The sequence below is a fragment of the Meiothermus hypogaeus genome (assembly GCF_003574035.1).
In the GTDB taxonomy this organism is placed as follows: Bacteria; Deinococcota; Deinococci; order Deinococcales; family Thermaceae; genus Meiothermus; species Meiothermus hypogaeus.
On the sequence record NZ_QWKY01000027.1, the window covers coordinates 1 to 41,008 of the forward strand.

At 59.7% G+C, this 41,008-nt stretch carries 34 protein-coding genes; 16 read left to right on the top strand and 18 right to left on the bottom strand.

Features of this window, described 5'->3' with window-relative positions:
• The first annotated feature begins 400 nt into the window (after positions 1-400).
• On the top strand, positions 401-1,120 hold the full coding sequence (locus tag Mhypo_RS08660; RefSeq protein WP_119340902.1) for a DUF58 domain-containing protein: 720 nt from the start codon (positions 401-403) through the stop codon (positions 1,118-1,120).
• A gap of 756 nt (positions 1,121-1,876) precedes the next feature.
• On the opposite strand, the gene Mhypo_RS08665 is transcribed toward Mhypo_RS08660, so the two are convergent.
• From Mhypo_RS08665 to Mhypo_RS08675, 3 genes are all read right to left on the bottom strand, one after another.
• Positions 1,877-2,629, bottom strand: a complete 753-nt coding sequence (locus Mhypo_RS08665) for a hypothetical protein (protein WP_119340903.1) — start codon at positions 2,627-2,629, stop codon at positions 1,877-1,879.
• Between the two features lie 77 nt (positions 2,630-2,706).
• Complete coding sequence (locus Mhypo_RS08670; RefSeq protein WP_119340904.1) at positions 2,707-3,165, bottom strand: hypothetical protein; 459 nt, start codon at positions 3,163-3,165, stop codon at positions 2,707-2,709.
• 66 nt (positions 3,166-3,231) lie between these two features.
• Positions 3,232-5,355, bottom strand: a complete 2,124-nt coding sequence (locus tag Mhypo_RS08675; RefSeq protein WP_119340905.1) for an ATP-dependent helicase — start codon at positions 5,353-5,355, stop codon at positions 3,232-3,234.
• Between the two features lie 380 nt (positions 5,356-5,735).
• On the opposite strand from Mhypo_RS08675, the gene Mhypo_RS08685 reads away from it, so the two are divergent.
• The 7 genes from Mhypo_RS08685 (at position 5,736) to Mhypo_RS08715 (ending at position 11,073) form a co-directional block, all read left to right on the top strand.
• On the top strand, positions 5,736-7,151 hold the full coding sequence (locus tag Mhypo_RS08685) for a phosphohexomutase domain-containing protein (protein WP_186814651.1): 1,416 nt from the start codon (positions 5,736-5,738) through the stop codon (positions 7,149-7,151).
• Positions 7,152-7,256: 105 nt separating this feature from the next.
• A complete protein-coding gene (locus tag Mhypo_RS08690) occupies positions 7,257-7,832 on the top strand; it encodes a hypothetical protein (RefSeq protein ID WP_119340908.1) in 576 nt (191 codons plus the stop codon).
• A gap of 185 nt (positions 7,833-8,017) precedes the next feature.
• The gene (locus Mhypo_RS08695; protein WP_119340909.1) at positions 8,018-8,326 is read left to right on the top strand and encodes a hypothetical protein; all 309 of its coding nucleotides are present in this window, start codon (positions 8,018-8,020) and stop codon (positions 8,324-8,326) included.
• A 77-nt stretch (positions 8,327-8,403) separates the two neighbouring features.
• On the top strand, positions 8,404-8,685 hold the full coding sequence (locus Mhypo_RS08700; protein WP_119340910.1) for a hypothetical protein: 282 nt from the start codon (positions 8,404-8,406) through the stop codon (positions 8,683-8,685).
• Between the two features lies 1 nt (position 8,686).
• Positions 8,687-9,472: a nitroreductase family protein gene (locus tag Mhypo_RS08705; RefSeq protein ID WP_119340911.1), complete on the top strand. Its 786-nt coding sequence runs from the start codon at positions 8,687-8,689 to the stop codon at positions 9,470-9,472.
• A gap of 9 nt (positions 9,473-9,481) precedes the next feature.
• Positions 9,482-10,543 carry a type III polyketide synthase gene (locus tag Mhypo_RS08710; protein WP_240637171.1) on the top strand — a complete coding sequence of 354 codons (1,062 nt, stop codon included), beginning with the start codon at positions 9,482-9,484 and terminating at the stop codon, positions 10,541-10,543.
• Positions 10,537-11,073 carry an isoprenylcysteine carboxyl methyltransferase family protein gene (locus tag Mhypo_RS08715; protein WP_119340912.1) on the top strand — a complete coding sequence of 179 codons (537 nt, stop codon included), beginning with the start codon at positions 10,537-10,539 and terminating at the stop codon, positions 11,071-11,073. The genes Mhypo_RS08710 and Mhypo_RS08715 overlap by 7 nt, the downstream gene beginning before the upstream one ends.
• Here the strand turns inward: Mhypo_RS08715 and cimA are convergent.
• The 7 genes from cimA to Mhypo_RS08750 form a co-directional block, all read right to left on the bottom strand.
• Complete coding sequence (cimA, locus tag Mhypo_RS08720; protein WP_119340913.1) at positions 11,070-12,656, bottom strand: citramalate synthase; 1,587 nt, start codon at positions 12,654-12,656, stop codon at positions 11,070-11,072. The two genes, Mhypo_RS08715 and cimA, sit on opposite strands and share 4 nt — an antisense overlap.
• Positions 12,657-12,658: 2 nt before the next feature.
• Positions 12,659-14,218 carry a 2-isopropylmalate synthase gene (locus tag Mhypo_RS08725; protein ID WP_119340914.1) on the bottom strand — a complete coding sequence of 520 codons (1,560 nt, stop codon included), beginning with the start codon at positions 14,216-14,218 and terminating at the stop codon, positions 12,659-12,661.
• Between the two features lie 79 nt (positions 14,219-14,297).
• Positions 14,298-15,317 (bottom strand): ketol-acid reductoisomerase, encoded by a 1,020-nt coding sequence (gene ilvC, locus Mhypo_RS08730; RefSeq protein WP_119340915.1) that lies wholly within the window; start codon positions 15,315-15,317, stop codon positions 14,298-14,300.
• A gap of 77 nt (positions 15,318-15,394) precedes the next feature.
• Positions 15,395-15,904: an acetolactate synthase small subunit gene (ilvN, locus tag Mhypo_RS08735; RefSeq protein ID WP_119340916.1), complete on the bottom strand. Its 510-nt coding sequence runs from the start codon at positions 15,902-15,904 to the stop codon at positions 15,395-15,397.
• Between the two features lie 99 nt (positions 15,905-16,003).
• Positions 16,004-17,689, bottom strand: coding sequence for a biosynthetic-type acetolactate synthase large subunit (gene ilvB, locus Mhypo_RS08740; RefSeq protein ID WP_119340917.1), 1,686 nt, complete (start codon positions 17,687-17,689; stop codon positions 16,004-16,006).
• A 506-nt stretch (positions 17,690-18,195) separates the two neighbouring features.
• Entirely contained in the window at positions 18,196-19,197 is a 1,002-nt protein-coding gene (locus Mhypo_RS08745) for a YpdA family putative bacillithiol disulfide reductase (protein ID WP_119340918.1), read from the bottom strand.
• Positions 19,198-19,309: 112 nt separating this feature from the next.
• Positions 19,310-20,473: a DUF5666 domain-containing protein gene (locus Mhypo_RS08750; RefSeq protein ID WP_119340919.1), complete on the bottom strand. Its 1,164-nt coding sequence runs from the start codon at positions 20,471-20,473 to the stop codon at positions 19,310-19,312.
• A 169-nt stretch (positions 20,474-20,642) separates the two neighbouring features.
• Between Mhypo_RS08750 and fumC the strand changes: the two genes are divergently transcribed.
• Both fumC and Mhypo_RS08760 read left to right on the top strand, forming a co-directional pair.
• Complete coding sequence (gene fumC / locus Mhypo_RS08755; protein WP_119340920.1) at positions 20,643-22,034, top strand: class II fumarate hydratase; 1,392 nt, start codon at positions 20,643-20,645, stop codon at positions 22,032-22,034.
• A 147-nt stretch (positions 22,035-22,181) separates the two neighbouring features.
• A complete protein-coding gene (locus Mhypo_RS08760) occupies positions 22,182-22,787 on the top strand; it encodes a superoxide dismutase (protein ID WP_119340921.1) in 606 nt (201 codons plus the stop codon).
• 131 nt (positions 22,788-22,918) lie between these two features.
• Here Mhypo_RS08760 and Mhypo_RS08765 read toward each other — a convergent pair whose 3' ends face one another.
• From Mhypo_RS08765 to trpC, 4 genes are all read right to left on the bottom strand, one after another.
• A complete protein-coding gene (locus Mhypo_RS08765) occupies positions 22,919-24,430 on the bottom strand; it encodes a serine-rich family protein (protein WP_119340922.1) in 1,512 nt (503 codons plus the stop codon).
• 264 nt (positions 24,431-24,694) lie between these two features.
• Positions 24,695-25,270, bottom strand: a complete 576-nt coding sequence (locus Mhypo_RS17910; RefSeq protein ID WP_147075408.1) for a hypothetical protein — start codon at positions 25,268-25,270, stop codon at positions 24,695-24,697.
• 257 nt (positions 25,271-25,527) lie between these two features.
• Positions 25,528-28,800 carry an ATP-binding protein gene (locus Mhypo_RS08775; RefSeq protein ID WP_119340924.1) on the bottom strand — a complete coding sequence of 1,091 codons (3,273 nt, stop codon included), beginning with the start codon at positions 28,798-28,800 and terminating at the stop codon, positions 25,528-25,530.
• 142 nt (positions 28,801-28,942) lie between these two features.
• Positions 28,943-29,725: an indole-3-glycerol phosphate synthase TrpC gene (trpC, locus tag Mhypo_RS08780; RefSeq protein ID WP_119340933.1), complete on the bottom strand. Its 783-nt coding sequence runs from the start codon at positions 29,723-29,725 to the stop codon at positions 28,943-28,945.
• A gap of 346 nt (positions 29,726-30,071) precedes the next feature.
• Between trpC and Mhypo_RS08785 the strand changes: the two genes are divergently transcribed.
• Complete coding sequence (locus Mhypo_RS08785) at positions 30,072-30,986, top strand: patatin-like phospholipase family protein (protein WP_119340925.1); 915 nt, start codon at positions 30,072-30,074, stop codon at positions 30,984-30,986.
• Here the strand turns inward: Mhypo_RS08785 and Mhypo_RS17915 are convergent.
• The 3 genes from Mhypo_RS17915 to Mhypo_RS08795 all read right to left on the bottom strand — a co-directional run bounded on the left by Mhypo_RS17915 (position 30,900) and on the right by Mhypo_RS08795 (position 34,704).
• Positions 30,900-31,322, bottom strand: a complete 423-nt coding sequence (locus tag Mhypo_RS17915; protein ID WP_147075410.1) for a hypothetical protein — start codon at positions 31,320-31,322, stop codon at positions 30,900-30,902. The two genes, Mhypo_RS08785 and Mhypo_RS17915, sit on opposite strands and share 87 nt — an antisense overlap.
• Positions 31,323-31,526: 204 nt before the next feature.
• Positions 31,527-33,572: a TRAP transporter permease gene (locus Mhypo_RS08790; RefSeq protein ID WP_119340926.1), complete on the bottom strand. Its 2,046-nt coding sequence runs from the start codon at positions 33,570-33,572 to the stop codon at positions 31,527-31,529.
• Positions 33,573-33,756: 184 nt separating this feature from the next.
• Positions 33,757-34,704: a TAXI family TRAP transporter solute-binding subunit gene (locus Mhypo_RS08795; RefSeq protein ID WP_119340927.1), complete on the bottom strand. Its 948-nt coding sequence runs from the start codon at positions 34,702-34,704 to the stop codon at positions 33,757-33,759.
• Positions 34,705-34,803: 99 nt separating this feature from the next.
• Here Mhypo_RS08795 and Mhypo_RS08800 point away from each other — a divergent pair, with 99 nt between their 5' ends.
• The 4 genes from Mhypo_RS08800 to glpX all read left to right on the top strand — a co-directional run bounded on the left by Mhypo_RS08800 (position 34,804) and on the right by glpX (position 38,609).
• The gene (locus tag Mhypo_RS08800; protein ID WP_119340928.1) at positions 34,804-36,042 is read left to right on the top strand and encodes a class I SAM-dependent RNA methyltransferase; all 1,239 of its coding nucleotides are present in this window, start codon (positions 34,804-34,806) and stop codon (positions 36,040-36,042) included.
• A 54-nt stretch (positions 36,043-36,096) separates the two neighbouring features.
• Positions 36,097-36,873 (top strand): imidazole glycerol phosphate synthase subunit HisF, encoded by a 777-nt coding sequence (gene hisF, locus Mhypo_RS08805; RefSeq protein ID WP_119340929.1) that lies wholly within the window; start codon positions 36,097-36,099, stop codon positions 36,871-36,873.
• 55 nt (positions 36,874-36,928) lie between these two features.
• The gene (gene hisIE, locus Mhypo_RS08810) at positions 36,929-37,546 is read left to right on the top strand and encodes a bifunctional phosphoribosyl-AMP cyclohydrolase/phosphoribosyl-ATP diphosphatase HisIE (RefSeq protein ID WP_119340930.1); all 618 of its coding nucleotides are present in this window, start codon (positions 36,929-36,931) and stop codon (positions 37,544-37,546) included.
• A gap of 94 nt (positions 37,547-37,640) precedes the next feature.
• On the top strand, positions 37,641-38,609 hold the full coding sequence (gene glpX, locus Mhypo_RS08815; protein WP_119340934.1) for a class II fructose-bisphosphatase: 969 nt from the start codon (positions 37,641-37,643) through the stop codon (positions 38,607-38,609).
• 39 nt (positions 38,610-38,648) lie between these two features.
• Here the strand turns inward: glpX and Mhypo_RS08820 are convergent, their stop codons facing one another.
• On the bottom strand, positions 38,649-39,860 hold the full coding sequence (locus tag Mhypo_RS08820) for an RNA-guided endonuclease InsQ/TnpB family protein (protein ID WP_119340931.1): 1,212 nt from the start codon (positions 39,858-39,860) through the stop codon (positions 38,649-38,651).
• A 549-nt stretch (positions 39,861-40,409) separates the two neighbouring features.
• Between Mhypo_RS08820 and Mhypo_RS08825 the strand changes: the two genes are divergently transcribed.
• On the top strand, positions 40,410-41,008 hold a 599-nt coding region (locus tag Mhypo_RS08825), incomplete at its 3' end, for an IS1634 family transposase (RefSeq protein WP_119340932.1).

Below are 41,008 nucleotides of genomic sequence, written 5' to 3' on the forward strand. Positions count from 1 at the left end.
GCCGCCACATTCGACTTTCACACTTCCGCAGTTCTGGCAAGCTACACTATCTTTGGGCTTCTCTGGGTTATTCACAAATCCAGTTTAGAAGCCCCTTCCTTTGCTCAACCGAATTTTTTATATGACTCTGTGCAGTGCTAGTGCACCGGTAACTTGTTTTCAGGAATTACAGAACGTTTTGAAGCACGTTGATTGCCCAAAATTGCGATGTGCGGCTCATTGAGAAGGACTATAGTACATACCGAGTTCCTAGTTACCAGACCACTAGCACACCCAGGATTTCGTGCCAGATTCGATTAGTTCGTCACAGAACGGCCACAAACAAACAACCTTTTTGAAGCCGGCATTACCGCCCAAATGCCATAAATGACATACAGTGTGGTACGAGTCTGCGCTTACCATGACCCGCTACCGCATCCGCACCCGACCGACCCAACCCTTTGCCGGTGAGCGCACCCAGGCCATACCAGGGCGTGGGCTGGAATTCTACGAGCTACGCGGCTACGCCCAGGGCGACGAGCCCCGCTTTATTGATTGGCGGGCCTATGCCCGCACGGGTCGGCTCTATACCCGCATCTTCCAGGCGGAAGCTCCGGCCCGCTTCACCTTTTTCCTGGATGGCTCGCCCAGTATGAAGTTGTTGGGAAAGCAGGTTTATGCCGAGCGGGTATTGCGTGTGCTGACCGACTGTGCGAAGTCAGAAGGGGCTTTTATGTGGGGCGGTGGTCGTTACCGGGGGCAGCTTGAGCCGGTTGTGCAAGGGCCCTCGCTGCTGATGAACCTTCCCCGGCCCAGCGGCGTCACCGTGCTCCTGACCGATGGTCTGGACGAGCTGGACTGGTCACGTCTTTTGCAAAAACTGCGGCACGTGGTGCTGGTACAGGTCATGGCCCCCGAGGAACTCTCACCCGGCTTCACCGAAGCCCTGCTGCAGGATATCGAAGTCGGGAGCCGGATGGAGGTGGGCGAGGTAGAAGTAAAAGGTTATCAAGCAGCACTGGAACAGCATCTTCTGCGCCTGCGAACCACCGCCCGCAGGTTGGGCAGCTATGCCCTGTTGCGGGTGGGTGACCCCATTGTACCTGCCCTGCTACGGCAGGGGGTTTTGGAAGAGCGTTGAGCGACTGACTGCTTTTGGCAGGTCAAAGCTGTACCACATGGAGGGGTGCGGCGCATTACCTTCGACTACCAACCAGGTATTTGTCAAAACCCTTCGATTATCGCGCCCTTCACAGACGTTGCCGCCCGCAAAAACGAGAATACGTCTGCGCCCAGACGCATGTTGCGCACCCAAGTGCTTGGGTTTCGATTTTCCGGGCAGCAACTGTTCTGTCTGGGATAGAGGATTCTAGATTCTGAAGTTACGCATGTATGAATAAAGCTCACAGGGATAGATAAATCTCTTGCATGCTCGGATAAAGATGTGCGCCAACTTTTTTGACTGTAGCTTCCTCAACGCTATTGGGGTAAGGACTGAGCTGATGTCAAGGATGGAGAGGGCGGCTTTGTGCATGGCTGTGCGGCTCAATGGCATTCGCCAGCTGCCGGAGTCATCTCCTGGTAGCTCATAGGTTGAAAGACGCGAGCTGGATGGATTTATACCAGATTCGGTTAGTTCGTCACCCTTTGGTGACCAACTAACCCGACCGTAGTTATCCGCGTAGCGGAGGGCGATACCGCCCCTTGGAAGGGAGACGCTTTCTTCGCCGACCGTTCGGGAGGGGTGTGCTCTAGGATTCCAAAAGACAGCCTCTGGTGTTTTTGGTTTTGTAAACTGTCTTTTTGAATCCGGTATTATTCACTTCTGCGTAACTTGAGATTATGACAAAGCCTGACTATCAACTACAAGGGGAACGATAACAAAACCATGCGCTGCTTAGACCACAAAGGTTTCGGGGGGCAGGGCGTACCCCAGAGCTTCAAACAGGGCAGCCAGGTGAAACTTCTGGAACTCTTCTGGAGGAACATACTCCCCGATCAGGCGCAAGGCCTCCGAGGGCAGCGGTTTGAGGGCAATCACGCTGTGGTAGGGCTGGAGCAGAGCCAGCGGCAGATTTCCACCGGCATACAGAATCAAGTCGGCCTGGCGGGCCACCACCGTGGCCTGCGCCTCCGCAGCCGCCACTACCCCTCGCTGGGGAAGCGGCAGAAGCTCCAAAAAGCTCTCGCCCTCGGGAAAGCTCCGGCTCAATACCGAGACCTTGGTCAGGCCGCGCAGGCCCTGGGCCAGTTCGGGGCGGATAGGGCCCAGCCAAAGGGCCTTATCGCCAAAGGCATAGCGGCGGATCAGGTGGGCTAGGGCGATGGGCTCCTGATAAAACCCCCTGGTTCCGGTCACTTCAGGCAGAACCAGATCGACCCGGCGGGCCTGCAGGGCCTCGGGCTCCTGGTGCTGCACGGCATCCAGGGCCAGGGCCTGTAGACCGGGGTCTTCCAGTACCGCGCCCCGAAAGCTAAGCGGCTGGAGGGCCATGAGGGCAGCCTCGAGGGCCGCTCCAGGCTGACTGGCATAGACAAACAGCGGCAAATTATGATGCAGCGAAGCCGTCAGAAGCGCTTGATACCAACGGCTCTGGCCTTGGTGCAAAACAACCAGGGGGCGGGTCGCGGCGTAGTCGCGGGAATGCATCCCCCCTAATCTACTATGCTCAAAGGCAATAAGGCGTCTCTCGCTATCGGCTATGGGCTATCAGCTATCGGCCTGCTTCAAAACCCCTCCACAATAAAACCTACTGTGAAGCGTTGAAAGCTCTCCGAGCCGATGACCTGGCTGACCTCGAGGTAGGGCCGGTAACCCCGGTCGGGCAACTGGATTCCCGCCGAGAAAATGGCATAAAACCGCTCACCAAAGCGCAACCGCAGTTCGTTTTGCGCGGTGTAGCCGGTGATACCCACCGCCAGACCCCCGGCCAGATAAGGCCGCACCAGCAAGAAAAAGGGCAAGGGATATACCACCTCGCCGCTCAGGTAGAGGCCTCCTGGAGAACCCATCACCAGCTGTGAGCGGAAGTCTATGGGAAAGCCATCCAGGTAAAGCCCCAGATGCCCCATGAAATTGCCATTGGGACCGTTGCGCACCGAAAAGCCAATATCGGCCCCGCTAGCAAAGGCCATACCGAACAACAAAACAAATACCGCACCCAAACGTGCCACTTGCTTTTTCATATCCTCACCCTACTCGGCAAAGTGCGGTTTAAGCGAAGGAAAACTAAAGCGCTGCTTAGACAGGCTTCATCCATCGAGCCTTTCCAGTCCGGCAAACTTCACCGCTAACTTTTTCAGGCCCAATCCGGGGAACATCACCGTGACCTCGCCGCCCATGGCGGCCACCACCGTGCCACTACCAAACTTGGGGTGCCTAACCTTCTCCCCTCCTTTGAACTCGGAAAGCTGGGTTTTGGGCCTGGGCTCAGGACGGCTGTAGGACAGCACCGGCACGGCACTATCGCCAAAAGCCCCCACCTCCTTAAGCAAATCCGGTGGAATATCTTCTATGAAGCGGCTTGGGCGGCTGAACTCGCGCTTGCCATAGGTTTCGCGCTCTTCGGCGTAGGAAAGATACAGCCTGTCCTGCGCCCGGGTAATGCCCACATAAAAGAGGCGGCGCTCTTCTTCCAGATCTTCCAGGCGGTTCAGGCTGTTGCGGTGGGGGAGCAGGTTTTCCTCCAGGCCGACTAAAAACACCGTGGGGAACTCGAGGCCCTTGGCGTTGTGCAGGGTCATGAGGGTCACGGCCTCTTCTGGAACATCCCCCTGGGGTTCTTCGGCCTTGGCCGTGAGGGCCACCGAGTCAAGGAAATCCGCGAGGCTACCGCCTTCCTCTTCCTCCCAGTCGCGCGCCGCGCGCAACAGCTCCTCCACGTTTTGTAGGCGGTCTTCGCCGTCCTGCTCCTGCTTCAAGGCATCTCGATAGCCCGTTTCGTCCAGTACGCGCTCAAAAAAAGCGGTGGGCCCGGTCTCGAAAGCTGCCTCCATCAGTTCATCCAGAAGCTGCACAAAAGCCCGCACCTGCTGGGGACGGCTGATCACCTGTTCGGCCGCGCGAAATGCCTCAATAACCGGGGTACCGGTCTTCTGCGCATGCTCGACCAGCCTGGCCACTGTGGTCGCCCCAATGCCCCGGGGCGGGGTGTTCACAATGCGGCGCAGGTTAATCGAATCGGCGGGGTTGATGGCCACACGCCCATAGGCCAGCAGGTCCTTAATTTCCCGGCGCTCGTAAAACCCCACCGCCCCCACCAGCCGCACCGGCACATTGGCCCGCCGAAGGTGCTCTTCCAGCAGCCGCGACTGGGCGTTGGTTCGGTAGAGCACCGCAACCTGCGGGTAATGCCCCAGCTTGAGGATTTCCCGCGCCACGAAAGCGGCCTCCTCCCGGGCGTTGGGGGCACGGTAGAGACGCACCGGCTCGCCCCCCTCTTTTGTGGGGCGCAGGATTTTTTCCAGCCGCAGGGCATTTTTTTCAATCACGGCGTTGGCTACCCGCAGGATGGCGCTGCTGGAGCGGTAGTTTTCCTCCAGGCGAATGACCCGGGCCCCGGGGTAGTCTTTGGTGAAGTCGAGGATGTTGTTGATATCGGCGTTTCTAAAGCCATAGATGCTCTGGTCGGGGTCGCCCACCACCATCAGATTGGGTTTTTCACCGGCCAGCAAGCGGGTTAGCTCGTACTGCACGGGGTTGGTGTCCTGGTACTCGTCCACGTGAATAAAGCGGGCCCGCTGGCGCACCTTGTGCAAGACCTCGGGGTGCTGCTCGAAGAGTTCGATGGTCAGAAGCAACAGGTCGTTGAAGTCGAGCGCACCCTGCATCCGCAGCCCGCTCTGATACTTGCGGTAGACCTCAGCCGCGACGTCCTTGGGCACCCCCCCGATAAAGTCGGGGGCCTCGCGCATAAACTCCACCAGGCCATCGCCGCGGTTTTTGATGCGATCTATCATGGCCCGAAAGGGGCCGGGTTTGGCCTCGAGCTCAAGTTCTTTCAGAATCTCCTTCAAGAGTATGTTCTGGTCGTCATCATCGTAGATGACAAACCCCGGCTTGAGGCCCACAAACTCACCATAGGCGCGTAAGATTCGCACTGCCGCCGAGTGGAAGGTGGAAACCCAGAGGTCTTTGGCCGCGGGCCCCACCATCTTTTCCAGCCGCTCCTTCATCTCGCCAGCGGCTTTGTTGGTAAAGGTCACGGCCAGTATTTCGGCCGGATACACCCGCCGCTCGCGCAGCAAATAGGCAATCCGGTGCACCACCGTGCGGGTCTTGCCCGAACCAGCCCCGGCCACCACCAGCGCCGGGCCTTCGAAGTGCTTGACGGCCTCCTGTTGGGAGGGGTTAAGGGAAGTAAGGAGGTCGGACATAAAGCTTCAGAAGTCTATCACCACCGCCGTGATGGGGGGTGAGCAGGATAGCAATGCCCGCTCAAATCCGCAAGCCCAGCACAGGGCAGTCTTATTGCAACTCGATTTCCAGGGCAATCGCAAGGTCAGAAAACCACAAGGCACACTCCCCTCTCCCCTGGTGGGGGAGGGTTAGGGTGGGGGGTAGTGAGCAAAGCAAATGCCTTTGACCTTGGATTATTGCCCTATGCAAGTCAAGCTGCGAGGCCAGGACACCCTCACCCCCGCCCTCTCCCATCGAAGGAGAGGGAGCTCAAGGCAACTTTGTGGTTGCCCTACTCGAGTTCGCTATCCCCCTGTGCCCTCTTCCCCACCCCCTGTATAGTGTTGCAGGTATGGATATGGCAGATGAAATCGCCAGTAATCAGTCCAGCTCAGGCATCAAGTTTGGCACCGACGGCTGGCGGGCCATTATTGCCGACCAGTTCACCTTCGACAATGTGGCCCGGGTGGCCCAGGCCTACGCCGAATATCTGCTGGAGCAGCAGGGTAAGAAAGCGGTGGTTGGCTACGACACCCGCTTCATGGCAGGCAAGTTTGCCCGTCGGGCCGCCGAGGTGCTGGCCGCCAATGGGCTGGAAGTACACCTTTCCAGATCCTATGTCCCCACCCCGGTACTGTCTTTTGCTGTAAAGCACCTGCAAGCCGATGGGGGGGTGATGATCACTGCAAGCCACAACCCCCCGGAGTACCTGGGCTTCAAAATCAAGGGACCCTACGGGGGCTCGGCCACCCCTGATATCGTTGCGGCGGTGGAGGCCAGGCTGGGTCAACCGCCCAGGACCGGTAGCGGAACCATTCACCCCCTGGATGTGCGCAAAGCCTACTACGACTTCCTGGTCAGCAAGCTGGACATGGAGGCCCTGCGGGCCTACGAGGGGGTCATGTACCACGACAGCCTTGGGGGGGCCGGCGCGGGCTGGCTGGCTGGGTTTATCAAACATACGGGGTTAAAGCTGGATTTGCGCGAGATACACGCCGTACCTGACCCCATGTTTTACGGCGTTTGCCCCGAGCCCATTCCCCAGAACCAGTTCACCATCATGACCGTGCTCAAGGCCGAGCAAGACCCCACTTTTGCCGTCATCAACGATGGCGACGCAGACCGAATTGGGGCTGTGCTGGCCGGAGGAAGCAACTTCAACAGCCATCAGATTTTTGCTGTGCTGCTCAAACACCTGCACAGCAAAGGACTAAAGGGGCGGGTGGTCAAGACCTTTTCGACCTCGCAGATTGTAGACAAGCTCGCGCACAGGCTGGGCCTGGAGTTGGTGGTCACGCCCATTGGGTTCAAGTACATCACCGATGAAATGCTAAAAGGCGGGGTCTTGATAGGGGGTGAGGAGTCGGGCGGTATCGGCGTGGCGGGCCACATCCCCGAGCGCGATGGACTGCTCAACGCTTTGCTACTTCTGGAGTCGGTGGTTCGAACCGGCAAAAGCCTGGGACAGCAGTTTGCCGAAATTGAAGCCGAGGTAGGCTTCAGGCACGCCTACGACCGGATAGATTTGCAACTGCCTTCGATGGAGCATATCCAGGCCGCGATGGCCCGGGTGCAAACGCCCGAGACCATCGCCGGGCAGCAGGTGCGTGGTACAGAGCATCTGGACGGAACCAAGTGGCTTTTTGGCGAAGCTGGTTGGCTGCTCTTTAGAGCTTCCGGCACCGAGCCGGTGCTACGCATCTACTGTGAGGCCCCGGACGACAAGACTGTAAAAGCGGTTCTGGCCGAAGCCAGGAGGCTGGTGGGGGCTTAGACGAGCTGGTTCAGCCGCGGGTGTTTTGTGGTTGACGACCCGTATTCGACCTGGATTTTCTCAGATGATTGTGCGTTAATCTGAAACCGGTAAAAGGGTGAAGCGATGATTCGGCTGCTGCTACTGCTTGGTCTTTTGGCGTCCTGGGGGGTTGGTCAAAGTATCCGTGTAGTCGAGCAGCGCATCGGCGCTCAGGGCGGGGCGCTGCAACTACCCGGCATTCATGTGGTAATTCCCCCTGGCGCTCTGGTTTCCTCGGTTCGTTTCCGCCTCGAGCGCCTCCAGGCCGTACCCACTTCCCCACCCCAGAATGAGGTGTTTTTTATCCAGACCCTGCCCGAGCGCGAAGTGGTGGGGATTTACCGGCTTTCCTCGAGCGCGACCAACTTCCTCAAACCCCTGGAGATTGAACTGCGGGTGAACCCACCCTACCGGCCCGGTAACCGCGTCATTCGGAGCGCAATCTACACCTGGGATGGACAGGGTTATGTGAGCACCCAGGTGCCCAGCACGCGCGAAACCCATACCCTGAGCCGCCTGGAGCTGGGTTTGGGGGCCGGGGCGGGGGGCTATCCGGCGGGTCTGGTGCTGGTGGTGCTGCGGGCCCCTGAAGAAAACCTGCGGCGGGAGTGCCAGGCCAGGGGAGGCCGCTGGACAGGCTCGAGCTGTGAACGAAGGTAGCCATAGCCTGCCGCTCCCCCTACCTTAAGGATTGGCGACTGGCAGATGTGATCGCGGCCCTCACCGTGATGGGTCGCTACCCCTATTCCAGCCGCCTTGCTAAAGACTGAGTAGATCGTCTGGACGCGCCCCGTAGTGCGGCCACCTGGCGGCAGGTTTTCGATGAGCACCCGGAGTTTTTCCACGTGAGCGACGAGCAGGAAGGCTGGGCTTCACTGCGGCTGCGGCACGGTTTTGATCGAACCTATAGCGTGCAACGCCAGCGTGAGCTTTCCTTCGAGGAACTCAGCCAGGTTGACCCCGAGAGCGAAGCCTACAAAGACCTCACCCGCCGCCCCCTGAACCCCGACGAGCTCGAGTCGCTTACCCAGATTGCCATTAGCCTTCACACCCGCGCCATCGCCCACGAAGGCGAGCGACGCTGGCTGACCCCTTTGCTGTTCGCCTTACTCGGTACTGTCTTGGGGGTGGTGCTGCAAGCCGCCTTACGTTAACAGAAGGCACTCAACGATGGGGTTTGACCTTAAGGCAGCTTGCACATGGCCCTCGGCATGGCGATATGCTAGGGCCAATGTCCCCTTTTCTAGCAGTGGGTTTTGGCCTGTATGTGCTCAACATGCTGGTGGGGCTGGCCGCACAGTTTCGGCTGGGCCACTTTGGCATCTGGCACCACGGGCTTTATCTGATGGTTTTTATCTGCGCCGTCCTGGCGATGGTTTTTGCCAGGGAATGGTGGCTTTTGCTTACCGTGGGATGCTTGGCTCTGTTTCCCAAAGCCCGGCCCCGCACCTGGCTTCACCCCACACTGGGCATGTTAGGGTTGGTGGGATACTTGTTATCAGTGAGGGGTTGATATGGAGTTTCTGGAAGTAATCCGAAAACGTAAAACCACCAATGGCCCCTTTCTGGACAAGCCTGTATCCAGGGATCATCAGCATTTGCTGATGGAAGCCGCCAGCCGAGCGCCCAGCCATTTCAACTCCCAGCCCTGGCGCTTCATTTTGATTGAAGACAAAGCCAAGCGGGAAAAAATTGCCGAGATTGGTGGGCGCACCATGCAGCAACTGATTGCCGATGGCAAGTTCTTCGAGCGCTATCGCCCCTACTTTCGCTTCAGCGAAAAAGAGATGGACGAACGGCGCGACGGCATTCTGATCGACCAGTTGCCGGGCCCCCTGCGCCCCTTTACCCGTCAGATCATGAGTCCCTCTGCTCTGGGGCTACTACGGGCCTTGCGGGTTCCCCAGACCCTGGGCGAGGATAACCGCAAGCTGGTCGCGGGCTCGCCGCTCTTGCTAGCGGCACTGCTGGACAAGCAGGAATATCGCCCCGGCGAGCTTTCGGGCTTCTATAGTGTGCTGGGTTTGGGCATGGCCATCGAGAACATCTGGCTGACCACGGTGGAGCTGGGCATGGGTATTCAGTTCGTGTCCACGCCCATGGAAATCCCCGAGGCCTGGCAAGAGCTAAAAAAGCTGCTGGAAGTGCCCGAGCACCTGGAGCTCATGGCCATCTACCGGCTGGGCTACGTACCTCCAGAAAAGCCTCGGCCTCGCATCGACTGGAAGTCCGATCATCGCAAGCGCATCTCACAGTATGTATTCCGTGATTCCTGTACTACCCCGGAAAGCGACGACTGAGGTTTTGTTGTGTATCCGAGAATCCTGAGCATAGCCACCGCCAACCCGCCCCACCGGGTAGGTCAGTCTGAGGTACGCGACCTGGTGCGGATCATGTTTAGCCGCCTGGCAGGCCTCGAGCGCCTGATTACAGTGTTCGAAAACACCGGCATCGAGTCGCGCTATATCGCCGCGCCGCTAGAATGGTTCACCGAGCCCCATAGCTTTGCCGAAAAAAACCGGTTGTGGTTCGAGACCGCGCTAGACCTTTGTGAAAAGGCCTGCCGCGATGCCCTCGAGCAAGCCCACCTTACCCCCCAGCAGGTGGGAGCGGTAGTAATCGTGACCACCACCGGCATTGCAACGCCCAGCCTCGAGGCCCACCTAATACAGCGCCTGGGCCTCCCCCTCTCGGCGGTTCGCCTGCCCATCTGGGGCCTGGGCTGTGCGGGGGGCGCCGCCGGGCTGGCCCGGGCCGCCGAGCTGGCGCTAAGCCGTCCCGGCCAGTACGTACTGATGGTCGCAGTCGAGCTGTGCAGCCTGACTTTTGTGCGGGGCGACCTGAGCAAGAGCAACCTGGTCGCCACCAGTCTGTTTGCCGATGGGGCCGCCGCAGTGGTGCTGGGACAGCCCACCTCTACCGCCCCCTCTACCGGCCCGGCGGTGTTGGGGGGGTTTAGCCGCTTGTTGCCCAACAGTTTCGATGTGATGGGTTGGGATGTGATACCCGATGGACTGCAAGTGCGCTTTGCCCAGAGCATTCCGGCCCTGGTCGAAGGCGAGCTGGGCAACCTGATCCGCGATGGGCTGGCGAGCTATGGGCTATCTGCAAAAGACGTGGAAACCTGGTCGCTCCACCCCGGAGGGGCCAAGGTACTCTCGGCCTACCGAAGCGGGATGGGGGTGGATGAAAAGAGCCTCGAGGCCTCCTTTTGCGTGCTCAAGAAGTTTGGCAATATGTCGAGCCCCACCGTGCTTTTTGTGCTGGCCCGCCAGATGTACCAGCTCGAGCGCCCCGCGCCAGGTAGTAAAGGGGTACTGCTTGCCCTGGGGCCCGGCTTTGCCGCCGAGGGGGTGGTGTTGCAGTGGTAGCGGTCTGGGTGGCGCTGACCTTTGTCGCCCTGCAGCGCCTCCTGGAACTGCGCCTGGCCCAGGCCAACCTGCGCTGGGCGCTTTCGCAAGGCGGCAAAGAGTATGGGCGGGAACACTACCCGCTATTTTTTCTGCTCCACATCGGCTGGATGTTGGGGTGGCTGCTCGAGGGCCTGGCCCGCAACCAGCTCTCCCCCCTCTGGTGGCTTTGGCTTACGGTGTTTGTGCTGGCCCAGGGGCTACGCTACTGGGCCATCCGCAGCCTGGGCCGGTACTGGAATACCCGCATCGTCATCGTACCGGGGGCCCAAAGAATTGAGGCCGGCCCCTACCGTTACCTCCGCCACCCCAACTACCTGGCGGTAGCACTGGAACTCGTCTCTTTACCGCTTATCTTCAGTGCCTACCTTACGGCCCTGGTGGCCTCCCTGCTGAACGCCATGCTGTTGCTGTTCGTTCGCATTCCCGCCGAGGAGCAAGCCCTGAAGGCATACACCAACGCCCTGAACCCCGAGCAAAGCAAACCCTAATCCTGTGGAATCGGCTGGCTTTTGAGCAGTGCGTAAGCGTAGCCATCGGTCAAGGCTTTGAGGGAGGCCTCGAGGTTGTTCTTGCTGGCGCCCACGGTGCTCCAGCGCTCGCCAGCCCGGTGCATCTCGATCATGACGCGCACCCCCGAGGCTGTACCCGCTTCCTGGCCGGACAAAATGCGCACCTTGTAATCGGACAGCTCAATCTCGGCAATCTCGGGGTAGAAAGCCTCGATGGCCTTGCGAAAAGCTTTGTCTAGGGCCGAGACCGGCCCGTGCTGGCTTTCAGCGGCAGTGTGCTGGAGGGTCTCGCCCACCTTGACCCGCACGGTGGCCTCGGCCCAGGTGGGGGTCTCGGGGTCGGCGTCGGCCACATGCACAAAGACTGTGAAACCTTCCACGCTAAAAGGCATCTGCCCCCCCCGCAGGCGGTGGGCCAGGAGGTAGAAGCTGGCCTCGGCCCCTTCAAAGGAATAGCCGGCGTGCTCGAGCTGCTTTACCTCGTCCAGCAAGGCCCCGGCCATCTCCTTGGGCACGCTGACCCCCGACTCGGCCAGCTTGGCCAGCAGGTTGGAGCGGCCCGACAAATCCGAAACTAGCACCCGGCGGCTATTGCCCACAGCTTCGGGTGGCACGTGCTCATAGGTACGGGGGTCTTTGAGCACCGCCGACACGTGAATGCCCCCTTTGTGGGCAAAGGCCGCATCGCCCACATAGGGCGCCCGCAGGTTGGGGGCCAGGTTGGCTCGCTCGTCCACGAAGTGCGAAACCTCCCGCAGTTCGGCCAGTCTGGCGGGGGTGAGGCCCTTGAGCGCCAGGCCGTACTTCAGCATCAGATTGGGAATGGCGCTGGTCAGGTTCAGGTTGCCGCAGCGCTCGCCGTAGCCGTTGATGGTGCCCTGTACGTGGGTGGCCCCGGCCCGCACCGCAGCCAGGGCGTTGGCGACCGCAAGCTCGCTATCGTTGTGGGGGTGGATGCCGATGATGACCCCCGGGAAGGCTTCTCGGACAACCTGGGTAATCTCGTAGACCTCTTCCGGCAGGCTGCCCCCGTTGGTGTCGCACAGGCACAGGGTATCGGCCCCGCCACGCACGGCGGCCTCGAGGGTCTTCAGAGCGTAGCCCCGGTTGGCCTTGAAGCCGTCAAAGAAGTGCTCGGCGTCGTGGATGACCCGCTTGCCCTCCTCCACCAGGTAGCGGTAGGTCTCTTCGATCATGCGGAGGTTTTCTTCCAGCGAGACTTCTAAGGCGTGGGTCACGTGGAAGTCCCAGCTCTTGGCCACCACCGTGACCATCGGGGTAGCTGCCTCCAGCATGGCCTGCACCGAGGGGTCGTCCTGGGGCCTGACTCCTTTGCGCCTGGTCGAACCAAAGGCACAAAGCTGGCTATTCCCCAGATCCACCCCCTTCATGCGGGCAAAAAACTCGGCGTCCTTGGGGTTGCTGCCCGGCCAGCCGCCCTCGATGATGGGCACCCCGAAAGCCGCCAGCCGCCTGGCGATAGCGATTTTATCGTCGCTCGAGAGGTTGACTGCCTCACCCTGGGTGCCGTCGCGGAGGGTGGTGTCGAGGATTTCGATCATCGCTATTTCCCCAGACCCGAGCGCTGCACCTCTTCCAGCGAGCGGGGATGCCGCGCGGCCTGCCCGGCGGCCAGCTTATTGGCCGCATCCAGGTAAGCCCGCGCCGAAGCCTCGATAATGTCGGGCGAGATGCCGTGGCCGGTGGCCATCACCTCGCCGAGCTTAAGCCTGACCGTCACCTCGCCCAAAGCCTCGGTACTGCCCGTCACCGATTCCACTCGGTACAGGTCCAGCTCGGGCTTCAGGCCAATGGCCTCGGAGAGGGCCTTGTATACCGCATCCACCGGGCCGTCGCCAATGGCGGTGGTGGTCACGACGCCCTTGGGGGTCTCGAGGCTTACTGTAGCGGTGGGCAACATGCCGTAGCCAGAGAAGAACTGGAGCTTCTCAAGATTGAACAGGTGCGGGGTCGAAACCGACTCGCTTTCCACCAGGGCCCGCAGTTCTTCGGTCTCGATGGGGCCTTTACGTTCGACGATCTCACGGAAGCGGGCAAAAATGCTGCCAATCTGGGCATCGTCCAGCTTGTAGCCCAGGTCGGCCAGGGCCTTTTTAACCGCGGCCCGCCCGGAGTGCTTACCCAGCACCAGCACCGCCGCCTGGCGGCCTACCAGCTCGGCGTTCATGATTTCGTAGGTCTCTTTATTCTTGATGACACCGTCCTGATGAATGCCCGACTCGTGGGCAAAAGCGTTGTCCCCCACGATGGCCTTGTTGGGCTGCACCAGCATACCGGTGTAGCGCTCCACCATCCGGCTCATGCGGTAGAGTTCGCGGGTATTGATGCGGGTATGGGCCTGGTAATGGTCGCGACGCACATACAGCGCCATGACCACTTCCTCCAAAGCTGTGTTGCCCGCCCGCTCGCCGATGCCGTTGATGGTGCACTCGATCTGGGTGGCGCCGTTCTCCACTGCAGCCAGGCTATTGGCCGTGGCCATGCCCAGGTCGTCGTGGCAGTGGGCCGAGATATGCACATCCCGCCCGCGTACCACCTCTTTGTAGATGCGCCCAATCAAGGCTCCGTACTCCTGGGGGGTGCCGTAACCGGTGGTGTCGGGGATGTTGATGGTGGTGGCCCCGGCGTTGATAGCGGTCTCGTAGAGTTTCATGACGAAATCGAAGTCGGCCCGCATCACGTCCTGGGCACTGAATTCCACATCGTCGGTGAACTGCCGGGCGTAGCGCACCATGGCATCGGAGATTTCCAGAATCTCCTCAGGGGTTTTGCGGAGCATGTACTCGAGGTGCACCTTTGAAGCGCTGGTAAAGACGTGAATCCGCTTTTTCTCCGCTTTCTCCAGCGCCGTCGCTGCCCGTTCAATGTCGAGCTTGTGGGTACGGGCCAGCCCACAGATGACCGGCCCCTTGACCTCGGCCGCAATGCGCGAGACACACTCGAATTCGCTGGCCCCGTTGACCGGAAAGCCCGCCTCGATGATGTCCACATTCAGCCGGGCCAAGCCCTGGGCAATTTCCAGCTTTTGCTGAAGCGAAAGGGCTACCCCCGGGCTTTGTTCGCCGTCGCGCAGGGTGGTATCGAAAATTCGGATGTGCCGCATAGAAACCTCCGGTTTTGCTGATAGCCGATAGCCGATGGCGGATTGCAGTTGGGCCGCAGGGGCTACCGGCTACAGGCTACTAGCTACTAACCTCTTCCTTGCTGAAGCGAGACTTGAGGAAGGGCATCATGGCCCTGAGCTTGGGGCCGACCTGCTCGATGGGGTGGTCTTTCCAGTAGTTGCGGTTGGCATTCAGGGTGGGCTGGCCAACCACGTTCTCGAGCATCCACTCCCGAGCAAACTCGCCCTGCTGAATCTGGCGCAGCACCTCGCGCATGCGGGCCTTGGTCTCCTCGCGGTTGATAACCTGGGGACCCCGGGTATAGTCGCCGTACTCGGCGGTGTTGGAGATGCTGTAGCGCATCCCGGCAAAACCCGACTCGTAAATCAGATCCACAATCAGCTTCACCTCGTGCAGACACTCGAAGTAGGCCATCTCGGGGGGGTAGCCGGCCTCGACCAGGGTCTCGAAGCCCGCCGCAATGAGCTGGGTGAGCCCACCACATAGCACAGTCTGTTCGCCAAAAAGGTCGGTCTCGGTCTCGTCCTTGAAGGTAGTGGCAATGGTGCCGGCCCGGGTGCCGCCGTTGGCCTTGGCGTAGGCCAGTGCGGTGGGGAAAGCCGAGCCCGAAGCGTCCTGATAGACCGCTACCAGCGAGGGTACCCCCGAGCCCTTCTCGTACTCCGAGCGCACCAGGTGTCCAGGGCCCTTGGGGGCCACCATCCAGACATCCAGGTCGCGGCGCGGTTTGATCTGGCCGAAATGAATGTTGAAGCCGTGGGCAAAAGCGATGGCGGCCCCTTCCTTCAGGTTGGGCTCCACCTCGGCTTTGTACACCGCTCCTTGGGTCTCATCGGGGAGCAAAATCATCACCACATCGGCTTTTTTAACGGCCTCGGCCACCGGCAGTACCTCGAGCCCCGCTTTGCGCGCCTTTTCCTCGTTGCGGCTGCCGGGCCGGAGCCCCACCACTACCCTGACGCCGGAGTCGCGCAGGTTTAGGGCGTGGGCATGGCCCTGCGAGCCAAAGCCCAGAATAGCCACAGTCTTGTCCTTGATAAAACCAATATCTGCGTCCTGGTCGTAATAGATTTTCATTCTGTTCTCCTCACCGAAGGCCGAAGGCGCATCCTTCGACATCTTCACACAAAAGAAAAGATGGGCACGCGCCCATCCTAGACTGCTTTCTTCTCCCGTACTTTGAGTACCTGTTCGCCACGGGACATGCCCACCGCTCCCGTGCGCATGACCTCGAGGAGCCCATAGGGCCGCAGGGCCTCCACAAAATTGTTTACCTTGGTGGAGTCTCCGGTCAGCTCGAAGATGATGGACTTTCTGGCCACATCCACAATGCGGGCCCGGAAAGCCTCGGCAATGTCCTTAACCTCGAGCCGCTCCTCCATCCCGGCGATGCTCACCTTGACCAGGGCCAGTTCCCGCTCCACATGGGGCTCGGCGTGGTCGGTCACCTTGATCACCTCGATGAGCCGGTTGAGTTGCTTTTCGACCTGCTCCAGGACTGCATCGTCACCCGAGACCACCAGCGAGATGCGCGAGAGGCCCGGCTGGTGGGTGCGCCCCACCGCCAACGACTCAATATTGAAGCCCCGTCGAGCAATCAGGCCGGCAATTCGTTGCAGGACGCCGGGGTTGTCTTGTACCAAAACCGAAACTAGATGTCGCATAGTTCTCCTGTCTCAAATCTCGGATCTTTTGGTCTTCGGTCGGGGCCTAGAAACATGCGTTGGCCAGCCATCGACAACATGCGACCCGAGACATCCTCGCTAGTCGCCCGCCACCGTCTCCCGTGGGTTCTCGATGATCATATCTTCCGCTGCACCGCCCGAAGGAATCATGGGGAAGACCCCTTCCTCGTGGTAGACCCGGGCCTCCAGAAGCACCGGGCCGGGGTGGGCAAGGACTTCTTTGACGGTTTCGTGCAGCTTGGCTTTATCGCTCAGGGTAATGCCTTTGATGCCATAAGCCTCGGCCAGTTTGGCAAAGTCGGGGTTGGAGTCGGCCAGGTACACCTCGCTGTAGCGCCTGGCATGGAACAGGTCTTGCCACTGCCGCACCATACCCAGGAAGCCGTTGTTGAGAATCACGATCTTCACGTTAAGATCGAGCTTTTTCAGGGTAGCCAGCTCCTGCAAGGTCATCTGGAAGCTGCCGTCGCCGTCGAAGTCGATGACCAGCTCGCCCGGGCGGGCCAGGGCAGCCCCGATGGCAAAGGGCAGGCCCACCCCCATGGTGCCCAGGCCGCCCGAGTTGATCCAGGAGCGCGGGGCATCGAACTTGTAGAACTGGGCCGCAAACATCTGGTGCTGGCCCACCCCTGAGGTCACCACAGCCTTGCCCCGGGTGGCCTCCCAGAAAGCCTGGATGACCTCCTGGCTTTGCAGGTGGGGCTTGGGTTTCCAGGCGAAGGGGTGCTTGGTCTTCCAGTCCTCGAGCTGTCCCAACCACTTGGAAATGTTTAGCTTCTTGGCTCCCTTGGCCAGCTCTGCCGCCACCCACTTGGCATCACCCACGACCGGAATAGCAGTTTTGATCAGCTTACCGATCTCGGCGGGGTCTATGTCCACATGAATGATGGTGTGGGCGTTGGGGGCAAAGCGCGAAACCTTACCGGTAACCCGGTCGTCGAAGCGCAGTCCAATAGCCAGAATGGTATCGGCGTGGTGGATGGCCCGGTTGGCCGCCACCGAGCCGTGCATTCCCGGCATCCCCAGGCACTGGGGGTGGGTCCCGGGAAAGGCCCCCAGCCCCATCAGGGTTGGAATCACCGGAATGCCCGACTTTTCAGCAAAAACCATAATTTCCTGGGCCGCGTTCTGGGCTCCACCTCCCACCATCAAGATGGGCTTTTCGGCTTTTTGCAGGGCTTCCAGCGCCCGCTCAATCTGGCGTGGATGCCCTTTGTAGGTGGGCTTGTAACCCGGCAGGTCTACTTCCACATCGAAAGTGCCGGTAAACTCGGCCTGCTGCACGTCCTTGGGGAAGTCAATCAGCACCGGGCCAGGCCGCCCTGTGGAGGCGATGTAGAAAGCCTCAGCGATGATCCGTGGAATGTCGTTGACATTGCGTACTTGAATGTTGTGTTTGGTCACCGGCTGGGTAATGCCCACCACATCGGCTTCCTGGAAAGCATCGGTGCCAATAAGCGCCTGGGGCACGTTACCTGTGAGGGCAACAACCGGGGTGGAGTCCATCAGCGCATCTTGCAAGCCCGTCACCAGGTTCAAGGCCCCCGGCCCCGAGGTCGCCATGCACACCCCCACTCGACCCGAGGCCCGCGCATAAGCTGTTGCGGCGTGCACGCCAGCCTGCTCGTGCCGCACCAGGACGTGCCGGATGGGCGAGTCGTAGAGGGCGTCGTAGGTGGGCATGATGGTGCCCCCGGGATGGCCAAAAATAAGATCCACTCCTTGCATCTCCAGGGCTTTCAAGATTGCGGCGGCTCCGTTCATAGTATCTCCTCAAAAATCTGCCCCCCGTTGGTTCGGGGGGCTTTAGGATGCGCTTCCTGGCTCTTGGCTACACCAAATCCCCCGTTGGCCTGGTAATTACTAGGCCCACTACCACTAGGATTAGGCTGCCAGTCGAAAACATCTTGTGAAAGAGTTTACGGGTGTTTGGTATACCGTGTCAAGATTTGCCCAGACGGGCGGCTCGCCACCTTCGAGCTTCCTTCGAAGCTCGGGTATTTGTTGGCCCCCATATGCTAGCCCTGACACCTTGAGCATAGAAGAATAGTCTGATTCGTCGCCGTTTGTAACCAATCAACCCGAGCGAAGTTATCCGCGTAGCGGAGGGCGATACCGCTCCTTGGAAGTTATCCGCGTAGCGGAGGGCGATACCGCCCCTTGGAAAGGGAGATGCTTGATTCGCCAACCGTTCGGGAGAGGGTGTGCTCCAGAATTCAAAAAGGCAACCTCTGGGGTTTTTGCTTTTGTAAACTTTTTTTAAACCGGTATCAAACCTGACTGGGAGCCATTCTGGGCATATTTAAGGCCTTGAGGCGATCGGCAATCTCCTGCACCGCTCTCTGGGCGTGTTCTCGACCGTTTTCGATAAACACCGTGCGGGTGTCGGAGCCAAAACCCGCACTGCCCGCTACAAAAAGCCCTCGGATACTGGTTTCATAAGTTTCGGATAGCACCGGCGCATCACCCCGGTAGGCCACCTGGGCCGCTCGCAGCAAATTATCCACAGCTTTGTAGCCGATATGAATTAGCACAAAATCGCTAGGTAGCCGGAGGGTAGACCCGGCCCCCTGCTCCACCACCACCTCGCGGGGGGTGATCTCCACAATCCTGGCCTGTAGCAGCAGTCTAATGGCCCCCTCCCGGACCCGGTTTTCAAAGTCGGGCTTGAGCCAGTACTTGACCCTGGGGCGAATTTCGGCCCCGTGGTGGACTACGCTCACCTGGGCACCGCCGCGGTAGAGCTCGAGGGCCGCCTCCACCGCGCTGTTGGAACCCCCTACCACCACCACTTGCTGGTTCCAGTAGGGTAAGGTTTCGTCCAGACCGTAGCGCACATGGGGCAACTCCTCCCCCGGTACGCCCAGTCGGTTGGGGTTGTCGTAGTAGCCCGTGGCCACCAGAACAAAGCGGCTCTTCAGTTGACCTTCGCCATTGCGGTCGCGGTAGCCAACCATGAAATGTTCTGACTGGGGTTGTATGCGGGTAACCTCGGTGTAGGTACGGATATCCAGCGCTTCGTTTTCGGCGACACGGCGGTAATACTGCAGGGCTTCGCGGCGGGTGGGCTTGGCCGAGAGCGAGGGGAAGGGGTGGCCCCCAATCTCAATATTTTTGGCTTCGCTGAAGAAAACCGTTTCTTTAGGCCAGCGGTACAGGGTGTGGACAATGGTTCCTTTTTCCAGCACCACCGCCTTCAGGCCCGCCCGCTTGGCCTCAATAGCCGCAGCGAGCCCCACCGGCCCTGCCCCGACAATGACAATATCCCACATGAGCTAGAGGATACCCATTTTTGCTCAGGAAGATTGTCACACTGCTCTGGATAGCAGTAACTGTGCTACGGGCGCACAACAAGATGCTGAGCGACCCTTTTGTGCTTGCTAACTATTTGATCTCGAGCTTGTCCGCTACCAACGTCCCGGCCTGGGTTTGTCCTTTGGCCTTTGCCCGGCTGCCGTTGCGGTCTGAGGCCCAGAACACGCTTGAGCTGACCTCATTGCTATTAATTTCGTATTTGGTGGTGGGCTTGGTGCTGATGGGCACACCGGCAATACGCAGTGTCTGGGCAGTGGCATTAAAGTCGCTGACGGTGCCCTCCACCTCGCCCTGACCAATCTTGTTCTCGTCCTCCACCTCCACTTTACGAGCCTCAATCTGACCCGATCCCGAGACGCTCCCTTCCACCTCGACTAGTACACCATTGGCCAGGGCTCCTTTCACTTCTGCCCGGCTATAGTTAATGCTAAAACCACCCAGGCTAAAGGTTTTACTGATAGTGTCGAGGTCCTCCACCAGGCCCTTAAGCTCAACTTCTTGACCGTTTGGCTTGTTGCCGTCCTCGGCCCGGGCGGTACGCACCCGGCTGGCGCTCAGGATATTGCCGCTCTTGGTGGCCCTGACCCGCACCCAGACCCCCTCGCTCAGGGTTCCTTCGACCTGGGCTCCGCTGTATTTCACGGTGTAGGTGCGCAGCCCGTAGGTGAAGGTTTTGGCGGTAGTATCGAGGTTGCGCTGCTTCAAGCGAAGCTCAACCCGGCCAGGGTTGTCTTCGGTCTTGCGCTCGAGGCGGGTGACCAGCACCGAGTCGTCGGCTTGTGGCACGCCGGCCATCTTGACATAATCACCGGGCTCTATTTGGCTCAGGGTAAGGGGGCTGCGGCTGCCATCGGGGTTAACCTGCACCAGGATGCTGCCGGGCCCGACCTTGCCGCGCAGGCCTACCACGTCTAGGGTGCTGTTGGTGACGTCTACCGCATCCACGGTTCCCCTGGCCCGCCAGCGCACATCCACCCGACGCATCCGAAGGCCCCCGTTGTCGTCGGAGCCCTCTCCGGCAATCTCCATGCCGGCGGCCACAGCCAGATTGGCCGTCTCGCCGTCTTCGGTCAGGCTGGCGTCCTGCAGGTTCAAGACCCGCCCATTCGCCGCCAGCGCATCCCCACTCTGGACAACCAACCCGCTCAGGTTGACGGCAGTGCCTGGCCCGGTAGAGCTACAGCCTGCAAGCACCAGCAAGGCCACGCCATAAAAGATGCTTTTGATATTCATGAGTTCTCCTTTCTACAGGGTAGCTACGCAAAAAGGCAAACTATTGGATTCAGATGATTTGCATAAGGGCAACCCACTAAATTTCCGTTTGGCAGGCAAATCTACCCAAAATACAGGGGTTAATCGTCCCTTTAGCTTGGCCGACAAAGCCCATTAGAATAGGAAAGCTATGGGCTACCGAATCGAAACCGACACCATGGGCCAGATGAAGGTTGAAGAGAGCCGCTACTGGGGCGCCCAGACCCAGCGCTCCATCCAAAACTTCCCCATCGGACAAGAGCGCTTCAAGATGCCCCGCTCCATCATTCGAGCGATGGGCATCCTGAAGAAGGGGGCCGCGCTGGCCAATGCCGACCTGGGCGAGCTACCCCGCGACAAAGCCGACCTGATTGTGCGGGCCGCCGACGAGGTGATCGCTGGTAAGCTGGACGACCACTTCCCGCTGGTGGTCTTCCAGACCGGCTCGGGCACCCAGACCAACATGAACGCCAACGAGGTTATCGCCAACCGCGCCATCGAGCTGGCCGGGGGCGTGCTGGGCTCCAAAAAACCCATCCACCCCAACGACGACGTCAACCGGGGCCAGTCCTCTAACGATACCTTCCCTACCGCCATGCACATTGCGGTGGTGGAGGAGCTCCACCGCCAGCTTTACCCCAACGTGCAAAAGCTGCGCGACACCCTGGCGGCCAAGGCCGAAGCTTACAAGGATGTGGTCAAGGTGGGACGCACCCACCTGCAAGACGCCACCCCCATCACCCTGGGGCAGGAAATTGGGAGCTGGGTTGCCCAAATTGACTACTGCCTGGCCGAAGTGCGCCACGCCGAACAGGGCCTGTACGAGCTGGCCATTGGCGGAACCGCCGTAGGCACCGGTCTCAACGCCCATCCCAGGTTTGGCGACCTGGCCGCCTCTTACTTTGCCAAAGAGACCGGCTTCCCCTTTGTTTCGGCCAAGAACAAGTTTGCCGCGCTGGCCGCGCACGACGCGCTGGTGACGACCAGTGCAGCGTTGCGCACCCTGGCGGGCGCTCTGATGAAGATGGCCAACGACGTGCGCTGGCTGGCCTCGGGCCCCCGCAACGGCATCGGAGAAATCCTCATTCCCGAAAACGAGCCGGGTAGCTCGATTATGCCCGGCAAGGTGAACCCCACCCAGTCCGAGGCCATGACGATGGTCGCCGTGCAGGTGTTCGGCAACGATGCAGCGGTGGCTTTTGCCGGTTCGCAGGGCAACTTTCAGCTCAACGTGTTCAAGCCGGTGATGGTCTACAACGTGCTGACCAGCATTCAATTGCTGGGCGATGCCTGCGCGGCCTTCAACGACAACTGCGCGGTGGGCCTCGAGCCCAACCTGCCCCGCATTAAGGAGAACCTCGAGAAGAACCTGATGCAAGTCACCGCACTCAACCGCCACATCGGCTACGACAAGGCCGCCGCCATTGCCAAAAAAGCCCACAAAGAAGGCACCAGCCTGAAGGAAGCCGCGCTGGCCCTGGGCTACCTGACCGAGGAAGAGTTCGATAAGTGGGTGGTGCCTTTAGAGATGACGCATAACTAGCGTGCAGGTCACAGGAAAAGAGCCATTTTGGTTTATCGGGCTTATCCCAGTCCCAGCGGCATGCGCCGGAGATTTGGCTCATTTTGAGTCCCTAGTCACAGCTTTACGTCACCATGCAGGCGTAGAGTACATCACGGAGGTTCAACTATGAGTTATCCGTTCAAGCTGCCCGACCTCGGTTATCCCAAGGATGCCCTCGAGCCCCACATTGATGCCCAAACCATGGACATTCACCACGGCAAGCACCATGCTGCCTATGTGAACAATCTGAACGCCGCCCTAGAAAAACATCCCGAGCTCCATAGCTGGAGCATCGAAGACCTGCTCGGCAAAATTGCCCAGGTGCCCGAGGACATCCGCACCGCCGTGCGCAACAACGGCGGCGGCCACCACAACCACACCCTGTTCTGGGACATCCTGACCCCCGGCGGTGCCAAAGAACCCACCGGCAAGCTAGCCGAGGCCATCAACGCCACCTTTGGCTCCTTCGAGGAGCTCAAAACCAAGATGACCCAGGCCGGCCTGACCCGCTTTGGCTCGGGCTGGAGCTGGCTGGTCAAGGACAAAGACGGCAAGCTACACGTCTACAGCACCGCCAACCAGGACTCGCCCCTGATGGAAGGCCACACCCCCCTCCTGGGCATTGACGTGTGGGAGCACGCCTACTACCTCAAATACCAGAACCGCCGCCCGGACTATCTGGCGGCAATCTGGAATGTAATCAACTGGGACAAGGTAGCCAGCCGGTTCTAACTGAACTTTTGGCAAAAAAGGCCGGGGACTACCCCGGCCTTGGCGTTGGAGGCTTTATCGCGTTTCCCACATTTACGCCACACGCCATAGCTTCCAAAGTATGCTGTGTGGGGCATTCGTGGGAGGCCGCTCTAGGGTGCGGTTGTAAAGGTGCGGTTTGTGGAGACCGTCCGACTACCTTCGGCAGTCCCCAGGTACACCGCCAGCCAGCCGCCAGGCCCTGCAGCGGCGTCTACACTCGCAAACGGTGCTGCCCCCAGGACATTCCAGGAATATACCGTAGATGATGGCAGTCCAAGCCCAACCGAACTGAGATTGGGAATGGTAGTGCTAGCCGCAGTAGTTACCACCACATAATCTGGGTTGGTACCTGGGCCATTGAATACCACTAAGTGTACCCCTCCCGAGAAGGGTGTATAGGAAAAGGTTGTGCTGTTATTTACGTTTGTGGCGCTATTGGGCGGCAAGCTGAGATCTGAACCCGCAGGCAGGGGAATCGAGACTCCGGTTGCATTGACCGCAAGACCCGGTTTGGTAGTAATCACACTGGTTCCGGCCGCGTTTCCAGCAGTAATTCGCATTTGTATGGTTGCCCCAGTGATGTTGGGGGTGGTGTAGGTGAAGTTGGTGCTTGCACCAGAATCAGCAAGTACTTCTATAAGCGACCTATCTGCAAAGCCAACTGACATGCGCTTGCTGGCAAGGTTATATCCGGCCGGAAGGGTGACCGAGCCCGAAATGGCAGCTTCGCTGACCCCGGACATGGTGACGTTCTGGCTGGCGAATGCGCCGCCATCGGACAAGGCTACGTTGAGCTTTTGCCCATATCCCTTATAGTCGGTGGGAAAGCCTGTTCCATCGAAGAGCCACTGGAGCGCATGAATATTTCCGGTGGTGGTAGTGGGGCCAAACCAGCTTACTGTACCCATGTTATAAGCACCCGTAGCAGTAGCGGCGGGTGCGTTGTCTACCGCCTCGGGTGATCCAAAAGCCGTTTTGGTCACGTGGTTTGCAGGCTCAGGGAAGCCTGCACCGCCCGAAACCGTCCCACTTAGCGATGCGGAGCGAGAAGCGCCTGGGGTAACGCCAATAAAGACCAGGGTCGGATCGGTACGCGTCAAACCCTTATATATGAGCGATTGGTTCCCACTCACCACGGTCGCGTCATAGGGAGGCGTTACCCCGGCAACGCTGAACGCACCACTTGCGTTGGTGGTGGTGCTTAGATTGGTACTGCCCGAGGTAATCACGACTGGCGCACTGGCAACAGGCTGAAGATTGAAACCGATTACGGTACCCGCCACCGTGATGGTCGCCGGTGCGGCAATGGTGAAGCTAGCACTGTCGCTGAGAGAGCCCGAGGTAGCCGTCAGGGTCACGTTGGCGGGAGTAGGTACACTGGCGGGCGCGGTGTAGGTGACCGAAGTACCGGTGGTCGCGGACAGTGACCCCGCGCCGGAAAGTGTCCAGTTTATGGTGCCTGTAGCGTTGGTGAGGGTGGCGTTGAAGGTGACAGTAGTGCCTGCCGTTACGGTGCTAGGCTTGGGCGAGATCACCAGGCTAGGAGTGCCGCCCCCGCCCCCTGGGCAGGCCGCTAGCAGAGGAAGCAGACTCATACTCAGTAGCCAGAAAAGACGTTTCATATCAACCTCCAAGCTCAACCGGTTGGTGGGTTTCGGGTTGTAGCCAGCCAGAGGCTAACAAGTCCAGCGTTATATTGCCGTTACAGAATCATGATTTTGAACGGCACTTTTTTCGCTCCAAGAATTCAGTAGTTTCTAGGGTCACTACAAGGTAAAAGGGCTAATGCAAAGTTAAAAGCTTGGTAGGCCCAAAACATTACTGCGTTGCGCAAATACCCCAAGCGCATACCACCAGGCAAGTACACACAACTGAGCCGGCGTCATTCACTGTGGCGGAACCGAGAAGCTAAACCGTCCATCGGTCTTGGTTCCGGCTGCGGTGGTGAGAACAACCTGGAGGCCACTTGGGCAAGAAAGGGTAAAACCAGCTTGACCGTTGTTGACCCTGGGAAACAAAACACCTGAGCTCACATCCCCCGCAAGGGTGACTTGTGCAGTCTCGAGCTGGCCCTGGGAGAGCGGAACTGTGAAGGTTATACAGTACTCGCCAGTACCTTTGGTCACCGCAGCAACATTCAGGGCTCCTCCACGGAGTGAACCATCCTCACGAACCTGACCAAAGGCACCAGGGTTCCCACAGACCACCGTACCATCCGCGTTGACCGAGCGAATATAGCGGCCTTCCGAACAGGTTCCGCTTATACGGTTTTGCTTGCCAGGGACAGCAGCCTCGAGCGCGTCTACTGCCGTTTTGAGCGCTGCGAAATTCGCGTTTAGTTTGGCTGCACTTAGCGCTTCACCGCTGGTAAAGGTGTTGGGAATTGTCACTGCCATTGCCCACAAACCTGTTGCTACTAGGGCCGCACCCAAAAAGAAGAACTTGAGATTATTTCCCTTCATGCAGCTCACTCCTAGGGGCCAAACTTAGTGTTGGGATCGTCAAACTTGCACTCGCTGTTATCAAAAACCGCAGGGTTGGGGCACGCAGCACTTCCTCCAGGGCTCCCACAGGAGGCCAGTAAGAGCAAACCGAGCACCAAAACCATTACCGTATACCTCACACCTACCCCCTTTACTGACTTGGCCCCAACTTGGTTATGGGCTAAGGTTTCGTGAAAATAGCAAGGTGAGCGTTATTTTGGCGTTATTTTTTGGTATCAAACCTCGGTGGTCTTGCTAAGGGCCCAGACCACATAGCGGTTGTTTAGGAGAAGCTGCGCAAGATGGGGCGGGAGCTGGTGGGCCAGGTCGCGCAGGAGTTGCTGGCTCTCGCGCAGGAGTTCACCACCCCGCTGGTTGCCCAAAGCCCGGGCCCGGATATAGAGCACCAGCGGCAGGTCGTAGATTCCCCGCGCCCAGTCGGCGCGCAGGGCGTAGGCTTCCTCCGAAAGTTGCTGGGCTTTTTTGCGGTTGTTGGCCCTCAGGTGCGCCAGGGCCAGGGCGGCCAGGGAGCGGGCCGTGTGACGGTACTCCTTGCGGTCTCGCCACAGCGTAACCGATTCGGCCAAGGTGTCCTGGCTATGCTTCAGATCGCCTAGCTCGAGCAGGGTAAAGCCCAGGTTGAACAAAGCATGCCCCAGCCGAGCCCGCTCGCCCATCTCGCGCAGGTCGCGCAGGGACGCCTCGAGCTCGCCTCTGGCTTCTTCCAGGCGGCCCGCCACCATCAGGGCGTTGCCGTAGTCGGAGCGCAGGAGGGCCAGGTCGCGCCAGGCCCCCACCTCGGCGGCCTCGACCATGGCCCGCTGGACAGTGGCCTCGAGTTCAGGTTTCAGACCCAGCACGGCTGCATTCAGCAGCAAGCCCTGCAGGGCGTCCCACACCGCCCACCAGTCGCCCCGTTCGCGGGCTTCCTGGTACAGGAGTTCGGCCACCTGCAGGCTGTCCGCGTAGTCCCCCTTGACCCAGTCCACCATGACTTTATCGGCCCGTAAGCGCCGGAGCAGCAGGTCGTCGCGCAGTTCGGCGGCCAACTTAAAAGCCTGGGCATAGGTCTGGCTGTGCTGCAACAGGTCGCCCAGCCGGAACCAGTAACCCGACAGGTTGCGCAAGGCCAGGGTTTCCATGGCCTGGTCGCCGATGTCATGAAAGGCCCGGATAGAGGCCAGCAGCGGCTCGAGCTGTACATCGGGGTCGCCCCCGCGGTACTCGAGCCAGGCCAGCTTAAAAAGGGCATGGCCCCGCTGCCAGGGGGTCTGGGCCAGGCGCAGGGCCTCCCGCGCCACCGGGATACCCTCAACCACCCGGCCCGAGGCCAGCGAAGCATCGGCGTCCAGCAAGAACAGACGAAAGCGCTCATGGTCGCCCAGGCTATCGGCCAGTCGGGCCATTTCCTGGCGCTCGGGAATCTGCGACTGACCCAGCCTGATTCGGGTTTCCGCCGCTTCAATCAGCATGCGAAAGCGCTCGTGGTCGGGTTCCGTGGAAGGGCACAGCACCTGGGCGCGTCGATAGTGTTCCAGGGCTTGCCGGGCCAGCGGCCCCCGGCGCAGGCTGCGCCCGGCCATCAGGTGGGCCACGTAGGCTTCGGCTCGCTGTCCGGCAGCCTCGAGGTGCGCCGCCAGTTGCGGTAGCGGGCCGGCCACCTCGCGTAGGGCATCGGCAATGCAGGCATGCAGCCAGCGACGGCGGGACTCGCTCATCTCGGCCAGCACAGTTTGCCGCACCAGCTCGTGCCGCAGGGTGTAGCCGCTGGGGTTGAGGCGCAAAAACCCGCTTTGGGTCAGGTTTTCCAGCTCGATGATAGGGGTTCCCAGGTGGCGCAACAGCCCCGCGGCCAGGTCGGGGGGCAGGGGGAAGTCGGCCAGTGCAATGGCCTGGAGGATGGGCAAGGCGTCCTCACCCAGGCGCTGGAGCCGCTCCAGCAGGGCCTCGCGTACACTGGGGGGCAGCGGCAGTTCGCGGTAGTCGGAGGTGAAGCTGTCGAAGGGGGTATGCCAGGCCCCGGCTTCGGCCCGCAAGAGCCCCTGGTCGAAGAGGTAGCGCAGAATCTCGAGGACATAGAACACATTGCCCTCGGTAGCCTGAAACAGGCGTTCTGCAAAACGCTCGCCCCCTTCGCGCTGGCCCGACATCCGGCGTAGCAACTGCACCAGTGCAGGCGGATCCATGGGCTTTAGCAAGCGTTGGAAGAGGCGGTTTTCTCGAGCAATTTCTTGCAAAATTTGGCGCGCCGGCTGGTTTTTTTGCAAGGCTTCGGGGCGAGCGGTGCCCAGCAGGAAAAAACCCAGGCTGCTGGAGCGGCGCACCAGGTAGGGCAAGAACTCCAGGCTGGCCCAGTCCAGCCAGTGCAGATCGTCCCACAGCACCACCCCGCCGGGGCGAACGATGGCCTGCAAGGCCCGGCACAGGGCTTCAAAGAACCGTGCTTTGTGCAGGTTGCTGGGCGGAAGGCCTAGTTCGGGCAACAGTTGGGCCAGTTCGTCACGCCAGGTGGGCTCGAGGTTGTCCAGCTTATGGGCTTCCAGGGCTTGCCGCAGGGCCTCCAGCAGACCACTAAAGCCAATGCCCTGCCCACTCTCACGCTGGCGGATGCGCAGGGTCTCGGAAGGGCCGGCCCCCACCTGGTGCTTGGCGTACTCCAGGGCCAGGCGGCTTTTGCCCACCCCGGATTCGGCCAGCAAAAGCAACAAGCCCCGCCCCCAGTGGGCCTCGAGCCAGGCCCAGTCCTCGCTGCGCCCGACCAGAGGGGGCTCGCTCAACAACTGGGCCACCCCCTGTTGCTGTACGGGCAAGGGTTGTCCTTCGCGCACCTGCACCCCCAAAGCCTGCGTTTGCAGGCTGGGCTCCAGACCCAGTTGATCCCGCAACAATATCCGGTACTGCTCGTATTGACGTAGCGCCGCGGAACGGTCGCCTAGTTGCAGGTACAGGCGCATGACCGCCTGTTGCTCGGTTTCCTGCAGGGGGTCTTCGGCGAGCAGTTTCTGGTAGACCTTGAGGGCCTCGGCAAACTGGCCTGCTGCTTCCTGGCTGCGCGCCAGCCCCAGCATGGCTTCCCGGTAGAGGCGCTCCCACCGCTCACGCTCGGGAATCAGCCAGTCCCAGTAGCCCTCCGAAGCTTTGGGGTCGAGGCCGGCTAGAAACCCTCCCCGCCACAGGGCCAGCGCCTCCGACCAGGCCCCCCGCGCCATCTGCGCCAGAAAAGCCTCGAGGTCGGTCTCCACCGGCCCCAACCCTATATGGTGTGGACTTTGTTCAAATACCCGTTCCCAGGCCGTATTTTTCAGGCGGAAAAGTTCCTGACGAAGATTCCGTCGTACAGCTTCTTCCTCTCCCTCCCACAACAGGTCGGCCAGTCGCCCGCGCTCAACCACGCCACCCACCACTGCCAGGTAGGCTGCCATCGCCACCGCTTTGCGGGGCAGGCTCGAGACGGGCTTACCCTCCTGCCAAAGCTGAGGTGGGCCGAGCAAGCTGAGATAGAGGGCCATCCATTCCTACCTTTATCTTGCTTTTGCTTCAAGCTCGAATCGCACGCAACCTCGATTTGTGGGCATTGCCCAGGCCAGGCCTTTGAAGGTTTGCTGGTAACGAGAACTCAGTGCTCAGCACCAGTCTAACCCCGTGAAGCACTTACTTTCGGGTTATCTGCGCTACAGCAGACCGCCAGTTGCCGCTGCGGGCCAGGCTGGTTCCGATGAGAACAGCATCGAACAGCCCCTCGAGTTCGGCCAGTTGCGCCGGCTCGCTGTAGCCCGACTCGGCGACCAGCAGGCCGGTAAAGCCAGCCCGTCGGGCCAAGTGGCCCAGGCGGGGCGCTGTCGAGCGGTCAATGCTCAGGTCAATCAGGTTGCGGTTGTTGACCCCGATTATCGAGGCTCCCGTCGCCAGCGCGAGCTCGAGCTCGGCCTCGTCGTGTACCTCGACCAGAGCATCGAGGCTGTGAGCATGGGCCAGCTCCAGATAGGCCTGAGTTAGGGGGCCCAGCACCGCCACAATAAGCAGCACTGCCGACGCACCGAGTGCTCGGGCCTGGGCAATCTGCACCGGGTGCACGGTAAAGTCCTTTCGCAAAATGGGCAGATCCACCGCCTGCCGCACCTCGAGCAAGTCCTGATCCGAACCAGCAAAATAGTGCGGTTCGGTGAGCACGCTAATGGCCCGGGCGCCGCCCGCAGCATACTCCCGGGCCACCTGGGCGGCCTCGAGCTGCACGGCGATTTCCCCCTGCGATGGACTTTTTCGCTTGACCTCGGCAATAAGCGATAAACCCGGCAATCGCAAAGCCTGTTGAAAGGAGGGTGGATTAGCGTTGGGCGGGGTCCAGCGGAGGCCTTCAAGCTTCAGCACTTCGCCATAACGTCGCCTGGATATCTCTCCCAAAACGCCGGGCACTTTAGATAGCTCTGGAACCATATCCAACATGCTACCCCTTTGCCATGTAGCCCGACATGACAGTTTTCTGATACCTCAGGCAGAATTCACGCCACTTTCTTGAGCGCTAGCCTTAAATTCGTTCAGGCATACCAAACCACCGTGGGTCTGCTTCCCCTAACCCACTCAGCAGGGGCAAATCAAGTTCAGCACAACGCATGGGCTTTTGACCCCTAGAATCCCGGCGAAGTTTCTGAATGTCCCCACTTGCATATCACCTGAACCAAGCGCTACACCTCGAACTTTTTTTATGCGATTAGAGTACCCCATAGCCGAACTTAATCAAAATCACTGCACTTGGTACAACTTTTTTGCTACCATACAAGCTATGGAAGGCATCGTGCTGGCGCTGGGAGGTGGAGGGGTGCGGGGCAGTGCACATACGGCTCTGCTGGAAGTACTCACTGAAGCCAAAATCCCCGTCGCCGGGCTGGCGGGCAGCTCAGCGGGCGCACTGGCCGCTGCATTGTATGCTTTTGGAATCACCGTTCATCACACCGAGCTGAGCGAATGGCTCAAAGACCCCGAACTCGAGCGCCTGCAAAAAACCGGCACCCTCCATCAGGTAACCCGCCTGGTAGATTTCGTGCGGCGGCCTTACCTGGCCGAGGGAAGCAAAATTCGCCAGGGCTACCGGGCCCTGTTTGGCGATCGGCGCATCGAGGATAGCCCCATCCCGCTGGTCATCCAGGCCTGCGATTTCAACAGCGGCGAGCTGGTTATGTTGCGGGCCGGGCCCGTAGCTGAGGCGCTGGCGGCTAGCAGCGCCGTACCCAGCATTTTTCCCCCTGTTCAGTGGCACGGGCGCTTGTTGGTAGATGGCGATGTGGCCGAAAAGGTGCCGGTCACCGCAGCCAAAGCCTTGCAGGCGGGGCCCATCGTAGCCGTGGACGTTTCCAATCGGGTCATGCCCACTGAGCCAAAAAGCGCTCTGGAAGCAGCTTTGCAAGCAGGTGAGGCCTCACGCCGTCGCCTCCTGAGCATGGCACTGGCCCAGGCCGATTTAGCAATCACGCTGGCTGCCGATCCTCCCATCGAGACCTTCGACTATACCAAGGCCGAACTTGCCTACGAACTTGGGCGCAAACGGGCTGAGGAAGCCCTGCCCCGCATTCGGCAGTTGCTGGAAAAACCCACCCTTAGCAAACCCTGGTGGTCACGCTTTGCTCAGACCAAACCACAAGCGTCCAAAGGCAATCCCGTAGCCCACCAGCCCAAGCCCCAAAAACAACACCACCCCTAACTCAAATCCCATCCGCATCGCAAAAATTGCGGCCAGGCAGGCCGCCCCCAGCCAGAGCGCATCCAAAAAAACCTGCCGGGCCGGTTCAAGATGCGTTTGCTTGCTTACTGGACGGGATTTCAGCACCACCACAATCAGCAGTAAGAGGGCAAAAAAACCACTCACAGACCAGGTTACCCACTGGGGTAGCCCCATCAGGGTAGGTACAGCCAGCCAGGCCAGGGCCAGGTGGGTCATTTGTAACGCCAGCGCCAGCCCGCTGAGCTGTACCAGGCCCCGCCGTCGCAAGGCCGGGGGTGACCTTGAATCCATGAATTCCGCCCAGTAAAGCTTCATGCCTTGCGCTCTTGCTGCCGTTTTAGCAGATCGCTGATTCGCCTCAGCGTTTAGAGACGAAGGGTTGTATTGGGGCGGTTTGCGGTTTGACTCGAGGTATACGGAGATTGCAAGCCCAGCTTAGCCGCCCAACGGCCACCCCCTCGCCTCCCAGATGATGTTAGCGTTCACCACAAACCCCAAGGTTATTTCCTAAAAACCACCCTAGGCAGCAGCTCGACGCACGAACCACTGCCAAAGGAAGGTCACACCCAAAATAGCAAGCCCGATGATTTCGCTGTTGGGGTTGTTGGGCATCAGCATGAACGCGGCGACCAGATATAGCAGCCGCTGCAACCAGTTGGCGTTCCCCATCAAATATCCTAGCGTCGCTGCCGAAAAAGCCGTAAGCCCCAGGAGCGCCGTTATGATGATACGACCGCCCTCGAGCACGCTCTCCACCCCAATCATCAATAAGCCAGGGTTGAAGAAGACCATGTAGGCCAGCAAAGCCGTTCGCAACTCGTAAATAAAGCCCTGTACACCTGTTTTGAAGGGGTCGCCCTTGGCAATGGCCGAGGCTGCGTAGGCCGCCAGCGCCACCGGCGGGGTAGAGTCGGCCATGATGCCAAAGTAGAAGGCGAACATGTGGGCCACAATTTTCAGGATGGGCACCTCGATACCCGAGAAGGTCAGAGAGCCATAATCTATGCCGCTCTGCTCAGCAATTTTAGTAATCACCGGTACTACCAGGCTGGCCATCACCACATAGTTGGCAGTGGTGGGCAGGCCCATGCCCAGCACCAGGCTGATGAGCTGGGCCAGGAATAGGGCCGCCAGCAGATTCCCTCCCGAGATGGTCTGCAACAGGTCGGTGAGGCCGAACCCGATGTTGGTGATGAGCACCACCGCAATAATGATGCCGGCCAGACCGGTGGCAATGGCAATGCCCACCATGTTGCGCGCCCCGTTGGCAAAGCCCTCAATTACAATTTGCGCAAAGGAGCGCAAACCACTGCCAAACCCACGCCCTTCTCGCCAGGACCGGTAGAGCTCCTGTGCGAGCGCAACGCCAATCATCAGGAAAATGGTGTTCAAGGCAGCGCGCTCTGGCGATAGCTCGATTACCAGCAAGGCATAGAGCAAATAGCCCAGGGGAAACGCATAGTGCAAGCCGGCCCGCAGCGTGGGCCAGAACCTGGGCAGCTCGGCCTTGGGCAAGCCCTTCAGACCCAGCTTGACCGCTTCCAGATCCACCAATATAAACAGCGTGGTATAAGCCAGCAGGGCGGGCACAATGGCCATCAAAACCAGCGCCGAGTAAGGCACGCCCAAAAAGTCCGCCATGATAAAAGCCGCCGCCCCCATCACCGGGGGCATGAGCTGCCCGTTGGAACTGGCCGCTACCTCGACCGCTCCGGCTTTCTCGGCAGAATAACCGGCCCGTCGCATGGCCGGGATGGTGAAAGTACCGCTGGTCACCACATTAGAAATCGAGGAACCCGAGACCACCCCGGTCAGCGCTGAGGAAACAATCGAGGCTTTGGCTGGCCCCCCACGCACCCCTCCCAGCACGCTAAAAGCCAGGTCGGTAAACCACTTCCCGGCCCCGGCCCGCTCGAGGATGGCCCCAAACAACACGAACACAAACACCGTACGCGCCGCTACCCCGATGGGCGTACCCCAGATGCTATCCGAAGCGTTCATGAAGAGCTGGCTCACCAGCGAGCGCCACTGCACCCCCGCGTGCAACTGGCCCAATGCGCCCGGTAATTGGCCCTGAAACAAACCCTGCGGCCCAATCAAGGCAAACAGCATGAACACAATGGAAATAATCGGCATGGCCGGCCCCAGCGAGCGCCATCCGGCCAGCAGCAACATCAGGATGGTTACGCTTCCCACCACCAGGTCGGCTTGATTGGCCAGGCCCCCCCGGACTTCAATCATGTCTTTGTACTGCCACATTACATACGCTGCCGAGAGGGTCGCGGTGATACCTAGAATCCAGTCAAAAAGGGGGATTCGGTCGCGGCGACTACGTTGATTAAAGGGATACACCAAAAAAACCAGGGCAAAAGCAAAGGCCAGGTGGGTAGCCCGAAAAAATAGAGCATCCAGTGAACCCACCCAGGTAGCCCAGACCTGGAACACACTCCATCCCACCGCCAAGCCGAGAATCAACCAGCGTGACCAGTCGGTGGGTTTTCGCCCTCCCAATTCGGTCTCTTCTACCAATAGCTGGGCTTCGGCTTCTGGACTCTCCTTACTCATCCACAACCTCCTGCACAAAAACGCTTAGGAATTGCGCGATATCAAACGATCCGGCTTGCATAGTTTTACACCCAAACTGGCTGGGCGTCTATTTTTGTTTGGCTCAGCAGGTTATGTTGTCAAGGGTGATGCTGCAAAATAAACCGGGGCCGACCCATCGAGTCGGCCCCAGCGCTTGCTGGCCTTAACGGATGATCCGCTTCTCCCGGTAGAAACGCTCGGCGCCCGGATGCAGGGGGATGGGGAGGTTACGGGCGGCGCTGTTAACGTTGAAGAAGCGCTGCAGGTTGGGGTGAATGCCCTTAAATTCGGGGTTGTCGAAGGTGGCCTTGAGCATGTTGTAGACCACATCGGCGCTGACGCTATCGGCTGCCAGCCACATCGAGAGCACCGCCACCGAAGGGGTGGTCACATCCACGCCACGGTAAATGCCGCCGTCGATGTTAAAGGCGCGGTAGAAGGGATACTTTTTGGCCAGTTCCTGCACCTTGCGGTACTCCACCTCCACCAGCTGTACCCGGATGGTCTGGGCAGCCTGGCTAATTACCGAAGCCCCCAGGCCGCCGGTGAAGAAGAAGGCATCGGCGCGGCCGTCTTGCAGTAGGGCCAGGGCGTTGTTGGGGTTGACCCGAATGGCTTCGCGCAGGTCATTCAGCCCCAGGCCGTAGGCCTCGAGCACCTGACGGGCGTTTTGTTCGGTACCCGAACCCACATCACCGATGACCACCCGCTTACCTTTCAGATCGGCAATGGTGTTAATACCGGCTCCGGCGCGGGCTACCACGTGCACCACTTCGGGGTACAGAATGCCCACCGCCCGGATGTTCTTGACCGGCTTGCCATCGAACGCGGCAATGCCCGTACCGTTGTAAGCATAAAAAGCAATGTCGTTTTGGGCTAGGCCCATCTGAAGCTCACCCGAGGCAATGGCGTTGATGTTGAAGACCGAGCCCCCGGTCGAGCGGGCGTTGGCCCGCACGCCGATATTGGCGTCGTTGACCAGCTTGGCAATACCGGTCGCAACCGGGAAGTACACGCCAGTTGTACCCCCGGAACCAATGGTGATGAAGGTTTGTGCAAAGGCAGAGCTTGCCAGTGCAAGTGAGACCAATAGCAACAGCGTCTTTTTCATTTGATTCTCCTCCTTGGTAACCGGAAAGATTATTCCCTAGTGTCAGAGCGGCGTCAACCTCTGAGGCCAACATTTGCATGGTATAGGGTAAGTTGAGTTGTGGCGAGATTACACATCGAGAAGCTGGTCGCCGGGGGGCTGGGTCTGGCCCGGACACCTTCAGGAACGGCCCTGGTGCGCGGGGGACTGCCCGGAGAAGTGGTTGAGGCGGAGCTGCGGGAACGCAAAAACCACCTCGAGGGCCATGTTCGCAAGATTCTGGAGCCCCATCCTGCGCGTTACCTTAAGCCGTTACCCCCCTCGGCAGACCTGCCCCTGGAATACCCGGCTCAGCTGCCCATCAAGCAGGGGTTTGTGCAAGAGTCACTGGAGCGGATTGCCAAACTGAGCTTTACGGTCTCCCCCATCCAGCCCTCCCCCACCTATGGGGCCGAGGCGGGTTTGTATTACCGCACGGCAGCGCAGTATGCCCTGCACCCCCTGGGCGGCCTGGCCTACCGCCTGCCCCAGACGAGCAACCTGGTGCGGATTCCCCACGACCCGCTGATTGCCGAGCCCCTACAACCCGCCTTTGCACTGTTGTCCGGCTGGCCGCTGTCCAGCCTCGAGGAAGTCGTGCTGCGCGGCTCCATCTACGAGGGCAAAGTCCTGGTCGGCTTCATTGGAGGACAGGCCCGGTTTTTCAAGAAAACTGCCCAGGCGCTCCTGCAAGAAGGCATCGCCGGGGTGGTCTGGGGTGAGCCGAGCCCCAGGGGTCGTTTCCGAGGGCGTATTCAGCACCTGGGGGGCGCAACCGGTCTTTTAGAAGATTTTGGCGGCGTCCTGTCTACGGTGAATGTGCAAAGCTTTGCCCAGGTCAACCCCAGGGCGGCGGGGCTATTGTTGCGCGAAGCCTCGCGAATTGTGGCTGCTGGCCGCAAGGCTGTGGAGCTCTATGCGGGAAGTGGGGTGCTGAGCCTGCACCTAGCACCCCTTTTTGAAGAAATTGTGGCCATCGAAATCAACCGTAGCGCAGTGGCGCGCGGCGAAGCCGACCGGGATCGATTGGGTGTACAAAACCTGGTTTTCAAGCAAGACGACGCCAGGGTACTCACAAAGCATCTGCCTGCCGATTTGGTCATGGTAGACCCGCCCAGGGCCGGCCTCTCACCCGAAGTCCTGAAGAGTTTGGTAGAGGGTCAACCGGCACAGATTCTCTACATCGCCTGCGACCCCGCCACCTGGGCCCGCGACGTGGGCAGGCTCGGGCAGGCAGGCTACCAGTTGCGATTTGTTCGGCCCTACGACTTTTACCCCTTGACCCACCACGTGGAGGTCTTGAGCTTGTTATCGCGCTAAAACTAAAGCACTACACCCTTGCACTTTGCCCCCTAATCTTCGACAATCGTCTTCGTGTTGGCCAAACGCATTATCCCTTGCCTCGATGTCCACGCCGGGCGGGTGGTCAAGGGCATCAACTTTGTGAATCTGCGCGACGCGGGCGACCCGGTAGAAGCAGCTAAAACCTACAACCTGGCCGGCGCCGACGAGCTGGTTTTCCTGGACATTACTGCTACGCATGAGGGCCGGAGTACTCTGCTCGAGATGGCCACCCAGGTAGCCGAGCAGGTCTTCATTCCCTTCACGGTGGGCGGGGGTATTCGGAGCCTCGAGGACGCCCGGGCTTTGCTTTTGGCCGGGGCCGACAAGGTCTCGGTCAATTCAGCTGCCGTCAGGCGACCGGAGCTAATCCAGGAGCTTTCCGACCATTTCGGCAACCAGGCGGTGGTGCTGGCTATAGACGCACGGCGGAAAGGGAACGCCTGGGAGGTGTATGTGGCCGGCGGGCGCACCCCAACGGGCCTGGATGCGCTTAGGTGGGCCGAGCAAGGAGCCGCCCTGGGGGCTGGAGAAATTTTGCTAACCAGCATGGACGCCGACGGCACCAAAGCCGGTTTCGACATCGCTTTGTGCCGGGCGGTTTCGCAGGTGGTGGGCATTCCCGTCATTGCCTCGGGAGGGGCGGGCCGTAAAGAGCACTTTGCCGAGGTTTTGCAGGAAGGGGTAGCCGATGCGGCCCTGGCGGCCAGCGTTTTCCATTTTGGCGAGATTCCCATCCCAAAGCTCAAAAGCTACCTGGCCGAGCAGGGCATTCCCGTACGGATTGAATCACCCCTACCGGCCAGTTGAGGGGTATTGGCAATCCACTCCCCACCCCCCGAAAATGAGTTCTGATGGTGCGCCTATGAATCTTGATGATGTGCAATTCGACGCCAGCGGCCTGATTCCGGTGGTGGTGCAAGACGCTCGCACCGGCCAGGTGCTCACCCTAGCTTATGCCAACCGCGAGGCCCTGGAGCAAACCCTCAAAACCCGGCAAAGTACCTTTTGGAGCCGTAGCCGGGGCGAGTTGTGGGTTAAGGGTCTTACCTCCGGGCATACCCAAGAAGTTGTTGAAGTGGTTCTCGACTGCGACCAGGACGCAGTTCTATACAAAGTTATACCGCACGGCCCGGCCTGCCACACCGGGGCCGAGAGTTGCTTCCATTACCCCCTGACCCCATCGGGCGACCCGTCGCTGGGCGAAGCGCTGGAGAAGGTGTACCGAACCATCAAAGAGCGGATGGCCACCCTCCCCGAGGGTTCCTATGTGGCCAAAATGCACCAGGCCGGCCTCGATCGTATGCTCAAGAAAATTGGCGAGGAAGCCGGCGAGGTGATAATCGCAGCCAAAAACCAAGACCCTGAAGAGCTTAAGTGGGAGGCTACAGACCTGCTGTTTCACTTGCTGTTGGCGCTGGCCGAGCAAGGGGTTACGCCCACCGACCTTGCCCGTACTTTGTGGGGTCGGCATAAGTCATAACCGGCTTTATCCTTAGCCTGTGTTCTGGAAGTGCTACCAAAGCCAGCGCTCGAGCAAAGCTTGGTAAGCTTTGGGTATGCAACTGGAAACTGAAATGGACATCGAGCGTCTGCTGGTGCTCGAAATCGCTCGCGTTACCGAGCAGGCTGCCCTGGCAGCCAGCCGACTGGCGGGAATGGGCAAAAAAGACGAGGTCGACGGTGTTGGAACCGAGGCCATGCGGGAGGTGCTTTCGGAGCTGCCCATTCAGGGGCGGGTGGTCATTGGCGAAGGTGAGATGGACGAGGCCCCCATGCTCTACATCGGCGAAATTCTGGGCCGGGGTGGCCCCGAAGTGGACATCGCCGTAGATCCGGTGGAGGGTACCACCATCACTGCTAAAGGGCTTCCCAACGCCATTACGGTGATTGCCATCAGCGAAAAAGGCGGGCTGGTAGGAGCACCCGACATGTACATGCAGAAGCTGGTAGTAGGGCCCCCGGCAGCGGGCAAGGTGAGCCTGGACTTTCCTGTGGAGGCCAACCTGAGGATTATTGCCGATGCCCTCCAACGTAAAGTGGAAGACCTGGTGGTAGTCATCCTGGATCGGCCCAGGCACGAAAAGCTGATCCGAGAGGTACGTGAAGCCGGAGCCAGGGTCAAGCTCATCACCGATGGCGACGTAGTGGCGGCTGTATCGGTGGCCATTCGCGGTACGGGTGTTCACGTCATGATGGGCAGCGGTGGCGCGCCGGAAGGAGTGCTGGCAGCAGCCGCGCTCAAGTGCATGGGCGGCGAGATCCAAGGGCGTTTCTTGCCCAGCAGCGAGGCTGAACTCGAGCGCCTACGGTCGATGGGGGTCGACGAAAAGAGAATTTACCGCACCAACGACCTGGCCCCCGGAAAGCAGATCGTCTTTTCCGCTACCGGCATCACCCATGGGGAGTTGCTCGAGGGGGTGCGCTACTTTGGCGGTGGGGCCCGCACGCACTCCATCGTGATGGGCTACCAGACCAAGGTAGTGCGCTTTATTGACTCGATTCACCTGTTCGAAAGCGGCGCGCGGGTCAACATACGGGTATGATTCCAGATTCGATTGATTCATTTCTTGACACTCCCACGGCTAAAGCACATGGGATTCTTGGTTCGTCGTCTCCTGCCCGCTGAGCGCAGGTCCTATGGAAACTCTCCAAGCGTTGGGTTCGGCTGTGCCCCAGCCTACCGTTTGCAGTCCTCGTTGCAGGATGTTGATGGCGGCGTTATGATCGCGGCTCATCTCCCGCCCGGAGGCGGTGAGGTGTACCCTGTCAGCAAGGGTTTTGCGGGTCAGGATGCTTCCCGATTCGTGGTCTATCTGGGTGGTGTTCTTGGGGTCAACCGCAATGACCACATTCCCAAAAACCTTGCCGTAGTATTCGAGCCGCTGTCGAAAGATTCTCCACCCGGCGTCATAGATGCTTTTGGCCAGCTTCCTGTTTCTGACCATGTTCTTGACGCTCAAGTCCTCAAAGGCTATCAGGTCGTTGGACCTGACTACGCACCTTGCCAGCTTTATGGCATGGTCTCTACGTTGCCTTTGGGTTTTGAGGTAAACCCTGGCCAGTCGTTCCTTTGCTTTAAGGTAGTTGTGGCTTTGTTTTTGTCCCCTTTTGTGCCTCCTTGACACTATTTTTTGCGCTCGCTTCAAACGCTTTTCAGCTTTGCGATAGAAGCGAGGGTTGGGTTCGATGTTGCCGTTGGAGTCGGTATAGAGGCGGGTGAGGCCCACATCAAGACCGATGGCAGTCCCGCTGGGTTCTACAGCTATTCGGCGGTTTACCCTCAGACAAAACTGGGCATAGTAGCCATCGGCTCGTTTGAGGATGCGTACCCGTTTGATGTGGTCGGTGTTATAGCCCTGCAAAGCCTTGTAGCCCTTGAGCTTAAGGGTTCCTATGCCCAGCCCATCGCTCAGGGTCAAACGGTTGTAGGCGTCATCGAGCTTCCAACCTGCCTGTTTGTACTCGATAGAGCGGTTATCCTTTTGGAACCTGGGGTAGCCAATGGGCTTCAGACCTTTCTTGCTCCGCTCGTAGAACCGCGCTATGGCGCTCCAGGCTCGTTCCGCTGCGGCTTGTCGGGCCTGGCTGCCCAGCTTGGCGACAAAAGGGTACTGGGCGGCAAGCGCTGCGCACAGCTTGTTCAGGTCATGCTTACCCACTTTTTTACCCGCCTTGCCCTCGTCCATCCAGTATCGCAGGGCCTTGTTCCTGACGAACTGGCCGACCCGAATGCCCTCGTCTATGGCCCGAAACTGCGTCTCTGAACCGTAGAGTTTGCATTCGATGACGAGCATAACAGCAGTATGCCACAAAGCTTATGCTTAAGTATGCAGCATAAGGAGGTTGCTATAGCAAACCAACCGCCCACCAGCGAAGACACGAATGCGTCCGAGCCCGGACGCATGTCTTCGGGTCGCTGTTTTATGGCGCAAAACCGGGGTCGCGTGGGGTTTTCTACATCCCACCCCTAAAGGCGGTGGGTTTTGAAAACCCCCACACCCCCTTTCTATAAAGGTAACGAATCGACCTGGCCAAAGTTATCCGCGTAACGGAGGGCAATACCGCCCCTTAGAAAGGGTGACGCTTGTTTCACCGACCGACAAGGAGGGATGTGCTCCGGGATTCTAAACAACAACCCATGGAGTTTTTCGCTTAAAATAGTGTTTTTTCATACCGGATTCAAAAAGACAGTTTACAAAACCAAAAAAACTAGAGGCTGTCTTTTTGAATCCTAGAGCACTCCCTTTGGTCGGGTTAGTTCGTCACCCTTTGGTGACGAACTAACCGAATCTGGTATCAAACCCACATTCCGCACCCCTCTACCCTGACTTTAGGATTTTGGGATGGAAACCGACGCTGATCTTCAGGTCTACGACCTGGCCCACCTGGGTCTGGTGGCTGGAATCATGGATCGGATGAAGCTGGTGGAGACGGTGGATCATCAGGTAGGGCCACGCCCCAACGAGAAGGTCTCCACTGGCGTGGCCCTGAAGGCGGCGGTGCTGAATGCCCTGGGCTTCGTCACCTCCCCCCTCTACCTGTTCAGCCACTTTTTCCAAGGAAAACCCACCGAACTTCTTTTAGGACCGGGAGTCACCCCCGAGTTCCTCAACGACGACCGCATGGGTCGGATGCTGGACGACCTCTTCGAGGCCGGGGTCACGGAGGTCTTCCTGGGGATTGCCCAGGCGGCCCGAAAGGCCTTCCCCTTTCCCGTGCGGGCTTTGCACGTGGACTCCACCAGCTTCCACGTCCACGGGGTGTACGGGAGCGAGGAAGAAGGCCAGGTGACCGATGCGGGGGATGAAGCCCTGGCCATCCGCCTCACCCACGGCTATTCCCGCGATCACCGCCCTGACCTCAAGCAGTGGGTGATGAACCTGGTCTGCGCCGACAGCGGAGGCATACCGCTTTTGTACGCACCTGGGGATGGCAACCAGTC

Coding starts and splice junctions, on each gene's coding strand:
- Mhypo_RS08660 (WP_119340902.1), top strand. CDS start 401: ATGACCCGCTACCGCATCCGCACCCGACCGACCCAACCCTTTGCCGGT.
- Mhypo_RS08665 (WP_119340903.1), bottom strand. CDS start 2,629: ATGCATTCCCGCGACTACGCCGCGACCCGCCCCCTGGTTGTTTTGCAC.
- Mhypo_RS08670 (WP_119340904.1), bottom strand. CDS start 3,165: ATGAAAAAGCAAGTGGCACGTTTGGGTGCGGTATTTGTTTTGTTGTTC.
- Mhypo_RS08675 (WP_119340905.1), bottom strand. CDS start 5,355: ATGTCCGACCTCCTTACTTCCCTTAACCCCTCCCAACAGGAGGCCGTC.
- Mhypo_RS08685 (WP_186814651.1), top strand. CDS start 5,736: ATGGCAGATGAAATCGCCAGTAATCAGTCCAGCTCAGGCATCAAGTTT.
- Mhypo_RS08690 (WP_119340908.1), top strand. CDS start 7,257: ATGATTCGGCTGCTGCTACTGCTTGGTCTTTTGGCGTCCTGGGGGGTT.
- Mhypo_RS08700 (WP_119340910.1), top strand. CDS start 8,404: ATGTCCCCTTTTCTAGCAGTGGGTTTTGGCCTGTATGTGCTCAACATG.
- Mhypo_RS08705 (WP_119340911.1), top strand. CDS start 8,687: ATGGAGTTTCTGGAAGTAATCCGAAAACGTAAAACCACCAATGGCCCC.
- cimA (WP_119340913.1), bottom strand. CDS start 12,656: ATGATCGAAATCCTCGACACCACCCTCCGCGACGGCACCCAGGGTGAG.
- Mhypo_RS08725 (WP_119340914.1), bottom strand. CDS start 14,218: ATGCGGCACATCCGAATTTTCGATACCACCCTGCGCGACGGCGAACAA.
- ilvC (WP_119340915.1), bottom strand. CDS start 15,317: ATGAAAATCTATTACGACCAGGACGCAGATATTGGTTTTATCAAGGAC.
- ilvN (WP_119340916.1), bottom strand. CDS start 15,904: ATGCGACATCTAGTTTCGGTTTTGGTACAAGACAACCCCGGCGTCCTG.
- ilvB (WP_119340917.1), bottom strand. CDS start 17,689: ATGAACGGAGCCGCCGCAATCTTGAAAGCCCTGGAGATGCAAGGAGTG.
- Mhypo_RS08745 (WP_119340918.1), bottom strand. CDS start 19,197: ATGTGGGATATTGTCATTGTCGGGGCAGGGCCGGTGGGGCTCGCTGCG.
- Mhypo_RS08750 (WP_119340919.1), bottom strand. CDS start 20,473: ATGAATATCAAAAGCATCTTTTATGGCGTGGCCTTGCTGGTGCTTGCA.
- fumC (WP_119340920.1), top strand. CDS start 20,643: ATGGGCTACCGAATCGAAACCGACACCATGGGCCAGATGAAGGTTGAA.
- Mhypo_RS08760 (WP_119340921.1), top strand. CDS start 22,182: ATGAGTTATCCGTTCAAGCTGCCCGACCTCGGTTATCCCAAGGATGCC.
- Mhypo_RS08765 (WP_119340922.1), bottom strand. CDS start 24,430: ATGAAACGTCTTTTCTGGCTACTGAGTATGAGTCTGCTTCCTCTGCTA.
- Mhypo_RS17910 (WP_147075408.1), bottom strand. CDS start 25,270: ATGAAGGGAAATAATCTCAAGTTCTTCTTTTTGGGTGCGGCCCTAGTA.
- Mhypo_RS08775 (WP_119340924.1), bottom strand. CDS start 28,800: ATGGCCCTCTATCTCAGCTTGCTCGGCCCACCTCAGCTTTGGCAGGAG.
- trpC (WP_119340933.1), bottom strand. CDS start 29,725: ATGGTTCCAGAGCTATCTAAAGTGCCCGGCGTTTTGGGAGAGATATCC.
- Mhypo_RS08785 (WP_119340925.1), top strand. CDS start 30,072: ATGGAAGGCATCGTGCTGGCGCTGGGAGGTGGAGGGGTGCGGGGCAGT.
- Mhypo_RS17915 (WP_147075410.1), bottom strand. CDS start 31,322: ATGAAGCTTTACTGGGCGGAATTCATGGATTCAAGGTCACCCCCGGCC.
- Mhypo_RS08790 (WP_119340926.1), bottom strand. CDS start 33,572: ATGAGTAAGGAGAGTCCAGAAGCCGAAGCCCAGCTATTGGTAGAAGAG.
- Mhypo_RS08795 (WP_119340927.1), bottom strand. CDS start 34,704: ATGAAAAAGACGCTGTTGCTATTGGTCTCACTTGCACTGGCAAGCTCT.
- hisIE (WP_119340930.1), top strand. CDS start 36,929: ATGAATCTTGATGATGTGCAATTCGACGCCAGCGGCCTGATTCCGGTG.
- glpX (WP_119340934.1), top strand. CDS start 37,641: ATGGACATCGAGCGTCTGCTGGTGCTCGAAATCGCTCGCGTTACCGAG.
- Mhypo_RS08820 (WP_119340931.1), bottom strand. CDS start 39,860: ATGCTCGTCATCGAATGCAAACTCTACGGTTCAGAGACGCAGTTTCGG.